Source organism: Tabrizicola sp. (assembly GCF_041911175.1).
Classification (GTDB): domain Bacteria; phylum Pseudomonadota; class Alphaproteobacteria; order Rhodobacterales; family Rhodobacteraceae; genus Tabrizicola.
Map to the genome: position 1 here is coordinate 1 of NZ_JAYRPN010000086.1, position 54222 is coordinate 54222.

Genomic DNA, 54222 nt, shown 5'->3' on the forward strand with positions numbered 1-54222 from the left:
ACTGTTCAGGTTTGACAATGGTCGGCAGACGAGCCCCAAGCTACGCGACGGGCTCAAACGCCCAAGGGTGGGTCGGGGTCTCGTCTGCCTCCTTCATCTTCCCACAGATCAAAGAGACAAGGGTGGGTGCCAACCCACCTTCCTTCGCGGCTATCGGGACGAATGGTGGGTTTCACCCACCCTACATTAACCCCTTGATTTCATAGATCAATCGCAGGGCTTCCATCGGCGTCAACTCGTCGGGGTGGACCTGTTTCAACCGCTCCTCCACCGCTGACGCCTTCAGCTTCTGCGGCGGGGGTGGCGGAGGCGCAGCACGAAACAGCGGCAGGTCGTCGATCAGCGTGGCCTGCTTGCCGCCGTCACGGTCGCCCTGTTCCAGCGCATCCAGCACCACCTTGGCCCGTTCGATCACGCTGGCCGGAAGCCCCGCCAGCCGGGCGACCTGCACGCCGTAGCTGCGATCCGCCGCGCCTTCGCGGACTTCGTGCAGGAAGATCACCTCGCCTTCCCATTCTTTCACCGTAACAGTGGCGTTCTTCACCCCCGGCAGTTTCCCCGCAAGAGCCGTCATCTCGTGGTAATGCGTGGCGAAGAGGGCGCGGGAGCGGTTGATCTCGTGCAGATGTTCCAGCGTGGCCCAGGCGATCGACAGGCCGTCATAGGTCGCGGTGCCCCGCCCGATCTCGTCCAGGATCACCAGGGCGCGGTCATCGGCCTGGTTCAGGATGGCGGCGGTTTCCACCATCTCGACCATGAAGGTCGACCGGCCCCGGGCGAGGTCGTCCGAGGCCCCGACCCGGCTGAAAAGCTGGGAGACAAGGCCGATGCGGGCGCTGGTGGCGGGGACATGGCTGCCTGTCTGGGCGAGAAGGGCGATCAGCGCGTTCTGGCGCAGGAAGGTGGATTTCCCCGCCATGTTCGGGCCGGTCAGAAGCCAGATCGCGGGGGTGCCGCCGTCAGTCAGCGCGCAGTCGTTCGCGACGAAGGGATGCCCGTCACGGCGGAGCGCGCGTTCGACAACGGGGTGCCGCCCACCGCTGATCTGGAAGGCGTGACTGTCATCGACCAGCGGGGCGCACCAGTTTTCTTCGGCGGAAAGGTCAGCGAAGGCTGCGGCAAGGTCGATCTCGGCCAGTGCGCGGGCGGCAAGGGCGATGGGGGCGGAGACGTCGAGAATTCGGGCTTTCAGGCCGGAATAGTGACGCTTTTCGATTTCGAGCGCGTGGTTGGCGGAGTTGAGAATCCGGGTTTCCAGGTCGGAGAGGGGTAGCGTGGTGAAGCGCACCTGCCCGGCGGTGGTCTGGCGGTGGATGAAGGTCTGCGGCATGGCCCGCATCCGGTCTTCATGGGTCGAGGTGGTCTCGATGAAATAGCCCAGCACGTTGTTGTGCTTGATCTTCAGGCTGGGGATACCGGTCTGCTGTATATACTCCGCCTGCATCCGGGCGATGATGCTGCGGCCTTCGTCGCGCAGGGCGCGGGTGTCGTCGAGTTCGGGGTCATAGCCGGGCGCGATATAGCCGCCGTCGCGGGCGAGAAGCGGGGGTTCGGCGACAAGGGCTTCGGTCAGGAGGGTGACGAGGTCGGTGTGGCCGGTGAGGGCTTGTGCGGCTTCGGCCAGCAGGGGCGGGGCGTCGGTCAGGAGGGTGGCGATCTGGCCGGCCTGCTCCAGCCCGGCGCGGATGGCGGTCATGTCGCGGGGGCCGTCGCGGTCGAGGGCCAGGCGGGACAGGGCGCGGTCGATGTCGGGGACATGGGCCAGGGCTTCGCGCAGGCGGTCACGGAGCGAGGGGGTTTCGAGGAGATGGTCGAGCGCGGCCTGGCGAGCGTGGATGGTGTGGAGGTCGAGCGAGGGCGAGGAGAGGCGGCGTTCAAGGAGGCGCGCGCCGCCGGCGGTGGTGGTGCGGTCGATGGCGGCGAGGAGGGAGCCGTCGCGACCCCCGGACAGGGACTGGGTGAGTTCGAGGTTCCGGCGGGTTGCGGCGTCGATCTGCATCGTGCCGCCCGAAGATTCCCTTACCGGCGGGCGGAGGAGCGGCATCCGGCCGCGCTGGGTGAGGTGGAGGTAGTCGACCAGCGCGCCCATCGCCGAGACTTCGGCGCGGTCGAAGGTGCCGAAGGCGTCGAGGGAGGCGACGTGGAAGAGGTCGCAGAGGCGGCGCTCGGCATTGGTGGAATCGAAGCTGCCGCGGGAGAGGGGGGTGATCGCGACGCCAGGATCAAGGGCGGCGGTGATTTCCCGTTCGCGGGCTTCGGAGAGGAGAAGCTCGCGCGGGGCGATGCGGGCGAGGTCGGGGGAGAGACGGGTGAGGGAGGAGGGCATCACCCGGAACTCGCCGGTGGAGATGTCGGCCCAGGCAAGCGCGGCCTGGTCGCGGACCTCGGAGTAGGCGGCAAGGAAATTGTGGCGGCGGGCTTCGAGGAGGGAATCCTCGGTCAGCGTGCCGGGGGTGACGAGGCGGACGACGTCGCGTTTGACGACGGATTTGGAGCCGCGTTTCTTGGCTTCGGTTGGGTCTTCCAGCTGCTCGGCGATGGCGACGCGGAAGCCCTTGCGGATCAGGGTGAGGAGGTAGCCTTCGGCGGCATGGACCGGGACGCCGCACATGGCGATGGGCTCGCCCTGGTGTTGCCCTCGCTTGGTCAGGGCGATGTCGAGGGCGGCGGCGGCGGCAACGGCATCATCGAAGAACATCTCGTAGAAGTCGCCCATCCGGTAGAACAGAAGGGCGCCGGGGTTCTGGGCCTTGATCGCCAGATACTGCGCCATCATCGGCGTGACGGTGTCTTCGGTCATCGGTCCCCCTTCGGTGGCGGGAGAGTATCGGGTTGCGGGGGGCCGGGAAAGGGGGTGTCCACGGTGGACAGATTTTCGAGCCATTTGTTTTCAATGAGTTATTTGTGGGCGTTTACCGGGCATTAGGAATCTGGTTTGGCGGGCCCCCACCCCCGGCCCCTCCCTACGGAGGGGGAGGGGAGGTGCCTGGCGGTGATGGTGCGCTTCTTCTCCGCCGGTAGGCGCGGTTTCCGCGTTGGATGCCTCCGGCGGGGATATTTGCGCCAGTATGAAAGCGTGGTGCCGAGACAGGCGATAGCTGCCGCCGACGGGGATATTTCCGGCAAGGATGAAAGGATGTCGCGGTGCCGGGAGCCGCGTTTGGGTAAGCGGGGAGTCGGGGTGAACCCCGACCTACAGGACGTAGCGGGAGATGTCCGCCGAGCGGGCCAGGGCGCCGAGGTTGGTTTCGACGAATGCGGCGTCGACGGTGACCTTCTGGCCCGAGCGGTCGGGGGCGTGGAAGCTGAGTTCCTCGAAGACGCGTTCCATCACGGTGTAGAGGCGGCGGGCGCCGATGTTTTCCACGCTGCGGTTCACCTCTGCTGCAATGCGGGCCAGGGCGGCGATGCCGTCGGGGGTGAAGGTGACGGTCACTTCCTCGGTCGCCATCAGGGCGGTGTATTGCCGGGTCAGCGCGTTGTCGGTGTCGGTGAGGATGCTGACGAAGTCTTCCTCGGTCAGCGGCGCGAGTTCGACGCGGATGGGGAGGCGGCCTTGCAGTTCGGGCAGCAAGTCCGAAGGCTTGGCAATATGGAAGGCGCCGGAGGCGATGAAGAGGATATGGTCGGTCTTCACCGGGCCGTGCTTGGTGGAGACGGTTGTGCCCTCGATCAGCGGCAGCAGGTCGCGTTGGACGCCTTCGCGGGAGACATCGGCGCCGCGCGCGTCGGAACGGGCGCAGATCTTGTCGATCTCGTCGAGGAAGACGATGCCGTTTTCCTGCACGGCCTCCAGGGCCGCAGTGCGGACGGCTTCGTCGTCGAGGAGCTTGTCGGCTTCCTGCCCGATCAGCACTTCATAGCTTTGCGCGACGGTCATCCGCTTGCGGCTGGCCCGCCCGCCGAAGGCTTTGAACAGGTCCTGAAGCCCCTGCATCTGGGTCTCCATTCCTGGCATTCCGAAGCCGAGCGGCATGGCGGGGGCGGCATCCGTGACCTCGATCTCGATCATCGTGTCGTCCAGCTCGCCGCGTTTCAGCTTGCCCCGGAACATCTCGCGGGTCTGCTCGCGGGCGTCCTTGCCGGCCAGCGCCTCGACCACCCGGTCCTCGGCGGCGCGGTGGGCGCGGGATTTCACCTCTTCCCGCATCTGGGCGCGGGTGTCGTTCATCGCGACATCGACAAGATCGCGCACGATGGAATCCACGTCGCGACCGACATAGCCGACTTCGGTGAATTTGGTGGCTTCCACCTTGAGGAAGGGAGCTTTCGCGAGCTTGGCGAGGCGGCGGCTGATCTCGGTCTTGCCGACGCCGGTGGGGCCGATCATCAGGATGTTCTTCGGATAGACCTCGTCGCGCAGGTCGTCGTCCAGCCGCTTGCGGCGCCAGCGGTTGCGCAAGGCCACAGCGACGGCGCGCTTGGCTTCCTTCTGGCCGATGATGAAACGGTCAAGTTCCGAGACGATCTCGCGGGGGGTCAGGTTGGTCATTCGGTGGATCCATAGGGCGGCAGGCGGGACTTGCCGGGGAAATCGGGAAGCATCTGCATGACCTTCGCGCGAAGCTGCACCCACCAGGTGCCGATGGCGGTGATGAAGGCGCCAAGGGTGAGGAGGACGAAGATCCAGCTGGTCCCGCCGCCCGCGCCCATCGCCCAGGCGATGACGAGCGCAATGTACGCGATGGCGGCGGTGAGGAAGCTGCGGCGGTCGATCACCAGGGCAAGGATTGTGATCAGCACCAGCGCGACGGCGAGGAAGAGGATGCCGCCGCCGTTCAGCAGGGTCACGGCGACGGTGTTGACCAGCGCGGGGGCGGCGAGGAGGTGGCACCAGAAGGCGGTGGCGGAATGGCGGCCCAGGCGATGCGGGTCGCGGGTGTCGAACCACATGCCGGTGAGGAATGCGCCGATGCCGAACAGGAGAGTGGCGGTGGCGAAGGCGGGGCTTTCGCCGAGGTCGAAGAGCGAGCGATAGCCGTGGAGGCCGGTGAAGAGCCCGGCGAGGTTCGCGGCGGAGGCGGTGAAGGCGTAGATCGCGCCGAGGGTGAAGCCGCCGGTCAGGAAAGCCGCGAAGGGCAGGCGGAAGCGGCGATACCAGGCGACCATCGCCAGCGCGGAAAGGGCGAAGCCCGCGATGGCGATCATCCGCTCCTCGACCCCGGCCTGGGCGAGAAGCGTGAAGGCGAAGATCACGATGCCGATGCCGAAGGCGGTGGCGAGCACCATCGAAGGCAGGGTCATTCGGCGCTTGAGGGTGAAATAGCCCGCCCACCACCAGGCGATGCCTGCAGTGGCGAGGGGGACGAGGGTGAGCAGAGCGAAGCCACCGAACGCGGCGAGCAGGCCGGTGACGCCGGTCAAGAGGATGATGAGGCCGATCGAGATGAATATCTCGGAGAAACCACGGAAGAACTCGAACGGCTCATCCTCGGACGGAAGGGTGGCGCGTTGGCCGGAGCGGTCGTTGGCCAGCGCGAGGAGCGAGGCGGCCTGCGCCTCGGACAGGATGCCGGCGGCGACGGCGGCGCGAAGGTCTTCGGGAGTCATGCGGGACGGGCCTCGGCGGGAAACTGTCTTTGCAGAGATAGGGGGTTTGTCGGGGCAAACCAAGTCGGGTAAATTCCGCGCCACGGGCAGTATATACGGAAAAAGGTTCGATATATACAGGATGTATATATAGGAATTTTCCGTAAGATGCTGAAATACAACGATAACACCACAGCAAGAATGCTGGGCGCTTGAGAGGGAAAAGTACATGGTTGACGATGTTCCGAAGCGGTTGAGCATCGCGGAGAAGCGTGCGCTGGCCAGTCCGCTGGTGCTGAACCCCACCGAACGGGTCAAGGAACTGCCGGTCGAGGCTCTGTCAACCGGGGACTGGACCGAGGCGGTGGCGCCTGAACAATCGCGGAAGAAGCTGATCTCTCTGCGGGTGGACCCCGAGGTGCTGGACTTCTTCAAGGCGCAGGGGCCGGGATACCAGACGCGGATGAACGCGGTGCTGATGGCCTATATGCAGGTGAAGAAGGAAATGGGTCAGGCCTGAGCCTTGATCCGCTCCACCGTCAGGTTGCCGTTGGTGTAGACGCAGATGTCGGCGGCGATGGCCATTGCCTTCCGCGCGATGTCCTCGGCGTTCAGGTCGGTCTGCATCAGCCCGCGGGCGGCGGCGAGGGCGAAGTTGCCGCCCGAACCGATGGCGGCCACGTCATGTTCGGGTTCCAGTACATCGCCTGCGCCGGTGATCACGTAAAGCGCGGTGCCGTCGGTGACGATCAGCATGGCTTCGAGGTTGCGCAGGTATTTGTCCATGCGCCAGTCCTTCGCCAGGTCGACGCAGGCGCGGGCCAGCTGGCCGGGGGCGGATTCCAGCTTCTTCTCCAACCGCTCGAGAAGGGTGAAGGCGTCGGCGGTCGATCCTGCGAAGCCGCAGACGACGTCATGGCCACCGGGCGAGAGGCGGCGGACCTTGCGGGCGGTGCCCTTGATCACGGTCTGGCCGAGGGAAACCTGGCCGTCGCCCGCGACCACGACCTCGCCGCCGCGACGGACCGCGAGGATGGTGGTGCCGTGCCAGCCGGGGAACTTGTCGTCAGCCATGATGCCCTCCAGTTTGGGTCTATATAGGCGTGGTCGTGGTGCAACGCAAAACGCCCGCGCCTTGCGGGCACGGGCGTTCGGTCAGGCTGTGGCCGGGCTTAGCGGCGCAGGCCGAGGCGGGTGATCAGCGTGGAATACCGCGCTTCGTCCGTCTTTTTCAGGTAGTCCAGCAGCTTGCGGCGCTGGGCGACGAGCATGAGAAGGCCACGACGCGAGTGGTTGTCGTTCTTGTGGCCCTTGAAGTGCTCGGTCAGGGTGGCGATGCGCGACGACAGGATCGCAACCTGGACTTCGGGCGAGCCGGTGTCGCCTTCCTTGGTCCCGTATTCCTTGATGAGCTTCGCCTTGGCTTCGACGGTGATCGACATCGGGGTCTCCTTTGGTTGAAGGGTCATGGCGCAAGCCGGGATGTCGTCCAGCAGGGCCCTTGGAGGCTCCGCCCGAAAGCGGATGCGGGCGTATAGGCGGATTCGGGGGGGATGGGAAGCGGATTCGTTGGGGAAACGGGTTGTTAACCCTGAGTCCAGATTCTCCGGCCAGATGGCGCGCCGCAGCTAGGGTGGCTGGGGGATTCATGATACGTTCTGTTGAGGTTCCTCTGCGTTACCAGATGGTTAACGATTTCGATCGGTGAAAGGGAGTTGCAGGTTTGCTTGCCATTCTTGGCCTGTTCGGCGTGATGATGGCGGGTCTTGCCGCCGATGCCCTGATTTCGGGGCATGGCGACGGGGCTGACGAGCCCGAGGATGAGGCGCCGGATGAGGATGCGTCACAGTCCGGCGGCGACCTGCTGGACGACCTGACCGGGGATCCGACGGTTCCGACATCGGATGACCTCGACGATCCGGTCGATCCGGCGGAAACGGTCGCCGGAAGCGTCGATGCGGATATCCTGGACGGCCACGGCGGCGGCGATGCGATCTACGGCGGCGACGGCGACGACCTTGTCGACGCGCGGGACGGCGATGACAGCATCGACGGGGGCGCCGGGAACGATGCGATCTGGGCGGGTGCGGGCGACGACAGCATCCTGGCCGGCGAGGGGAACGACAGCGTTCTCGGCGACCTTGGCAACGATGTGATCGAGGGCGGCGATGGCCGCGATTCCCTGGCGGGTTGTGACGGCGATGACAGCCTGTCCGGCGGTGCCGGGGCCGATACGCTTCTGGGCGGCCAGGGCGAGGATCGCCTGGACGGCGGCGAGGATGACGACTGGCTGTCCGGGGGCGATGGCAACGATCACCTGGTCGGCGGCGGCGGAAAGGATGTGCTGGATGGCGGTCGCGGCGACGACACGATCAGCGGTGTCGAGGATGAGGGCGGGCAGGAAGCGGATTTCGTCAACGGTGGTGACGGCAATGACCATCTTCTCCTCGGCGCGGGCGACTATGCGACGGGTGGCGGGGGCAATGACGCGTTCGTCCTGCAGGACTGGCTGAACGAGGCCTCGGTCACCCATATCACCGATTATGATCCGTCGGCGGATCGGCTGGTCATCGTCTATGACGAGAGCATTCATCCCCACCCTGTCCTGACCGTCGAACCGAACGAGGGCGGGACCGGCCAGTCGATCTACATCGACGGGGCGAAGATCGCCGTGGTCAACGGCGCCCCGGTCAGCGCGGGCGACGTCCGCCTGGTCGCGGCCTGACGGTTACCAGGGTTGCGGCTGCTGGTCATAGCCAATGTAAAGCGGGTGCTTGGGCTGGCCCTGTCCGGTCAGGCCAAGATGGAACAGGGGGGCAGCGCTCTGCCGCAGAAGGGCGGTCACCTGCGCGCCGCGGTCGAGATGCGCGCCGTGGTTGCCCCAGGCACACAGCACGCTGTCGGCCCAGGACAGGCTGCCCAGGATGGCGTCGTCATTGCCGGGACCGACCGGATCGGCGGCGGCCCGCATCACCCGGGGATCGGTCGCCCGGAAGGCGAAGATATTGGTGACGCGGAACGCGCCATAACCCAGGGCCCGCGCCCGCCGCTCGCAACGTTCGACGGTGGGGTCATTCTGCACCTCGGTCGCGGTCGAGGGGTTGAGCATCACGAACAGCGCCCTCGGACCCGCGCCCCAGGTCCGGGTCAGGAGATAGCGATACCGCTCGCAATCGGAATAGACCGCCTCGGACGCGGCATCGCCCTTGGTGAAGCCTCGCGTGATCATCCCTGCCGCCCCGGCACTGTTTCGACCCGCCCGGTGATAGGCCCTGAACCCCGCCAGTGCAAAGCGATTTGCCGCCGACCCTTGCCGCCGCAAGACCGGGGCCGCGCCGGAATCGGCGATTCCGCTTGTTGGCAAAATGCAGTCCCGCCTAGATTGCCCGCCAGACCCACCCCGCGACGGAGCCTCGTGACGTGTCCGACCTGATCCTTCTCGTCTACCGCAGCCAGAGCGCCGCATTCGTCGCCGGTGAGGCGCTGGCCGTGCTGCAGCAGGAGGCCGGAACCGAACCGGAAGATATTGTCGTGGTCACGCGCGATCCGACTGGCCGGGTCTCGGTGAACCAGTCGACCGACCTGGCGACCGGCCTGCCCCTGGGCGGTGGACGCTGGGGAACGATGATCGGCATGCTGTTCCTTGACCGGCGGAAACCGGTGCCGGGCAGCAAGGGCCTGGCCGCGCAATTTGTCGAGGCGGGTCTGGACCGGACGTTCGTGCATTCCGCCAGTCAGTCGCTGGAGGCAGGCTTCGCCGTGGTCGGACTGCGCGTGCGGCTTCTGGGTGGCAAGGCCGTGCTGGACCGCGTCCGATCCTTGAAGGGCGAGCCGAAGATCCTGAAGACGCGGCTGGACGCTGCGACGGAGGAGGCGCTTTACGACATGCAGGCGCAGATTCCCGAGGCGTTCCTGCGCCAGCATCCGGCCGATGACCTGATCTGAGCGTGGACGGGCTTGACGGCCCTCGCCATGCAGCCTTGATGTAGCAGGATGACCGGGAAGACAGCCGAGAAACCAGCCGAAAAGCCCGGCCCCGCCCCGCGCAAGCGCAAGGCGAAGGCGGAGGCACCGGCGCCGCTGCCCCGGTCGCGGTTTCGGCGCGCCCTGCGCTGGCTTGGCCGGGGGCTTGGCGCCGTTGCGGGTTTCTATCTGGTCCTCGTGCTGGTGTTCAGCATCGTGCCGCCACCGATCAACCTTTACCAGATGAGCGAGGCCTGGCGGCTGGGCGGGATCGACAAGGATTGGGTGTCCTGGGAGGAGATCGCGCCGGTGGCGGGGCGGTCGGCGGTGGCGGCGGAAGACGCGAACTTCTGCAACCACTGGGGCTTCGACATGACCGCGATCCGCGAGGCGATCGAGGCGGGCAGCAACCGCGGCGCCAGCACCATCAGCCAGCAGGTCGTGAAGAACGTGTTCCTCTGGCAAGGGCGCAGCTGGGTGCGCAAGGCGATGGAGGCGATGCTGACCCCGGTGGTGGAGCTGTTCTGGTCGAAGCAGCGGATCCTCGAGGTCTATCTGAACGTGGCCGAGTTCGACGATGGCGTGTTCGGCATCCAGGCGGCGGCGCAGCACTATTTCGACGTGGATGCGAAGGATCTGACGGCGTTGCAGGCGGCGCGGCTGGCGGCCGTCCTGCCCGATCCGAAGAACCGCAGCGCGTCGAAACCGTCCAGCTTCGTGAAAAGCCGGACCCGGCAGATCATTGCAGGCGCGGAGACCATTGCGGCGGACGGGCGTTCCGCCTGTTTTGAGGACTGACGCCGGCCGGGGATTGAATTCCCGCCCCCATCGCTGCAATGAGGGGGAAGACCGGAGGCCGCCGCCCGATGAACCGCCCCTCGAACCGCCTGTACCACGTCCCCCTTTCGCCGTTCTGCCGCAAGGTGCGGCTGACGCTGGCGGAGAAGAAGATCGAGGTGGAGCTGGTCGAGGAACGCTACTGGGACCCCTCACCCGATTTCCTGCGCCGCAATCCGGCGGGGAAGGTGCCGATCCTGAAGATGGGCAACCGGGTGATGAGCGAAAGCCAGGCGATCTGCGAGTTCATCGAGGACACCACGCCCGAGCCGCCGCTGATGCCGAAGGGGGCGGACGGGCGCTATGAGGTGCGCAGGCTTTGTGCCTGGTTCGACGACAAGTTCCACAACGAGGTGACGTCGAAGCTCTTGTACGAGCGGGTGAACAAGAAGGTCACCGGCCAGGGCTACCCGGATTCGAAGAACGTCAAGCTGGGCTCGACCCGGATCAAGTATCACCTCGACTATATGGCCTGGCTTCTGGACCAGCGGCGCTGGCTGGCGGGGGATGCGATGACGCTGGCCGATTTCACCGCGGCGGCGCATCTGAGCTGCCTGGACTATATCAGCGACGTGGACTGGAACCGGCATGCAGTGCTGAAGGACTGGTATGCGAAGATCAAGTCGCGGCCCTCGTTCCGGCCCCTGCTGGCGGATCAGGTCTCGGGCTTTCCGCCGGCGCCACATTATGCCGATCTGGATTTCTAGACCCGACCCACGGGGGCGCTGCCCCCCGCGTCCACGGTTTCTCGAACCGATGGCGCAACCGTGAACGCACCCGGGATACTTGGGCAAAGATGAAAGGGCTGACGAAAGAGCATCTGGTGGCGCGGGCCCTGGAGGAGGGGTTCGTGAAGGTGGGACTCTGTCGGCCCGATGCGGTGCCCGAGGCGGCGGGGCGGCTCCGGGCCTATCTTGAGGCGGGGCGGCACGGGCAGATGGGCTGGATGGCCGAGAGGGAGGCCTGGCGCGGGTCGGCGGCGGCGCTTTGGCCCGAGGCGCGGTCGGTGATCATGCTGGCCGAGGCCTATACGCCGGAGTGCGACCCGATGGCGGGGCTGGCGGTGCGGGACCGGGGGGTGATCTCGGTCTATGCGCAGGGCAAGGATTACCATGACATCGTCAAGCGGCGGCTGAAGCGGCTGGGGCGCTGGTTGGTGGATCGGACCGGGGCGGAGATCAAGGTCTTCGTCGATACCGCGCCGGTGATGGAGAAGCCGCTGGCGCAGGCGGCGGGGCTGGGGTGGCAGGGCAAGCACACCAACCTGCTGGCGCGCGATCTGGGCAGCTGGGTGTTCTTGGGGGCGATCTTCACCACGCTGGAATTCCTGCCGGATGCGCCGGAGGTCAGCCATTGCGGGAGCTGCAGGGCCTGTCTGGACATCTGCCCGACGCAGGCTTTTCCGGCGCCTTATCAACTGGATGCGCGGCGCTGCATTTCCTACCTGACCATCGAGCACAAGGGGCCCGTAGATACGGAGCTGCGGGCGCGAATGGGCAATCGTATATACGGCTGCGACGATTGCCTGGCGGTTTGCCCCTGGAACAAGTTCGCGGTGGCGGCGCGCGAGATCGGCTATCGCCCCAAGCACAGCTTGCCGGAGCTGGCGGAGCTGGCGATGCCGGACGATGCGGGGTTCCGTGAAAGATTCTCCGGGTCGCCGGTCAAGCGGATCGGGCGCGACAGGTTCGTGCGGAATGTGCTTTATGCTATCGGGAACTCGGGCCTGCCGCAGCTTGGCGCCGTGGCGGTCGGGTTGGTGGAGGATGCTGATCCGGCGGTTGCCGATGCGGCGCGCTGGGCTTTGGAACGGCTGAGGGGGAAAGCATGGACAGGCTGAAAGGCAAGACCGCGATCATTTCGGGTGGGGCCACGGGGATGGGTGCGGCCTCGGCCCGGCTGTTCGCGGCGGAAGGCGCGGCGGTGGGCGTGATCGACCGCAACGTCGAGGCCGGGGAGGCGCTGGTGGCCGAGCTGAAGGCCAAGGGGCACAAGGCGGTGTTCGCGAAGGCCAATGTCGCCGCGAAAGCCGAGGTGGAGGCGGCGGTTGCGGCGGTGAACGCCGCGCTGGGGCCGGTGAACGTGCTCTTCAACCACGCGGGCACCATCGTCATCAAGCCGTTCCTGGAGACCGAGGAGGCGGACTGGGACTTCCTGTTCGACGTCAACGTCAAGTCGATGTACCTGATGACGCGGGCGGTCTTGCCGCAGATGCTGGCGCATGGCGGCGGGTCAATCGTCTGCACTTCGTCGATTTCGGCGGTCTATGCCACGCCGAACGAGGTGCTGTATGACGCCACGAAGGGCGCAGTCCACATGTTCGCCCGGGCGATTGCGGTGGAATTCCGCGACCAGGGCATCCGCTGCAACGCCGTCTGCCCCGGTTTCATCCAGACCCCGCATGGCAATCGCGAGGTCGAGGGGCTGATGAAGCTGGGGGTCGATGTGTCTGACGCGGCGATTGCCGTGGCGCAGGGGCGGATGGGCAAGCCAGAGGACGTGGCGCGCGCGGCGCTCTACCTCGCCTCGGATGACGCCGAATTCGTCAACGGTGCGCAACTGTTCGTCGACAACGGGTTCTCGGCGGTCTAACCGGCGATGGCCCGGTCAAGATGGGTGTAGCCGCCATCGGGGAAGAGCCATTGCCCGGTGGTGTGCGAACTTCTTGACGACAAAAGGAAAACCACCGTATCGGCGATCTCGCGCGGGGTCGTCATCCTTTGGCCAAGCGGGATGTGGCGGGTGATTTCGGCCAGCCGCTCCTCGGGATTCGGGAAGGTTTTCAGCCAGTTGGCGTAAAGCGGCGTCATCACCTCGGCCGGGATCACCGCATTGACACGGACGCCGTCCTTCAGGAACGCAACGGCCCATTCGCGGGTCAGGCCAAGCTGGGCGGCCTTGGCGGCGACATAGGCCGACGTCGCGCCCTGCCCGGTCAGGGCGGTCTTCGAGGCGACATTGACGATGGAACCCGTGCTGGCGCGAAGATCGTCGGCGAGAAGGTGAACCAGCGTGTAGTAGTGCACAAGATTGCGGTCGAGGCTTTGGCGGAAGGCATCGGGCCCAGCTTCCAACCCAATGGAATCATTGGCCCCCGCATTGTTCACCAACCCGTCGATCCGGCCATGCCTTGCGCGGATTTCCGTGACGGCCCGGCGACACTGGTCGTCGTCGGCGAGATCGGCGAGCACCACATCGGCGCGGTTCACTCCGGCCAGCCAGGCGGGTTCCGGTGCGCGTCGGGCCAGGATCACCGGGATCGCACCTTCCTCGGCCAGCACTTCGCTGACGGCGGCGCCGATGCCAGAGCCGCCGCCGGTGACGATCACGACCTTGTCTTTCAGGCGCAGGTCCATTTCTCAGCCCCGGAAACGGTAGGTTTCAAGGCTTTCCGGTTTCATCTGGATGGAAAAGCCGGGGGCCGTGGGCGGCATGTAGGCGGCATTGCGGATCACGCAGGGGTCGAGGAAATGTTCGTGCAGGTGGTCGACAAATTCGATCACCCGGCCCTCGCGGGTGCCCGCGATGCAAAGGTAGTCGATCATCGACATGTGCTGGACATATTCGCACAGGCCGACGCCCCCGGCGTGGGGGCAGACCTTGAGGCCATACTTCGCGGCCATCAGCATGACGGCGAGAACTTCGTTGAGACCCCCCAGCCGGCAGGCGTCGATCTGCACCACGTCGATGGCGCCATCCATGATGAACTGCTTGAACAGGATCCGGTTCTGGCACATCTCGCCGGTCGCGACCTGGACCGGGGCGACGCCCTGACGGATCTTCTTGTGCCCGGCCACGTCGTCCGGGGAGGTGGGTTCCTCGATGAACCAGGGTTTCACGAAGGCCAGTTGCCGGACCCAGTCGATCGCCTGATCCACCTCCCAGACCTGGTTGGCGTCGATCATCAGGTTCACATCGGGGCCGACTTCATCGCGCGCGATGGTCAGGCGGCGCACATCATCCTGTAGATCGCGTCCGACCTTCATCTTGATATGGCGAAATCCGGCGTCTACGGCCTCGCGGCACAGGCGACGCAGCTTGTCGTCGTCATAGCCGAGCCAACCGGCAGAGGTGGTGTAGCAGGGGTAGCCTTCGGCCTTCAGGATCGCCAGCCGTTCGGCCTTGGTCGCGGCCTTTTCGGTCAGGAATTGCAGCGCCCAGTCGGGGGTGATGCAGTCGCTCAGGTAGCGAAAGTCGATGCAGCGGACCAGCTCGGCGGGTGTCATCTCACCCACCAGTTGCCAGACGGGCTTGCCTTCCAGCTTGGCCCAGAGGTCCCAGACCGCGTTGACCACGGCGCCGGTGGCGAGGTGAATCGCGCCCTTGTCCGGGCCGATCCAGCGCAATTGGCTGTCGCTGGTGACGTGCCGCCAGAAGCGGCCCATGTCCTCGACCACCCAGGCCATGTCGAGCCCGACCACCAGATGCCGCATCGCCTGGATGGCGGCCACCGCGATCTCGTTGCCGCGGCCGATGGTGAAGGTCAGGCCGTGGCCTTCCAGCGGGCCATCGGTTTCAAGGATGACATAGGCCGCGGAATAGTCCGGGTCGGGGTTCATCGCGTCCGACCCATCCAGATGCTGCGAGGTCGGGAAGCGGACGTCGACGGTGCGGAGGCCGGTGATCAGGATGGTTTTGCCTTGAAGCCGCATGATCCCCCCCGTGTTTGCCGACGAGACTAGTCGGGCAGGAACCGGAAGGGCAAGCCGTTCTCGGCGGGATCGTGCCGGAGTGGGGGTGGAACGGGGTTGGCGGAACGACGATTCGGGTGCAAGCTGACGAGAGAGCAGCCTGGGAGACTAGCATGAGCCGCCATCTTGCCGATCATCGCGCCCGGACGACCGGGGGGCGCGTCAAACATTTCCTGCGGCTGGCCCGCACCCCGAGGGAAACCTGGCAGCGGCCGAGGGGTTCGTCAGGGTCGACGCGGCTGGTCCAGTTCCTGCGGATCGAGCGGGGCCGCACTGCCTGATTGTCCACGGTGGACAGTTTTTCCAGGCAAGCGATATCAATGGCTTGCTTGCGGACGTTAGGGATTTGTCAACCTTTTGCGGGCTTCAACCTGTCGCGCAGTGCGGCCAGAATATCGCGCAGGTCGGCGAGTTCGGATTGCTGGAGCCCGGTCTTTTCCGCAAAGGCGCGCGGCACCCCGGCTGCGCGGGTCGCGAGATCGCGCCCGGCGTCGGTGAGCGACAGGCGGACCTGACGCTCGTCCCGGCTGTCACGGCTGCGGCGGATCCATCCTGCGGTTTCCATCCGCTTGAGAAGCGGCGTCAAAGTGTTCGAATCCAGCCGAACCTCGGCACCCAGCTGGCCGACCGTCCGTCCGTCGCGGGCATTCAAAGAAGAGAGCACCAGATACTGCGGATAGGTCAGGCCCAGGGGCTGCAATAGCGGAACATAGGCCGCATGCATCGCATGGGAGGCGGAGTGCAGCGCGAAGCAGAGCATGTCGGGCGGAGTGAGGGTCATCCGGGCAGTTTATATCGTGTGCGATGGAAATTCAAGCGGGTTGACGGCGACCCGATTCTGCGGCAAATAAATCGTCCACGATTTAATCGTTTACGATAAGGAGAGTGTCATGACAGTGGATGCGAAGTACTGGACCGAGGCCAAGGCGACGGGTGGCGGACGCAACGGCGTGTCGGGCCTGGTGAACGGCCAGCTGACGATCACCCATGCCAGCCCGAAGGAGCTGGGCGGTTCCGGCCTGGGGCACAACCCGGAAGAGCTGTTCGCGACGGGCTATTCGGCCTGCTACCTGGGCGCGATGCGCTTTGCGGCGCAGTCCGAGAAGCTGGGCACGGTGCCGGACAGCGCGACGGTGAACGCCCATGTCGGCATCGGGCCGCGGTCGGACGGCGGCTTCGGGCTGAAGGTGAAGCTTGTGGTGACGATGCCGGGGGTTGACCGGGCGGTGGCGGAGAAGATCGCCGAGCGCGGCCATTTCATCTGCCCGTATTCGAACGCGACCAAGGGCAATATCGAAGTCACGACCGAAATCGCCTGAGCGGCGGGCTGCGCAAACGGGCGGCGGGGGGCGCCTGCCAGCCCCCCACCGGCTGACTCAAGCCCGGACCAGCTTTTCGTACTCGGTTGCCACCCGCTTGGTCAGGTCGCCAACCTCGAAGGTGTAATCCCCGATCTGGCCCACCGGGGTGACTTCGGCGGCGGTGCCGGTCAGCCAGCATTGTTCGAAATCCGCCAGCTCCTCGGGCTTGATGTAGCGTTCGTGGACCTTGATCTGCATGTCTTTCAGCATCCCGATCACGGTCTGACGGGTGATGCCGTTCAGGATGCAGTCGGGGTTCGGGGTGTGGACCTCGCCGTCCTTGACGAAGAAGATGTTTGCCCCGGTCGCCTCGGCCACATAGCCACGGAAATCGTAGAAGAGGGCGTCGGAGCAACCCTTGGCCATCGCGGCGTGCTTGGACATGGTGCAGATCATGTAGAGTCCGGCGGCCTTGGCGGCGGTGGGGATGGTTTCCGGCGAGGGCCGCTTCCACTTGGCGATGTCGAGCTTGGCGCCCTTCATCTTGGCGTCGCCGTAATAGGCGCCCCAGCTCCAGCAGGCCACGGCCAGGCGGACCGGGTTGCCAAGCGAGGCGACCCCCATCTCGTCGCCCGCGCCCCGGAAGGCCACGGCGCGGATGTAGGCGTCGGTCAGGCCGTTGGCTTTCAGCACGGCTTCCTTGGCGGCGTCGATTTCCTCGGCGGTGTAGGGGATCGGCATGTCGAGCAGGCGGCCGGATTCGAGCAGGCGCAGCGAATGTTCGTGGCCCTTGAAGATCTTGCCGTTGTAGCAGCGCTCGCCCTCGAAGACCGAGGAGGCGTAGTGCAGGGCATGGGTCAGGATGTGGACGTTCGCGGAACGCCATTCCACCAGCTTGCCATCCATCCAGATGAACCCGTCGCGATCGTCATACCCAGACATTCCAGCCTCCATCTTTGCGAAAGTTGCGCCAGATAAGTCCGCATCGGACAGATTCTTGCGCGAAATCGGGGGAGAGTTACGGGTTCGTACTTGGAAAGTCAACAAGGCTGACGTAAATTCATCGCGACAAGGGAGGCGCGGATGGCCGAGACACCGGGCGGGGAAAGCCTGCTGTTCCTGACGGACGAGCAGTTGCGCAAGGGGATCGAGGCGATGTTCTTCGCCTATCGCGGCTTCACGGCCGACCCGGACCGGATCCTGGAGGGGAAGGATTATGGGCGCGCGCATCACCGGGCGATCCATTTCATCCATCGCAGTCCGGGGACGACGGTGTCGAATTTGCTGTCGATCCTGGGTGTTACAAAGCAGTCGTTGAATCGTGTGTTGCGGACGCTGATCGAGGATGGCCTTGTGCGGAGCGAAAAGGGCAAGGTGGATGCGCGGGAGCGGCATCTGCATCTGACGGACAAGGGACAGATGCTGGAGCGGGAATTGTCGGACGCGCAGCGGGCGCGGATGCGGGCGGCCTATCGCGCGGCGGGGCCTGCGGCGGTTGCCGGGTTCCGGCAGGTGCTGGAGGCGATGATGGACCCGGAAATGCGGCGTCAGTACAGCCGGTTGAAGGAGGGCGGCTGATGGTCCCGGATGCTCACCTATTGATCGTGGATGATGACGAGCGCATCCGGGGGCTGTTGCAGAAGTTCCTGGTTCGGAACGGGTTCCTGGTTTCGGTCGCGCGCGATGCAGCGCAGGCGCGGCGGATTCTCGGCGGGCTGGAGTTCGACCTGATCGTCATGGACGTGATGATGCCGGGCGAGGACGGGGTGACGCTGACACGCGAGTTGCGCAAGCGGATGGGGACGCCGATCCTGCTCTTGACGGCGCGGGGCGAGGCGGCGAACCGGATCGAGGGGCTGGAGGCGGGGGCGGATGACTATCTGGTCAAGCCGTGCGAGCCGAAGGAGCTTTTGCTGCGGATCAACGCGATCCTGCGGCGGGTGCCTGCAGTGCGGGCGGCAGAGCCGGTGCGGCAGGTGATCCATCTGGGCGCGGTGCGGTACGACCTGGACCGGGGCGAGATGTGGCGCGGCGAGGCTCCGGTGCGGCTGACGGCGACCGAGGCGCTGCTGATGCGGGTGTTTGCGGCGGCTCCCGGCGTGGCGATCAGCCGGGAGAAGCTGGTGAGCGAGGCGGGCGGCGAGGAGGCGGCGCAGGAGCGGGCGGTCGACGTGCAGATCACCCGGCTGCGGCGGAAGATCGAGGACGACCCGAAGGCGCCGCGCTACCTGCAGACGGTGCGGGGCGAGGGCTATATGCTGCAGCCGGATTGAGGTTGGCTGGCCGCCGGGGGCCAGCCCCCGGACCCCCGGAGTATTTTCGCCAAGAGGAAGCTCAAAGGTGCTGGTTTTCACGCATGAGGCGTTTCGCGGGCATGTGACGCCCCCCGGCCATCCCGAGCGGGTGGAGCGCTTGGCGGCGGTCGAGCGGGGGTTGGCCGGTCTGCCGGTCGAACGGCGGGAGTGTCCTTTCGGCGAGGAGGCGGAGGTGTTGCGCTGCCATCCGGCGGGATATCTGGCGCGGGTGAAGTCTGCTGTTCCGTCCGAGGGCTGGGCGCAGCTGGATGGGGATACGTTTCTCTCGCCGGGGTCGTATGAAGCAGCGATGCGGGCGGTGGGCGGGATTTGCGCGGCGGTGGATGCGGTGGTTAGCGGGGAGGCCAGGACGGCCTTCGTGGCGGGGCGACCGCCGGGGCATCATGCGGAGCGGGAAACCGCGATGGGGTTCTGCCTGTTCGGGACGGTCGCCATCGGGGCGAAGCGGGCGCTGGATCATCATGGGTTGCAGCGCGTCGCCATCGTGGATTTCGACGTGCATCACGGCAACGGCACGCAGGATTTGCTGTGGGACGAGGGGCGGTGTCTGTATGTCTCCAGCCACCAGATGCCGCTGTATCCGGGGACCGGGCGGGTGGAGGAGCGGGGGGCGCAGGGGCAGATCGTGAACCTGCCGCTACGGGGCGGATCGGGTGGCCGGGCGATGCGGGAGGTGTACGAAGGCTCGGTGTTTCCGGCTTTGACGGAGTGGGAACCTGAGTTGCTGCTCATTTCAGCCGGGTTCGATGCGCATGCGGATGATCCGCTGGCGGGGCTGGAATGGCAGGCGGAGGATTTTCGCTGGCTGACCGACAGGCTTTGCGATTTTGCCGGGGGGCGGGTGGTCTCGACGCTTGAGGGGGGTTATGATCTGGAGGCGCTGGCGGCCTCGGTCGCGGCGCATGTTTCAGTGCTGGAGGAGCGGGGCCGATGAGCGAGAAAGCGGTGGAGACGATGAGCTTCGAGGAGGCGATGGCCGCTTTGGAGCAGGTGGTGGGCGCGCTGGAACGGGGCGAGGTGCCGCTGGAGCAGTCGATTGCCCTGTATGAGCGCGGGGCCCTGCTGAAGAAGCACTGTGCCGACAAGCTGAAGGATGCCGAGGAAAAAGTGGAACTGATCCGGGCGCAGGAGGGGCGCGCGGTGGGGACGGCTCCGGCGGAGGGGATGTGAGCTTTTCTGAGCGGCTGGCGGCGGATGCGGGGCTGTGCGAGGCCCGGTTGCTGGCCGCTTTGGAGGGGCGGGCCGACCAGCCGGTGACGCAGGCGATGCGCTATGCCCTGCGCGGGGGCAAGCGGCTGCGCGGGTTCCTGGTGCTGGAAGGGGCCCGGATGCTGGGGGTTTCCGAAGCGCAGGCGGTGAGTGCGGCGGCGGCGGTCGAGGCTTTGCACGCCTATTCGCTGGTTCATGACGACCTGCCCTGCATGGACGACGACGACCTGCGGCGGGGGCAGCCGACGGTGCATCGGAAATGGGATGAGGCGACGGCGGTGCTGGCTGGGGATGCCTTGCAGACGCTGGCGTTCGAGTTGCTGACCGATCCGGCTTTGGGCTCGGCGGAGGTGCGGATCGGGCTGGTTTCGGGTCTGGCCCGCGCCTCGGGCATCGACGGGATGGTGCTGGGGCAGGCGCTGGACATCGCGGCGGAGACGGCGGGGCGACCGTTGACACTGGAGGAGATCACCGCGCTGCAGGCGGGCAAGACCGGCGCGCTGATCGGCTTTGCGGCGGAGGCGGGGGCGGTGATTGCCGGGGCGGACCGGACGCCGTTGCGGCGATTTGCTGCCGCGCTGGGCCTTGCCTTCCAGATCGCCGACGACATCCTGGATGTGACGGGCGACGAGTCCCGGACCGGCAAGCGTGTGGGCAAGGATGCCGGGGCGGGCAAGGCCACCTTCGTCTCGCTGCTGGGGCTGGAGGGAGCCAGGGCGCGGGCGGCGGCCTTGGTGGCAGAGGCCGAGGCGGCGCTTTCCGGGTATGGAAAGGGTGCCTCCAACTTGATTGCGGCGGCGCGCTTCGTTATCGCGCGGGACACGTGAGGACCCGAAGGCAGGCATGATGACCGACCGACCCGCTACCCCCTTGCTTGACCGCGTGACCGTGCCCTCGGACCTGAAGGCCTTGTCCGACCGGGAACTGCACCAGTTGGCCGACGAGTTGCGGGCCGAGACGATCTCGGCGGTGTCGGTGACGGGCGGGCATCTGGGCGCGGGGCTGGGCGTGGTCGAGTTGACCGTCGCCTTGCATGCCGTCTTCGACACGCCGCGCGACAAGCTGATCTGGGATGTCGGCCACCAGTGCTATCCGCACAAGATTTTGACCGGGCGGCGCGACCGGATCCGGACGCTGCGGATGGAGGGGGGGCTGTCTGGTTTCACCAAGCGCAGCGAGTCGCCCTATGACCCGTTCGGGGCGGCGCATAGCTCAACCTCGATTTCGGCGGCGCTGGGCTTTGCGGTGGCGGGCGAGCTGGGGGGCGATCCGGGCGACGCGATTGCGGTGATCGGCGACGGGGCGATGTCGGCAGGCATGGCCTTCGAGGCGATGAACAACGCGGGCCATCTGGGGCAGCGGCTGTTCGTCGTGCTGAACGACAACGAGATGTCGATTGCCCCGCCGGTCGGGGCGCTGTCATCCTACCTGAGCGGGCTTTATTCCGCGCCTCCGATGCAGGACTTGAAGCAGGTGGCGAAGGGGTTTGTCAGCCTGTTGCCCTCGCCCTTCCAGGAGGGGGCGAAGCGGGCCAAGGACATGCTGAAGGGCATGGCGGTGGGCGGGACCTTGTTCGAGTCGCTGGGGTTCGAGTACGTCGGGCCCATCGACGGGCATGACCTGGACCAGCTTTTGCCGGTGCTGCGGACGGTGAAGGCGCGGGCGCGGGGGCCGGTCTTGATCCATGTGCTGACCCAGAAGGGCAAGGGCTATGCCCCGGCGGAAGCGGCGCGGGACAAGGGCCACGCGACGGGCAAGTTCGATGTGCTGACCGGGGTGCAGGTGAAGGCGGCGTCGAATGCGCCCTCCTATACCAAGGTGTTTGCGCAGAGCCTGATTGCGGAGGCCGAGCGGGACGAGAAGATCGTCGCGGTGACGGCGGCGATGCCGGACGGGACGGGGCTGGACCTGTTCGCGGGGCGGTTCCCGAAGCGGTGTTTCGACGTGGGGATCGCGGAACAGCACGCGGTGACGTTCTCCGCGGGGCTGGCGGCGGGGGGGCTGAAGCCGTTCTGCGCGATTTACTCGACATTCTTGCAGCGCGGGTACGATCAGGTCGTGCACGATGTAGCGATCCAGCGGCTGCCGGTGCGGTTTGCCATCGACCGGGCGGGGCTGGTGGGGGCTGATGGAGCGACCCATGCGGGGGCCTTCGACATCGGCTTCCTGGCGAACCTGCCGGGGATGGTGGTGATGGCGGCGGCGGACGAGGCGGAGCTGGTGCATATGGTGGCGACGGCTGCGGCGCATGACGCGGGGCCGATTGCGTTCCGCTATCCTCGCGGGGAAGGCGTGGGGGTGGAGATGCCTGCGCGCGGGGTGCCGCTGGAGATCGGGCGGGGCCGGGTTTTGCGTGAAGGGTCGCGGGTGGCGATCCTGTCGTTCGGCACGCGGCTGGGCGAGAGTTTGAAGGCGGCGGAGGCTTTGGCTTCGCGGGGCGTGTCGGTCACGGTTGCCGATGCGCGGTTCGCCAAGCCCCTGGACCGGGAGCTGGTCTTGCGGCTGGCGCGGGGGCATGAGGCGCTGGTGACAGTGGAAGAGGGAGCCGTGGGCGGCTTCGGGTCGCATGTCGCGCAGTTGCTGGCCGAGGACGGCGTGTTCGACCGGGGGCTGAAGTTTAGGTCGCTGGTGCTGCCGGATGTGTTCATCGACCAGGCGTCACCGAAAGCGATGTACCGGGTGGCCGGGCTGGACGCGGGGCATATCGAGGCGAAGGTATTGGAAGCGCTGGGCGTCGCGGTGGTGGGGAAGCGGGCTTGACGGGGGAGTCGGGGTGAACCCCGACCTACGGGATGGCGGGGTGGTGGGTTGGCACCCACCTACGTGCGGAGGGTGTCCATCACCCGCACGAGTGCCTCGCTGATCCCCGGTTCGGACAGGGCATGTCCGGCGAGCGGAATCATCTTCAGATCGCAGTTTGCCCAGCCGTCGGCCAGCGACCAGGCGGCTTGCGGGGGGCAGATCATGTCGTAGCGGCCCTGGATGATGGTGGCGGGGAGGTGCTCGATGCGTTTGCGTTCACGCAGGATCCAGCCATCGCTTTCCAGGAACCCGGCGTTCTGGAAGTAGTGGTTTTCCAGGCGCGCGAAGGCGCGGGCGTAGTCGGAGGGGCTTTCGCCCAGGGCACCCTCGTTCTGGATCGAGGCGAGGGCGTTTTCCCAGTTGGCCCAGATGCGGCCGTAGCGGGTTTCCTCGACCAGGTTGCCGGAGAACAGGCGGCGGTGGTAGGCGGCGATGAGGTCGGTGCGTTCCTCGGGGGGGATGACCTCGGTGAAGCGGGACCAGAGGTCGGGGAAGAAGGCCCCTGCCCCGCCGCCGTAGAACCAGTCCAGCTCGGCCTTGGTCATCAGGAAGACGCCGCGCAGGACGAGGTGGGCGACGCGGTCGGGGTGGGTGATTGCGTAGATCAGGGCGAGCGTCGCGCCCCAGCTGCCGCCGAAGGCGGTGAAGCGGTCGATGCCAAGGGTGGTGCGGATCGTCTCGACATCCTGCACCAGATGCCAGGTGGTGTTGGCGGTGACGCCGGCATGGGGGCGGGAGCGACCGCAGCCGCGCTGGTCGAAGAGCACGACGCGGTAGTGGCGGGGGTCGAAGTAGCGGCGCATGGCGGGGGAACAGCCGCCGCCGGGGCCGCCGTGGAAGACGAAGACCGGCGCGCCGTTGGGGCGGCCGCATTGTTCCACATAGACCCGGTGGCCGTCACCCATGTCGATCACCCGCTGATCGAAGGGCTCGATCGGCGGGTAGAGGTATTCGACTGCGCGCTTTTGACCTGATCTTTGATCCATCTTCCCCCTATATAGCCACGGGACAGCCCGGAGTCGAAGGGGCATTAGGAGGCGGCGATGGCGGTGGATACGGTCGATCCGGGCGAAGTGGCCAAGTTCGAGGCGATGGCCGCCGAGTGGTGGGACCCGAACGGCAAGTTCAAGCCGCTGCATCTGATGAACCCCTGCCGGCTGGACTATATCACCGCGCAGATCGCCGCCGAGTTCGGGCGCGATCTGGCGGGGGCGTTGCCGTTCAAGGGGCTGCGGGTGCTGGATATCGGCTGCGGCGGGGGGCTTCTGTCCGAGCCGATGGCGCGGCTGGGGGCCGACGTGGTGGGTGCCGACGCGGCAGAGCGGAACATTCCGGTGGCGGCGGCCCATGCCCGGCAGTCGGGGTTGACGATCGACTACCGGCACACCACGGCGGAGGCCCTCGCGGCGGCGGGCGAGCGGTTCGACGTGGTCCTGAACATGGAGGTGGTCGAGCATGTGGCGGACCCGCAGGCCTATCTGACCGCCTGCCAGGAGCTGCTGAAGCCCGGCGGGCTGATGATCTGCTCGACGCTGAACCGGAACCCCAAGTCGTTCATGATGGCCATCGTCGGGGCGGAATGGGTGATGCGCTGGCTGCCGAAGGGCACGCATGACTGGGCGAAGTTCATCACCCCGGATGAGTTGTATGCGCTGATCGAGAAGGCCGGGCTGAGGCCGGTGGACCGCAAGGGTATGGTGTTCAACCCGGTGACATGGCGCTGGAGCCTGTCGGACCGCGACCTGAGCTGCAACTATGTTACGGCGTCGGTCAAACCGTAGGGTATTACCCGCCCGGCTTGCCCCGCAGCGCCAGAACCACCCGGTCGGCCATTCTTGCGCAGCGCGCGCCGTCGAAGGGGAAGACGGTGCCGAAGCTGCCGCGCAACCGGGCTTCCAGCGCGGCGCGCAACCGGCGGCGGGCGCGGAACAGGCGTGTACGCACGGTGATCGGGTTCAGGCCCAGGTCGCGGGCGATGGCGAGGAGCGGCTGGCCCTCGGCGTCGTGCAAGAGGAAGGGCAGGCGCAGGTCGGCGGGGAGGGTGGAGAGCGCCTCTTCCAGCAAAGTGCGGGCTTCGTGGCGACCGGCGCTCGCCTCGGCGGTTTCGGCACCCGGGAAGGCCAGCACTTCGGCGGTTGAGGCAAGGTCGTCGGTCACGGTGGCGTGGTCCTTTTCCGGGCGCGGGCGGCGAGCCTGCATCCGCGCGGCGTTGATGGTGATGCGGGTGATCCAGGTGGAGAACCGCGCGTCGCCGCGAAAGCTGTCGAGCCTGGTGAAAGCCGCGAGATAGGCCTCCTGCACCGCCTCCTCGGCCTCGGCGTCGGTGGGCAGGATGCCGCGGGCGATGCGGAAGAGCCGGGGGTTCATCCGCTGCACCAGTTCACGGATCGCCGCCTCGTCGCGGGTGCGGGCGGCGGCGACCAGTTGCCAGTCGGGGTCGTCGATGAGAGGGGCGAGCCGTTCGGCGTGGGTCATGGCGCACTCTCCGGCTCGACCCGGCCCTTGGCCAGGATCGCTTCGACAGTGGGAAAGGCTGCCAGAACCTCGGGCATCAGATCCTCGCTGTCCGGGGCGGGGCCTTCCCAGCCCGGATCGCCGGGGTGCCCGACCACGATCCGCCCCACCATCGCCGCCATCTCATGCGGCTGGCAGTAGTAGTCGTAGACGCCGGGTGCGGTCAGCGTGACCTCGAACGCCTGGTCGGGCAACAGGAAATCGCTGTCCCAGGGGGTCGCGGCCTTGGGGATGCGGCGCTGGCGGCCAAGGATGTCGGGGTGATAGGCGGTGCTGGTGTGGCTGTTGCCCGGGTCATGGTTGACGAAGCGCAGGGTGGTGCCCGGTGGCACCGCGAGGCCTTGTGGCGAGAACCAGACCTTCTCGCCCCGTGCCGAGCCGCGCATGGTGATGTCCACCCGGTCCCCGGCCCGGAGCGGGCAGGCGAGGGCGGCAAGACCGCCCCCGAGGATGAGCCGACGCGAGATCATTTCGCGAGCCGGTCGTGCGCGCCGGTGTCGTGGTAGAGCACGACATGGGCATGGGGCTTCTCCACCCCCGGATGACCGGCGTTGTAGTAGATGTCGACGCTGGTGACGGTCTCGGCGCCGACGGGCAGGTTGTCGAAAGCCTTGCCCGAGGTCAGGTCCTCGATCGGCACCATGTAGATCGTGGCGGAAAGCTTGCCGTCATGGTCGTAGCCGAGGAAGGGCCCCGCGGGCAGCGTCGCCGGGTCGACGTAGAGCGTGCCGAGGCCGGGCAGGAAATCCGGCAGCGGCACCAGCGTGCTGACCTGCGCGAAGGGCGCGGCGGGCGGTGCGGTCATGTTGTCCTGCGCCAGGGCGGGCGCGGAGAGCGGGGCGAGGAGAAGAGCAAGGAGCAGACGCATGGTGTTTCCTTTCCGGGTCGGGGCCGGGGGTCGGCCCATGACGGATTGGATGCAGCTTTGCGGGAAATGTTCCGGGCTTCGGTCAGAAAAACTGGAAAGCGGGGATCACAGTGTCAGTCCGTGGGATGAAACGGCCGGGCGCGCGCGGTTTCGGGCGGGCTGGCGGTCGAAGGTGCGGCTCACGTCGCGGATCAGTTCGGCCAGATCGTCGATGTCGGCGGGGCTGTGCGCGGCGGTCAGCTGGATGCGCCAGCGCGGGGCGTGCAACGGGACGCAAGGAGCTTGCAGCAGGGGCACGCGTGGACCGGCGCTTTCCAGAAGTGCGGTGCGGGGAAGCGCAGTCAGCGGCGGCAGGAGGATCGGCACGAAGGGCGAGGCCTTGCCCAGCAGCCGGATGCCGTCGGCCATCAGGTGATTGCGCAGCCGGAGCGAGAGGCCATGCAGGTTGCGGCGGCGGCGCTGGCCTTCCGGCCCGGCGACGAGGTCGAGCGCGGCGAGGATCGCGGCGGCGTTCACGGGGGACAGCGGTGTGGTGTGCCCGTGAGGGAGCGCCGCTTTCAGGTCGGGGTCACGGAAGGCAGCGAAACCTCCGGGCGCGCCGAAGGTCCTGGCGAGGCTGCCGAGCAGGATATCGACGCGGCCAAGGCAGGACTGGATCTCCATGACTCCCCCGCCGTTTGGCGCCATCGACCCGAGATCATGGGTCACATCGGCCACGAGGATCGCGCCATACTGCCGGGCGAGGGCCGTGAGTTCGGCAAGGTCGGCGACCCGGGAGCCATAGGCCGAGACGGCGGGCAGGGCGATGACCAGCCGCCCGCGCCGGGGCTGGCGGGAGAGACGCATCAGGCGACGCTCCACCCCTTCGACAGAGGCGGCAGGGCTGCGGTGGGGATGGGCCCGCGACAGCAAGACAGTCTCGAACATGGCCGGATGGGCGGCAGAATCGAGGATGACGTGGTCGCCGGGGCGCAGCAGTGCGCGGAAGGTCTGGCGGATTGCCTCGGTCCCGGATGGGAAGGTGGCAACGGCGGGAAGCTGCAGGAAAGCGGCGAGGTGGTGTTCGAGGGCAAGGATCGGGGCAGCGCGATCCTGGCAGGAGGCGACGAGGCGATGGCCACCCATCGCGGCCATCGCGGCGGCGCGGACGGCGGGATGGGAGGAGAGCGCCAGATAGTCCTGCCGGGTGAAGGTCAGCCCAAGGCGCGGATTTGCCGCCGGGGCCGGATGGGCCTGCCCGTCGAACAGCCGGAGGAGCCTATCGTCCTGCGTAAGGTCAGACTCGACCGGCCGGGGCATGGTGCAACCTTTCCTGTGTCTGGTCCGCAAGCGCGAACGACCGGACCGGGGGCGGTCTGGATGTCCCTAGGGGGGAAGATTGTGCGTTAATTCCCCGTGAAACGCTGGCGGGCCTTGTTTTGCAGGGCGCGGCGCAGCGACTCAGGCCGGTTTCACGCCCCCTCGCTGGCGTGATTTCACGATTTACTTGCGGTGTTCACGCCGGGTGCGGGGCAATTGACGCAAATTTCACGCTGCCCGTTCGATGGTGCCCGCAAGCAGAGGAAGCAGGGACGGGCGGGCCGAAAGATGTTCATTCGGATGATCGGAGAATTCGGGGTGCAGGACGAGGCGGGGCAGGACTGCACGCCGCGCGGGGCGAAGGCGCGGGCGCTTCTGGCGCTGCTGGCCCGGACCCCGGGGCATCGCCGCCCCCGCCGCTGGCTGGAGGCAAGGCTCTGGTCGGACCGGGCGCAGGAACAGGCCTCGGGCAGTTTGCGGCAGGCGCTGACTGAATTGCGCAAGGCGCTGGGGCCGCTGGCGGACCGGCTGACCAGCGACCGCGATTGCGTGGCCCTGGCGGGATTTGGCAGCGATCTTGCCGACGCGCCCGCTGCGCGTCAGGCGCTGGCGCAGGGGCGCGAGTTCCTGGAGGGCATCGACATTGCGGACCCCGGCTTCAGCCTCTGGCTGGCGGAGGAGCGGGAGCGCGTGGCGGCGGAACTGGCCGAACCCCGGTCCCCGCTTCCCTTCTCCCTGCGGCTGGCCGATCTGCCGGAAGGCACCGAGGCGGCAATTGCGCGTGACCTCGCGGGGGCGGTTGCCCGGCTGGCAGCGGAATATCTCTTGGGCGAGGGACAGCGCGGGTTGACGGGCGAAAGGCTGCCGGGGGGCCTTGACCTGCAGGTCGAAGGCGCCTGGAGCGAGGACCGCGCCTATCTGAAAGTGCGGCTGGTGGATCAGGCGAACCAGAAGGCGCTGTGGAGTCAAAGGCTTGTCGCCAGCCGGACGGGCGACGGTCGCAATGGTGCGCCGGTAGCGGTGTTCGAGGCGACGGAAGCGCAGCTGATGTAGGATTGCGCGCGGGGGCAGTATAGGCTCTGCGCGTGCAGAGGTGAAAGATGACCCGCTATTTCCGCGACTATCCGGCCCGGACCGGCGACCGCAAGCTCTTCAAGATGGAGCACTACCTGGAGCATTACGACGCGCTTCTGGCCGGTTGGCAGGGGCGCGACGTGTCCTTTCTGGAGATCGGCGTCTACAGGGGCGGGTCGCTGCCGATGTGGCAGGGGTTCCTGGGGCCGGGCTCGCGGCTGGTGTTCCTGGACATCGACCCGGCCTGCCGCGACCTGGCCTTGCCGGGGACCACGGTGGAGATCGGCGACCAGGCCGATCCGGTGTTCCTTGAGGAGGTGGGTGTTGCGCATGGGCCGTTCGACCTGATCGTCGACGACGGTGGACACAAGATGCACCAGCAGATCACCAGCTTCCGCCACCTCTGGCCCCGGCTGGCGGACCGGGGGCTTTATATCGTCGAGGATGTGCATACGAGCTACTGGCCGGGCTTCGGCGGCGGGCTGCGGGAGCCCGCGAGTTTCATCGAATTCGCCAAGGACCTGATCGATCGGATGCATTCCTGGTACACCGAGGATGACGCCGGGTTCCCGCTGCACCCGCTGGCGAGGGAGATCGGCGGGATCAGGTTCTACGACTCGCTGGTGGTGATCGAGAAGCGGCTGAAGGAGGCTCCGATCGCGATCACGGCACAGAACGGGCAGGTGGGCCGTTCGCGCCGGATGCTGGAGGTGCGGGGGCGGCGGTCGATCTTCTGAACCTTGCATTGCGGGGGCTTCGCCGGTAGCAGAGAGGCGGTTTTCAGGAGAGGCGCGATGGACGGGATCGACACGCTCAAGGCCAGGTATCTGGCGGCGGTGGCCGGTGCGGCGGATGAGGCCGGGCTGGAAGAGGTCCGCGTCGGGGCGCTGGGCAAGAAGGGCGAGATTTCGGCGCTGATGGCGGGGCTGGGGAAAATGGACCCCGAGGCCCGGAAGGCGGCGGGGGCCAGCCTGAATGCGCTGAAGGACGAGATCGACGCGGCCTTGCGGGCGCGGAAGGTGGCGCTGGGCGATGCGGCGCTGGACGAACGACTGAAGACCGAATGGCTGGACGTGACCCTGCCGGGGCGGCCCCGGCCACGGGGGACGGTGCATCCGGTGTCGCAGGTCATGGAAGAGCTGACGGCGATCTTCGGCGATATGGGGTTCTCGGTCGCCGAGGGGCCGCAGGTCGAGAGCGACTGGTACAACTTCGACGCGCTGAACATCCCGCCGGAGCATCCCGCGCGGCAGGAGCATGACACGTTCTTCATGGCGCGGGCGGAAGGCGACAACCGCCCGCCGCATGTGCTGCGGACGCATACCTCGCCGGTGCAGATAAGGGCGATGATGGATCAGGGCGCGCCGATCCGGGTGATCGCGCCGGGGCGGGTCTACCGGATGGACATGGACCAGACCCATACGCCGATGTTCCACCAGGTCGAGGGGCTGGCGATTGACCGCGCGATCAGCATGGCGAACCTGAAATGGACGTTGGAGGAGTTCTGCCGGGCCTTCTTCGAGGTGGACAAGGTGGAGCTGCGCTTCCGCGCCTCGCATTTCCCGTTCACCGAGCCTTCGGCCGAGGTCGACATCCGCTATTCCAACGTCGGCGGCCAGCTGAAGATCGGCGAGGGCGACAAGTGGATGGAAATCCTCGGGTCGGGGATGGTGCATCCGAAGGTGCTGGCGGCGGCTGGGGTGGACCCGACGCAATGGCAGGGCTTTGCCTTCGGCATGGGGATCGACCGGATCGCGATGCTGAAATACGGCATCCCGGATTTGCGCGCGTTCTTCGAGGCCGATTTGCGCTGGCTGCAGCACTACGGCTTCTCGGCGCTGGACGTGCCGGACCTGGCGGGGGGGCTCTCGGCCTGAATGGAGGACCCGGACCTTTCCGCGCGGAAGCATCTGGCCGGGAGTGACCCGGCCTTTCCGGCGCGGCGGGAGGAGGCCTGGGGGCGGATCGTGGCGGCGCTGGATGCGGTGCTGGCGCCCGAGGGCTATGCCCAGAGCGGGACGACCTGGAGCCGGGCCTCAGCGGTGGGGAAGTCGGCGGTGCATCTGCAACGGGATCGCTACGGCTGGGATGTGCGGATCGTGCTGCGGTTCATCACTCCCCAAGGTGAGGTGCCGGACCATCCCGATTGGCCGGGCGGCGAGGATGTGACGCTGGCGGAGTTCTTCGAGCGGGCCGAGGGCGATCCGGGGACCTTGGCCTTTGTCGATGTGCTGGAGCGGCCGGACTACCTGGATCTGGCGGTGGAGATCCTGCGGGAGCAGGTGCTGCCGTGGTTCGAGGCGCTGCATCAGGGACACCCGCCCCGGACTTGATCCGGGGCCTCTGGTCGTGCGGGAGGCCCCGGATCAAGTCCGGGGCGGGGTTTCCTGCAAACGACGTCTTGCTGCCCTGCCCGCCCAGCGTCCCGTGGCCCAGGAGGCGGTGAGGAGATAGCCGCCGGTCGGGGCCTCCCAGTCCAGCATTTCACCGGCGACGAAGGTGTTGGGGAGGGCTTTCAGCTCAAGGTCCGGGGTGACGGAGTCCCAGGCGATGCCTCCGGCCACGGAGATCGCTTCGTCCAGCGGCCTTGGGCCTTGCAGCGGTATATACAGGTGTTTGAGGTGCGCGAAGGGCTCGGTCCGGGCGAACTCCATGACGAGGGCGATCTGCGTCTTGTCGAGGCCGAGCTTGCGCAGGCGGTTGGCGGTGCTTTCGCCGGGTTTCATTCTCGCAAGGCGGCGGGTGATCTCGTCCTGCGCGAGGTCGGGGAGGAGGTCGAGGGCCAGAGGCAGGCTGTCGCGTAGATACTTGTATATACCGTATATACCGCCGCCTTCGACCCCCTTGGCGGAAATGATGAACTCGCCCCGCTCGCGGTGCGGCCCGGCAATCAGGGCTATGCCTTTGACCGGGCTGCCAAAATACGGGGCCATGTGCGGCGACCAGTCGACTCGAAAGCCCATGTTGGCGGGTCGCCAGGGGGTGATCCGCACGCCCTTTTCCCGCAGCCAGGGGACCCAGGCACCGTCAGAGCCGAGCCGTTGCCAGCTGGCGCCGCCGAGGGCGAGGATGGTGACTTTGGGGGTGAGCGATTGCGGGCCGCTGGGGGTGTCGAAGGTAAGGGCCGCGCCGTCAAAGCCGGTCCAGCGCCAGCGGGTGCGGAGTTCGACGCCTTGCGAGGTCAGGCGCTGCAGCCAGGCACGGAGCAGGGGGGAGGCCTTCATCGCAACGGGAAAGACGCGGCCGGAGGAGCCGGTATATACGTCTTGGCCAAGTGCGCGGCACCAGTCCTGCACTTGACGCGGGCCGAAGTCCTTCAGGATCGGGCGCAAGTGGGGGGTGTCGTAGCGGGTGACGAAAGTTTCCCAGTCTTCGTCCTTGGTGACGTTCAGGCCGGATTTCCCGGCCATCAGGAATTTGCGGGCGACGGTGGGTTTGGCTTCGACGACAAGGACTTGCGCGCCGGTCTTCGCAAGCGCTTCCGCCGCCATCAGCCCGGCGGGACCGGCGCCGATGACGAGGGCGTCAGGCTGGGGCATTGCGCAGTTCGACGACGCGGTGGGGGTAGGGCATCCCGATCCCGGCCTCTTTCAGCGCATTCCAGATCGCGAAGAGAACCGGGGAGCCGTATTTGTTCTTGCCGTCGTCGATGCCGGAGACCCAGTATTCGACAGCGAAGTCGACACTGCTTTCGCCGAAGCCGCGCAATTCGCAGTCGGGGCCGTCGGGGGATTGCAGGACGAAGGGGAGTTTTGATACAGCGCGCTCGATCAGATCGGGCACGATGTTTATGTCGGCCTCGTAACTTACTGAAAACAGGGCCTCATAACGATTGGCGCTGCCCTGGTCGGAGTAGTTCACCACGCGGGACGTGATGAAATGTTCGTTCGGGACGACGATCCATTTGCCGTCGAAGGTTTCCAGGATGCAGGCGCGGGCGGTCATCTTGACGATGGTGCCCTTCTCGCCGCCGTCGAGTTCGACATAGTCGCCGACGGTGGTCTGGCCCTCCAGCAAGAGGATGATGCCGGAGACGAAGTTGGCGGCGATCTGTTGCAACCCAAGCCCGATGCCGACGCCCAGCGCGCCGCCAAGGACGGCGACGGCGGTCAGGTCGATGCCCATGATCGACATCAGAAGCAGGAAGGAAGCGCCGAAGATGGCGACTTCGCTGGCCTTGATCGCCAGTTCGCGGGTGGCGGGGCGGAGGTCGGGTTGCGCCTTGAGGTAGCCGGTGGACTGGCGGTTCGACCAGCTGCCGAGCCAGAAGAGGAGCGAGCCTGCGATGGCGCCGCGGATCAGGGCGAGGACGGTGAACTGGATGTTGCCGAGGTTGACCTGGGCCGCGTTCAGGTAGTCGGTGACTTCATCCAGCACGCCCAGGGCATAGAGCCCGGCGACGGGCAGGAGGATGTAGCGGCCCATCAGCTTGAGGAAGCCGGGGGGCAGGACCTTGCGGACGAACTCGACGGCGGCGAGGAGGAGGAAGACGCGCTTGCCGAAGGCGATGACTTCGCCCGAGCCGAAGGTGGCGCGGGTCAGGCCCTCGCCCACGGCGGTCAGGGCGTAGGCAAGGAGGGGGAGGAGGAGCGGCAGGAAGAGGAGCGCGAAGCGGCGGAGGCGGGCGATCAGATGCGTCGCCTCGGGCTTCGGGGTCAGGCTGTGTTCAAGAATGGGCGAAAGCCGCGCGGCCAGCATGCGGGCGGAGATATAGGCCGCGATCAGGAGGCCGAACTGCGACAAAGCGGCGGGCGAGGAGAGCCAGCCGAGGGCGGTGTCGGAGGCCTGTTGCAGCCAAGCCTGAACCTTTTCCACGCCTTAGCTCCGATTGTGGGCGATGCGCCCGATGGTGTTGAGCAGGATCTGCGCGGCGAGGATCGCGGTCATGCCGGAATGGTCGTAGTCGGGGGCCACTTCCACCAGGTCGATGCCGATGATGTTGCCTTGCTTGGTCAACCCGTCGATCAGCTCCAGGATTTCGTAATACAGGAACCCGCCATGTGAGGGGGTGCCGGTGCCGGGGGCGATGGAGGGGTCGAAGCCGTCGATGTCGAGGGTCAGGTAGTAGTCGACGCCCCTGGGGATGCGGGCGAGGGTGGCTTCGACGCCAAGCTTGCGCATCTGGCGGACGGAGAGGATGTCGTCGCCCATCTTCCGCGCGGCCTCGTAGCCGTCCTTGGCGGTGGAGCTGACGTTGCGGATGCCGAGGGCGGTGATGCCCTTGACGTGGTCCTGTTCGGCGGCGCGGCGCATCGGGTTGCCGTGGCCGTGGCGGACGCCGTGGCGCACGTCGACGAAATCGAGATGCGCGTCGATCTGGACGATGTGCAGCGGCCGGCCGGTGAAGGCGCGGATGCAGGGGATGTTGATGGAATGGTCGCCGCCGAGGACCACGGGAACGGCCCCGGCGGCGAGGATGGCGCGGACGCCGGTCTCGATATTGGCGTGGGAGGTCTCGGTGTCGGTGTGGACGATGTCGGCATCGCCGATGTCGAGGATGCGGACGCCTTCGAGGTAGGTCACGTCGTCTTCATGGTCATAGGCGCCGCCGTGGCCGAAGGAGAAGAGAGTGGAGGCCTCACGGATGGAACGCGGGCCGAAGCGGGCCCCGGCGCGGAACTGGGTGCCGAAGTCGAAGGGGGCGCCGAGGACGGCGAAATCGGCGTCGATTGCAGACCAGTCGGGCTGGTAGGGGTTCTTGCCAAAGGTCGAGATGCCGACGAAGGGCAGGTTCAGGCGGCCTTTGTCGTAAGCGTTCGTCATGGCTTTTCCCCGTTGGTCATGCGTTTCAGGGTCCTGACATGCAACGGATCGGCGGCCAGTGCCGCCTCTGCCAGCGACATGGCGGTGTCGGTCAGGGCTTCGGGGGCGGAGATGCGGTCGATCAGGCCCCAGGCAAGGGCGGTGTCAGTGTCGATCTTCTGGGCCGCCAGCAGGATCATCCTGGCCCGCGCCGGGCCGACCAGCGCGGTGAGGCGTCCGGGGTCGGAGGGCTGCGGGCGGTAACCCAAGCGCATGACGGGGTAGAAGAAATTGGCCGAGGGCACGGCAATGCGCAGATCGCAGGCCAGCGCCACGCCCATCGCGCCGCCTGCCAGCGTTCCGTTCAGCGCGGCGATGCTGAGGCCGGGAAACGCAGCGATGGCCGCGGAGGCATCCTCCCAGGCGGGGGAAAGGCCGAGGCCCGCCTTCATCCCGTCAAGATCGGCCCCGGCAGAGAAGACGCGGCCCTCGCCGGTGAGGATCAGGACCTTCGCGCCATTGGTGGCGGCCTCGGTCGCGGCCAGGGCGAGGGCTTCCAGCATGGTTTCGGTCAGGGCGTTGGCCTTGTCGGGGCGGGCAAGCGTGAGGGTGCAGCAGTCGCCTGCGGTCTGGACCTTGATCATGACGGCACCCTCCGGCTTTCCCCACCTGCGACAGGGGAATCCCTTGACGCTTCGGGGACGAGATAGAAAGGTTGCGGGCAGCGAATTCAACCAGAAAGGCATAAGCCATGACCCGCGCCCTTACCTGTTCCTCAGCGATCGGCCTTGTGTTCCTTGCGACCGCAGCTTCCGCCGATGTCACCCCGCAGGAGGTCTGGGCAAGCTGGCAGGCGATGATGACCTCGGCCGGGCAGGAGTTGACGGTCGGGAACACGGCGGACAGCGGCAAGGCGGTCGAGGTGACGGATCTGGCCGTGACCTACAAGGACCAGATGGGTGGCAGTGCGTCGATCATCTTCGACAAGCTGAGCTTCACTGACAACGGCGACGGGACGGTGACGGTCGCCATGCCGGAGAGCTATCCGATGCAGCTGGCCTTCCCGGCGCAGGGGGACGGGCCGGGGTCGGTGAAGCTGACGGTCAGCCAGCCGGGCGCGGTGATCGTCGCGGGCGGAAGTGCTGATCAGACAAGCTACAAGATGACCGCGCCCACGATGAAGATCACGCTGGATGAGGTGACGGACCAGGGCGGCAAGGTGCTGGACACCAAGGGCGATCTGGCGCTGACCGGGCTGGAGGGCGGCTACGAGGTTACCAGGACCGGCGAGACGATGGGGCTCGACTCGGACTTTTCGGCCAAGACGGCGGTGTTCGACCTGAACGGCTCGGACGGGTCGGGCGGGTCGGGCAAGATTTCGGTCAATTTCGCCGACCTGAAGGGGGCGACCAAGGGCAATTTCCTGAACCCCGAGATGATGGCGAACATGGCGCTGGCGTTGAACAGCGGGTTTACGATGGACACGTCCTTCAGCTTCGGGGCGATGACGCTGGATGCCGACATTACCGAGGCGCAGGGGCCGACGAAGATGACTGCCAACGCCAGCGGCGGCAGCTTCGTGCTGGCGATGGACAAGGTGCGGATGAATTATGGCACCACGCTGACGGGGGCGAAATTCACCATCTCGGGGGCCGAGATTCCCTTCCCGCAGGTCGAGGTGGCCTTTGCCGACAGCGCCTTCAACCTGCTGATGCCGGTCACGAAATCGGACACGCCGCAGGACTTTGCCTATCTGACCAAGGTGGTGGACTTCACGGTGTCGGACGATGTCTGGGGCCTGTTCGACCCGGCGGCCATGCTGTCGCGCGAACCGGCGACCTTCATCGTCGACCTCAAGGGCAAGGGGTTCTGGACCAAGGACATCATGGACCCCGAGGTGCAGATGGAGGGTGCGACGCCCCCCGGTGAGCTGCACAGCCTTGACCTGACGCAGGTGCTGGCCAAGGCGGCGGGGGCCGAGGTATCGGGCACCGGCGCGCTGACCTTCGACAACTCGGATACCGCCACCTTCGGCGGGATGCCGCGGCCGGATGGCAAGGTGGTGGTCAACATCAAGGGCGTGACCAAGCTGGTCGACAACCTGATCGCGCTGGGCCTCATCAGCGAGGACGATGCGATGGGCTTCCGCATGGGGCTGGCGATGGTGGCGAAGCCCGGCGCCGGGCCGGACGAGCTGGTGTCCGAGATCGAGTTCAAGGAAGGCGGACTCTTCGCGAACGGGATGCGGATGCAATAGGCGGGCGTTGCCCGGCCTTGCACCCGAAGGCAGGGGGGACTACCTCATCCCGGTGATGATAGGACCGATGCGATGACCCCCAGCCTTGCCGACCTGAGCCATTCCCTGCTGGACGCTGCCCGCAAGGCGGGGGCGGACAGCGCCGACGCGCTGGCGGTGGCTGGGACGGCGCTGTCGATCGAAATCCGCAAGGGCGCGCTGGAGCAGGCGGAGCGGTCGGAAGGGGTGGAAATCGGCCTCAGGGTGCTGGTCGGCAAGCGGCAGGCCTGCGTTTCGGCTTCGGATACGACTTCGGCAACGATCACGGCTCTGGCCGAACGCGCGGTGGCGATGGCGCGCGAGGCGCCGGAGGATGCGACGGCGGGGCTGGCGGAGGCGTCGCAACTCGCCTCGGGCTGGGACCTGGGTGCGCTGGACCTCGCCGATCCGGCAGGGGAGCCGGGGGCTGCGGTGCTGGAGGCATCGGCGCGGGCGGTGGAAGCGGCGGCGCTGGACTCCGCCGGGATCACACAGGTGGAGGCTTCGGCTGGCTACAGCCAGCGGGCGCTGCATATGGCGGCGACGAACGGGTTTTCCGGGGGCTATGGGCGGACATCCACGTCTTTGTCGGCGGTGGCGTTCACCGGAGCGGGGACCGAGATGCAGCGCGATTATGCGGGCGAGGGGCGTATATACGCCGCCGACATGCCCTCGGCGCAGGAGATCGGGCGGCTGGCGGCGGAGCGGACCTTGCAGCGCGTGGGGTCGGTGAAGCCGAAGACCGGGACCTATGCGGTGGTCTATGACGAAAGGGTCGCGGCATCGCTGGTCGGGCATCTTCTGTCGGCGATCAATGGGACCTCGATTGCCCGGGGCTCAAGCTGGGCGCGGGATTTGCTGGGGAAACAGGTGCTGCCAGCGGGTCTGTCGCTGGTGGAAGACCCGCATCGGGTGCGGATTGGCTCGTCGCGGCCGTTCGACGGCGAGGGGTTGGCGACGAAGCGGCGCGAGATCGTGGCGGATGGGGTGCTGACCGGCTGGGTGCTGGATCTGGCCACGGGGCGGAAGCTGGGGATGGCGTCGACGGCCAACGCCTCGCGCGGGACATCGGCGCCGCCCTCGCCGTCGACAACCAACATTGACCTGACCCAAGGGCTTGTGACCCGCGAGTACCTGCTGAAGCAGATGGGGACGGGGCTGCTGGTGACGTCGATGATCGGGTCCACCATCAACCCGACGACGGGGGATTATTCCCGTGGCGCCTCGGGGTTCTGGGTGGAGAACGGGCAGCTGGCCTATCCGGTCCACGAATGCACCATCGCCGGGAACCTGCGCGACATGTTGCTGCGGATCGTCCCGGCGAATGACGCGCGGGCGCATCTGTCGACGCGGGTGCCGTCGATCCTGATCGACGGGATGACCCTTGCCGGCGCGTGACCTGGCCTTGCTGACCGAGGCCGCGCGCGAGGCGGGGCGGATTGCGCTGCGCTACTGGCGGAAAAGCCCGCAGGTCTGGGACAAGGGCGGCGAGCATGGGCCGGTGACCGAGGCCGACCTTGCCGTGAACGACATGCTGAAAGCGCGACTGCTGGCGGCCCGGTCCGGCTATGGCTGGCTGTCGGAGGAGACGCCCGACAGCACCGACCGGCTGGCTGTAGATACAGTCTTCATCGTGGACCCCATCGACGGCACGCGGGCCTTCGTGGCGGGGGAGGAAACTTGGGCGCATTCGCTGGCGGTGGCGCACAATGGCCGCGTGACGGCGGGGGTGGTGTATCTCCCGGCGCTGGATCGTATGTACGCGGCTTCCGAGACCGCGCCGCCGCTGAAGGACGGTCAGCCGATTGCGGTGAGCGGGCGGGAGGCTCTGACCGGGGCCAATATCCTGACCACCAAGGCGAACCTGGTGCCGGAGAAATGGCCGGGCGGGGTGCCGGAGATCGAGCGGAGCTTCCGCGCCTCGTTGGCCTACCGGATGTGTCTGGCGGCGGAGGGGCGGTTCGACGGGATGCTGACCCTGCGCGACAGTTGGGAATGGGACATCGCCGCCGGTTCCCTGATCGCGGAACGGGCGGGGGCGGTGGTGACGGACCGGCAGGGCAAGGCGCTGCGCTTCAACACGCCCGGCGCGATGGCCGCGGGGGTACTGGCGCTGCCGCCAAGGCTGCACGCCGAGGCGATGGCGCGGCTGTTGCCTTAAGCCCTATACAGGCCCGCCGGTTTCGGATACTGGCCCCGGACGGTCGAGATTCCGAGACTGCGGGCGAGGAGGCCCGCACCAAAGGGACAGGGGCCGTTTGGCTTGACTGGGCGCGATCTGTGCCCCCTTTGGAAAAGACATCCATGACGATTGAACAAGTGGCCGCGCCGCTGGCGCAGGCTTAGGCCGACCAGGGCTATGAGACGCTGACCTCGGTGCAGGAGGCGGTGCTGGCCGAAGGCGTCGCCGGGCGCGATGCGCTGGTTTCGGCGCAGACCGGGTCGGGCAAGACGGTGGCCTTCGGGCTGGCCGTGGCGCCGGAAATCCTGAACGGGCAGGACGTGCTTCTGTACGCGGACAAGCCCATCGCTTTGGCCATCGCGCCGACGCGGGAGCTGGCGCTGCAAGTCGCGCGGGAGCTGGAGTGGCTCTATGCGGGGGCGCAGGCGAAGCTGGCGACTTGCGTCGGCGGGATGGACTACCGCACTGAACGCCGGGCGCTGGAGCGGGGCGCGCATATCGTCGTCGGCACGCCGGGCCGGTTGCGCGACCATATCGAGCGCGGCTCGCTGGACCTGTCGGGCGTTCGCGCCGTGGTGCTGGACGAGGCGGACGAGATGCTGGACCTCGGCTTCGCCGAAGATCTGGAGTTCATCCTGGCGGCGGCACCGGAGGATCGGCGGACGCTGATGTTCTCGGCCACCGTGCCGAAGGAGATCGAGAAGCTGGCGGGCGAGTTCCAGAAGGACGCGCTGCGGATCGTCGCCCAGGGCGAGGCGAAGCAGCATGTCGACATCGAGTACCGGGCGATTTCCGTGGCGGTGCGGGACCGGGAACATGCGATTTTCAACGTGCTGCGCTTTTACGAGGCGCGGACGGCCATCGTCTTCTGCAAGACGCGGGTGAACGTCAATCACCTGCTGGCGCGGATGGGCAACCGGGGGTTCCAGGTCGTGGCGCTGTCGGGCGAGCTGTCGCAACAGGAGCGGACGCACGCGCTGCAGGCGCTGCGGGACGGCCGCGCGCGGGTGTGCATCGCGACGGATGTGGCGGCGCGGGGCATCGACCTGCCGGGGCTGGAGCTGGTGATCCATGCCGACCTGCCGTCGAATTCCGAGACGCTGCTGCACCGTTCGGGCCGCACCGGGCGGGCAGGGAAGAAGGGCGTTTCGGCGCTGATCGTGACGCCGTCGGAATTCAAGAAGGCGCAGCGGCTGTTGTCGGGCGCGAAGGTTGTGGCCGAATGGGGCCCGGCGCCGGGCGCGGATGACGTGCAGGCCAAGGACGACCTGCGGATTCTGGAACATCCGGCTTTGACGGCTCCGGTCGGGGACGAGGCGGGGATTGCCGGAGACCTGCTGGAGCAGTTCGGGGCCGAGGCTTTGGCGGCGGCTTTCGTGCGGCTGTGGCGCGAGGGGCGGTCGGCCCCCGAGGTGCTGTCGACCGATGCGGCGATGCCCGCGCCGTCGGCGCCGCGCGAGCGGGGGGAGTTCGGTCCTTCGGTCTGGTTCCGCATCGGCGTGGGCCGGTCGGGCCGGGCCGAGGCGCGCTGGCTTTTGCCGAAGATCTGCGATGCCGGGAGCATTGCGAAGGATTCCATCGGCGCGATCCGGGTGCGCGAGGACGAGACCTTCGTGCAGATTGCCGAAGCGGTGGCGGGCAAGTTCCGGCAACAGATCGACCTCGACAAGGGGTTGCTGATGGAGCGGCTGGAGGGCGAGCCGGACTTCGACAAGCCCCGTTATGACAAGCCCCGGTTCGAGCGTCCGGCGCGACCGGAGCGGGCCGAGCGTCCGGCGAGGGCCGAGAAACCGGCCTATGTGCCGAAGCCTCCTCGGGTGGTGGAGGATGATGAGGCCGAACCCGCAGCGCCGCCGAAGGCGAAGTACGAGGATCGGCCCCGGGTGACTCCGTCCGAGGCGCGGCCCGAGCGGACCGATGATCGCCCGGCGCGGAAGCCCTATGAGGAGCGCACGCCCCGCCCTGAAGGTGAGGACGACCGCCCCCGCAAGCCGCGTTGGTCGCCGGATCAGAAGGCGGCTCCGCGGTCGACCGGGTTCAAGAGCCACGGCGGGCCGGCGGATCGTCCGGCCCGGGCGGCGGGCTACAAGAGCCATGCGTCGGAGGGCGGTAGCTACAAGGGCAAGTCCGAGGGCTGGAAACCGCGTGAGGACGGCGAGCGTCCGGCGCGGAAGCCCTATGCGGGCAAGACCGAGGGCTACAAGCCCCGGGAGCGGGCGGAGGACGGCGAGCGCCCGGCGCGCAAGCCCTATGCCGGGAAATCCGAGGGCTACAAGCCGCGCGGCGAGGGGTTCAAGCCTCGCGAGGACGGCGAGCGGCCCCGCAAACCCTATGCGCCGAAGGGCGAGGGTTTCCGCCCGCGTGAGGAGGGCGACCGTCCGAAGAAGACCTATGCCGGCAAGGGCGACGAGGCGCGGCCCTTCGTGAAGCGCGAGGGCGCGGGCAAGGCGGGCGGGTTCAAGAGCCATGCGGCGGGGGGGAAGAAGCCCTTCGAGAGGGCGGGCGCTTCGGATCGTCCGGCCAAGCCGAAGGCGGATGCGCGGGATACGTCCAAGCGGTTCGTTCCGCCGAAAGGTCCGAAGCGCTGACGCTTGGCGGCGGGCGGGATCGACCGTCAGCCCCCCACCCTCTCCCTCCCCACGAGGGGGAGGGAAGCGATTGGCGGAGGCGTCCCGCTCCATCGCAAGGCGTTGGAAAAGCAAAGCCGCCGAGTCCGTGGGGACCGGCGGCTTTTGCGTTTCGGGGGAAGAATGGTGCCGGTGAAGGGACTCGAACCCCCGACCCCATCATTACGAATGACGTGCTCTACCAGCTGAGCTACACCGGCATTCTTCCTGCGCGGGCTATTAGCACCGGCCTTGGGCGGTGTGTAGCCCTAATTTGCGCGGCGGGCGATCTCGTCCAGGGGTAGCGGCTCTTCCTCGGGTGGCGGGGGTTCCGGCTCCGGTTCGGGGCGGGCGTCCATCAGCGGCAGCAGTTCGGCCAGGGCGGGCGAGGTGCTGGTCGCGGGCGGGGTCTTCCAGGACAGGGTGTCGAAGCTGCCGCAGTTGTCGCAAACCGGCTGCCAGCCGTCATGGATCGCGTGGCACTTGTCGCAAACCCATTGCGGACCGCGCGGTGCAGCGATTGCGCGAGCGACAAGATCGCGCACGATAGAATCCTCGGCCCCCTCGCCCCGGGCGATGGCGGCCAGGATCGCCAGAGAACGCTGGGTCGGCGCGCGGGTGGCGACATCGTCCAAAGCGCGGCGGGCGCCGGGGAAATCTTCGGTCGCCAGAAGCAGCTCGGCCAGCAGCATCTTCGATTCGTCCGCATCGGGGCGGGCGTTGGTCAGGGTGCGGAAGCGCTTCAGGCGGTCCTGCGGAGTCTCTTCCGGCTCGATCTCGGCGAAGGCGGCGGCGAGGTCGGGGTGGGGCAGGACTTCCCAAGCCTTCTTCAGCACGCGGGTCGCGTTCTTCCTGTCGCCCTTCGCGATGTAGCCCCGTGCAGCCATCGCGGCGGCGGGGATCAGATCGGGCGAGAGCTTGTTCGCCTCGATCGCCGCCTCGCGCGCCTCGATGTTGGCGGTGTCGTCGATCACCGTGCGCGCCTGTTGCAGGGCCAGCACCGCATCGCGGCGGCGGTAGACGTCCTTGGGCAAGGTCCCGCCGCGCAGCTTCGCGCCCAAAGTCGCCCGCGCGCCGGACCAGTCGCCCGCATCGGATTGCAGTTTCAGCAAGACATCCTGCGTTTCCGCATGTCTGGGCCGCAGTTCAAAAGCCTTCTCGGCCAGCTTCAGCGCGACTTCGCGGTCGCCCTCGGCCAGCTTCTGCTGCAACAGGCCGCGCACCCCGACGAAGCGGGTGGCGTCATCTTTGAGCAGGGTTTTGTAGGCCTCGATCGCGCGCTTGCGGTCGCCTGTGGCCTCGGCGGCCTGTGCCACCAGAAGCGTCGTCAGTTCCGGTTTCCCGAGCAAACGCTCGGCATTCTGCGCACGGGTCAGCGCCAGGCGCGGCTCGCCGGAGGCAAGGGCCATCATGCCTTCGGACAGGGCCTTGTAGCCTTTCCGCTCACGGTTGCGGTCGAAATAGCGCGAGATCGCGGTTTCGTCCCCGTTCAGGAAGCGAAAGGTGGCGGCGAGGAGGCCCAGGATTTTCAGCGCCAGCCAGACCGCCAGGAAAAGCACGACGGCAAGGACGACGGCCTGGACCGGGCCGATGGTGAACTCCCACCCGGCGACGGTCAGGCGCAGGACCTCGCCGGTTTCCGACAGGAGCCCGGCGCCAAGGGCCAGCGCGGCGATGATGACGACGAAGAGGATGACCTTTGTCAGCGACCAGAGCATCATTCCCCCCGTGCGGCTTGCAGGGCCGAGGCGGCGGCGAGATGGGCTTTCGCCTGCGCGATCCAGCCGTCGAGCGGGGCCTTCACGGCGGCATCGAGCGGGTCGAGTTCCGCCAATGCATCGGCAACCCGGCCTTTCGACAGGGCGAATTCGGCGCGGGACAGGATGGCGTCGGGCGTGTCGCCCTCCAGCGGGGTCAAGGGCCGGGCGCCGGTCTGCGCGGCGAGGAAATCGACCAGGCGCGCGCCCCAGCCGTCCTCGGTGCTGAGGTCGCGGGCGGTGCGCAGGGCCTCGCGGGCGGCATCGGGGAAGGCGGCTTGCAGCTGGAGAAGCGTCGGTGCGCCGGTTTCGGCCAGGGACGCAAGCGCTTCGGTCAGGGCGGGGTCGTCCAGCGCCTGAAGTTCGGCGGCGAAGGGCTGGCCCGTGTCGACGGCAGCCGACAGCGCGTCCAGCGCCTTGCTGCGGGTGGCGGCTTGCGCAGCGGCCTCGGCTTCGCTGGCGCGGGTGCTGGCGGCGGCTTCGGCCTCGGTCAGGCGGGCAAGGGCGTCGTCGAGCTGCTGTTGCAGGGCCGGGTCCGAGCCGCCTGTGGGAAGGCTGGCAAGGCGTTGTTCCAGATCGGCCAGTTTCGCGGCCAGCGCGGCGGTGGATGCCGTGCCGTCGGCGGGAATCGCTTCGAGAGTTGCAAGGCGCTGGTCAAGCGCGTCGAGGCGGGAGAGATCGGGCGCCGCCGGGGCGGGCGCGGATTCCAGGGCGGCGACGCGGCCGGTCAGGGCGGCAAGGTCGGTGTCGAGTTTCTGGTCGGCCGCAGACTGCTGCTTCACTGCCTGATCGAGTTCGGCGCTGAGGGCGGGAACGGCACCAGCGTCGGGCGCAAGGCTCAACAGGTTGAAATGCGACAGGGCAAAGCCGCCGATGGCGGCAAGCGCACCGCCGAGAATCGGGCCAAGCATGCCGGGGCCGCGGGGCGCGGGGGGGGTCGGCAGCGGCGGCGCGTCGATGCGCGGCTCGGGCGGGGGCACGGGCACGGGTTCCGGTCCGACCTCGGTCACGAAGGGCGCGGTCGGCGAAACCTCGGTCTGCAGGTTTTCAGGCTCAGGGTCCTTGCGTCTGGTCATGCTGCGGCCCTTTCCATCCCATGCCCCAACCTAAGCACTGGCAACCCACGGGTTCAAGGCGCAGGCAATCCGGCAAGCAAGCTTTCGACCGCCGCCAGCATTCCCGCCGCGTCCGGTTGCCGGGCGATGGCAAGGGTCGCACGGGGAAGGTCGTCCAAGGCGTCGGCGACCGCGCGGCTCATCGCGGCGACATGCAGGTTGCCTTGACCGTCCCGCGGCCAGGCGGCCCGGAAAAGCGCAGCGGTGCGCGGCGAAAAGAGCGTGACGAGGGCGGGTTCGGGTGAGCGCAGGACAGCGAGGGCCTGGGTGGTGAGGAGCTGCGGCTCTTGCGCATAGACAATTGCAACATCGGTGTGCATACAGAAAGAGTTCAGCTTTTCCAGCAAGTTACCGCGCGTATCTACACCTCGTAGATACAGAATCCTGCCATTCGGAGGATCGGCCTGGATGGCGTTTGCCAGCGCCTCGGCATCTCCATCCGCCGATTTCGCGAGGAACCCGGCAGCGGTGGCAACGGCGGCGGTCTTGCGGCCAACGCACCAGGCGAGACGCGGCAGCGGAACGCCCAGGCGGCGGGCACCCTCGACCGCGTGGGCCGAGGTGAAGACGACGGCGGCATAGTCCTTGGCCGGAATCACCGGCGACAGGAAGCGGGGGGCGATCAGCGGGGTGACGAGGGGCCGCACCCTGGTTCCGAAGCGGGCGGAGAGCGTGGCGGCGAAGCTCTCGGCCTCGGCCCGGGGGCGGGTCACGAGGACGGGGATCGGCGGTTGTGCCAGCGGTTCTGATTGTCTCGCCATGTCCGGGGTGTTACCTGCCGGGGACCCTTCGCGCAACGGCGGCCATGACCCGGACCCTGACTCTCCTCGGCATCGAATCGAGCTGCGACGATACGGCGGCGGCGGTGGTGCGTCTCGGCGAGGGCGGACCGGAGATCCTGTCCTCGCAGGTTCTGGGCCAGACCGCGTTGCACGAGGCCTTCGGCGGCGTGGTGCCCGAGATCGCCGCGCGCGCCCATGCCGAGCGGCTGGACGGGGTGGTCGAGGAGGCGCTGGCCTCGGCGGGCGTCTCGCTGGACGGGATCGACGGCATCGCGGTGACGGCGGGGCCGGGGTTGATCGGCGGGGTGCTGTCGGGCGTGATGCTGGCGCGCGGGCTGGCGGTGGCGAAGAGCCTGCCGCTGGTGCCGGTGAACCATCTGGCCGGTCATGCTTTGACGCCCCGGCTGACCGACGAAATCGCCTTCCCTTACCTCATGCTGCTGGTCTCTGGCGGGCATTGCCAGTTCCTGCTGGTGCAGGGGGTCGACCGTTTCGTCCGGCTGGGCGGCACCATCGACGATGCACCCGGTGAGGCGTTCGACAAGACGGCCAAGCTTCTGGGCCTGCCGCAGCCGGGGGGGCCGTCGGTGGAGGCGGAGGCGGCCCTGGGCGATCCGAAGCGGTTTCCTTTTCCGCGGCCCCTGCTGGACCGCGAGGGCTGCGACATGTCCTTCTCTGGCCTGAAAACGGCTTTGCTGCGGGCGCGGGATGCGCTGGTGGCGGAAAAGGGCGGGATCACCGTCCAGGACCGGCGCGATCTCTGCGCCGGGTTCCAGGCGGCGGTGGCCGAGGTGTTGGCGAAGAAAACATCGCGCGCGATGGAACTGGCGGGCGAGCGGCCCACGGCGCTTGCGGTCGCGGGCGGCGTGGCGGCGAACAGCGCGATCCGGGCCATGTTAGAGACGGTTGCCGCCCGCGCCAGTGTCCCTTTCGTCGCCCCGCCGCTGCGGCTTTGCACCGACAACGCGGCGATGATCGCCTGGGCCGGGATCGAGCGGCTGCGGGCCGGTCTGTCGCCCACGATGGATTTCACCGCCCGCCCGCGCTGGCCGCTGGATGATCGCGCTCCGGCGCTTCTCGGCTCGGGGAAGAAGGGGGCCAAGGCATGATCGGAATCGCCGGGGCGGGGGCGTTCGGCACGGCGCTGGCGGTGGCCCTGGCCAGGGGGGGCCGCGAGGTCCGGCTCTGGGCGCGCGATGCGGACCAGGTGCGGCAGATGCGCGAAACCGGGCGGAGCGAGGCCGCCTTGCCGGGTGTCACGCTACCGGAAAACGTCTCTGTTCACGCCGAAATCGGGGAAATCTGTCACGGTCAGGCGCTGCTGCTGGCCATGCCGATGCAGGCCCTTGGCGCAGCGTTGGACACCTGGCCGCAGATCGACGGGCGGCAACCGCTGGTCGCCTGCTGCAAGGGCGTGGACCTTGGCACCCTGCGCGGCCCCGTGGCGGTGATCGAGGCGCGGCGACCGGGGGCTCCGGCGGCGATCCTGACCGGCCCCAGCTTTGCGGCGGACATCGCGCGCGGCCTGCCGACGGCGCTGACCCTGGCCACGACGGGCGACGGCGAGGCGCTGCAGGAACTGCTTTCCACCCCGACCCTGCGGCTCTATCGGACCGACGACGTGATCGGGGCCGAGCTTGGTGGCGCCTTGAAGAACGTCATCGCCATTGCGGCCGGAACGGTGATCGGCGCCGGGCTGGGCGACAGCGCCCGGGCCGCGCTGATGACGCGGGGCTATGCCGAGATGGTGCGGCTTGCCGAAGCCCTTGGCGCGCGGCCGGAGACGCTGGCGGGCCTTTCGGGCTTTGGCGACCTTGTCCTCACCTGCACCTCGGCGCAGTCGCGCAACTTCCGCTACGGCTGCGCCTTGGGGAAGGGCGAGGGGTTCGACCCCAGGGTCACGGTGGAAGGTGTTGCGACTGCCCGCGCCGTGGTGAAACTGGCCGATGCTCTCATGATCGACATGCCGATCACCGCGATGGTCAATGCCCTTGCCCTTGGGAAGATCGCGTTGAATGATGCCATCGGGCAGCTGATGAGCCGCCCCCTGAAACAGGAATGACCATGCGTTACACCTTGATTTGTCTGGATAAACCGAACGCCCTGCAGACCCGCGTCGAAAACCGCGCGGCGCATCTGGCGTATATACAGGACACCGGCGTGGTGGAGCAGGCCGGCCCCTTCATCGACGCGGCGGGCCAGATGTGCGGCAGCTTGCTGATCCTTGGCGTAGGGTCCAAGGCCGAAGCCGAGGCCTGGGCGGCAGCCGATCCCTATGCCAAGGCGGGGCTTTTCGCCTCGGTGATGGTGCAGGAATGGAAGCGGGTGATCGGATGACCCATTGGCTTTTCAAATCCGAACCCGACGTCTGGGGCTGGGACCACCAGGTCGCCAAGGGTGATGAGGGCGAGGAATGGCACGGAGTCCGCAACTACCAGGCCCGCAACAACATGCGGGCGATGAAGATCGGCGACCGGGGGTTTTTCTACCACTCCAACATCGGCAAGGAAGTGGTTGGGATTGTTGAGGTTTGCCGCGAAAGCGCCCCCGACAGCACGACGGATGATCCGCGCTGGGACTGCGTCTGGATCAAGGCGGTGAAGCCGCTGAAACGGGCGATCACGCTGGAGGAGTGCAAGGTCACGCCGGGGCTGGAGAAGATGGTGCTGGTCAACAACTCGCGCCTGTCGGTCCAGCCGGTCAGCGACGAGGAATGGGCGGTGATCTGTCGCCTGGGCGGGGTCGACCCCTGATGGCCGAAAGCGACGACCCGCAGGAGCGCAAGCGTGGCACCGGGGCGCGCTTCGTCTACGAGACGTTGCGGGACGAGATCCTGAACCTTGTCCTGCAACCCGGTGAGCCGATTGACGAAATCGGCCTGGCGGAGCGGCTGTCGATGTCCCGCACCCCGATCCGCGAAGCCTTGGTGCGGCTGGCGGGCGACGGGCTGGTGACGCTGCTTCCGAACCGCTCGACCGTGGTGTCGCAGATCGATTTCCCGAACCTGCACCATTTCTTCGACGCGCTGACGCTGATGTATCGGGTGACGACCCGGCTCGCCGCCCAGTTCCATGATGAAGCCGACCTTCAGGCGATCCGCGCCCGGCAGGAGGCCTTCGCCAAGGTCGTGCTGGCGGGCGACACGGCGGGGATGATCCAGCTGAACCGGGATTTCCACGTCGCCATCGCCGAGGCCGGGCGGAACCCCTATTACCTCCAGCTCTTCTCGCGCCTGCTGGACGAGGGGCGGCGCATCCTGCGGCTCTACTACTACCCGGCCTTCGAGCCGCTTCTGCCGCATCCGTATATACAGGAACACGAGGCGATCATCGCAGCGGTGGCGGCGCGGGACGTATATACATGTGACCGGCTGGCGAAGGATCATGCCGACAAGATCGTCCGGCAAATCCAGGAGATGATGGCCCGCGACCTGCGGCAGGACATCGAAATCTAGGGTGGCCCCATCTTTCCTGTTGAAATCATGCGTGAAAATCTTGTCGACAAATAAAATGCAAGTTCTATGCTGGGATCAGGATGCGGATTCGGCCGCTATTGGAGGATTGCAATCATGAAGTCGGAAATCTTCTCGGGCACGATCCCGGCCCTGATGACCCCCTGCAAGGCGGACCGCAGCCCGGATTTCGATGCGCTGGTCGCCAAGGCGAAGGAGCTTGTCGGGCTGGGCATGTCCGCCGTGGTCTACTGTGGCTCGATGGGCGACTGGCCGCTTCTGACCACCGAACAGCGGATGGAAGGGGTGGAGCGTCTGGTCAAAGCCGGGATCAAGGTCGTCGTCGGCACTGGGGCTGTAAATACAGCGACTGCCGCCGCCATTGCCTCGCATGCCGAGAGGGTCGGCGCGCATGGGCTGATGGTGATCCCACGGCTGCTGTCGCGCGGCACGGTGGTCGCGGCGCAGCGGGCGCATTTCAAGGCGGTGCTTTCCGCTGCCCCGACCCTGCCTGCGGTGATCTACAACAGCCCCTACTATGGCTATTCCACCAAGGCCGACCTCTTCTTCCAGCTGCGAGCCGAGCACAAGAACCTGGTCGGGTTCAAGGAATTCGGCGGCTATGCCGACCTGTCCTATGCCGCCGAAGCGATCACCGGCGCGGATGCCGACCTGAAGCTGATGATCGGCGTCGATACGGCGGTCTACCACGGCTACGTCAACTGCAACGCCGATGGCGCGATCACCGGGATCGGCAACGTCCTCCCGCGCGAGGTGCTGCATCTGGTCTCGCTCTGCCGCGCGGCCCAGAAGGGCGACGCCGAGGCGCGGCGGCTGGCCTATGAGCTGGACCAGGCGATGCAGGTGCTGTCGGAAGTCGACGCCGGGCCGGATTTGGTGTTGTTCTTCAAGCACATGATGGTCCTGCGCGGTGAGACGGCCTATTCGCATCACTTCAACGAAGGCGATACGCTGTCGGCCAGCCAGAAGGGCTTCATCGAGGCGCAGCTGAAGATGTTCGACGCCTGGTATGCCGATTGGGCCAAGCAACCGGAGGCGCGGAAATACGCCGCCTGACATGACCAGCGTCACCGTCATCGGGGCCGGGGTCATCGGCCTTTCCACCGCCCTGATGGCGCAGGCGCGTGGGTTTTCCGTCACGGTGGTGGACCGCGAGGGCCCCGCCGCAGGGGCCTCGGCAGGCAATGCCGGGGCCTTCGCCTTCACCGACACCCTGCCGCTCGCCTCGCCCGGCATCTTGCGCAAGGCGCCGAAATGGCTGCTGGACCCGCTGGGGCCACTGTCCGTCCCGCCCGCCTATGCATTGCAGATCGCACCCTGGCTTTTCCGCTTCTGGCGTGCCTGTTCGCCCCGTGCGGTTGCGGCCTCCACGGCGGCGCAGACGGCGCTGATGGACCTGTCCCGGGCTGAGCTGGAGCCGTTTCTGGCCGCCACCGGCACATTGGGGATGCTCCGCAAGGACGGCAACCTGCAGGTCTATGAGAGCGATGCAGAGTTCAGGGTGTCACTGCCCGGCTGGCAGGCGCGTGAGGCGCATGGGATCGACTTCCAGCACATGACGGGGGGGGAAATGGAGGGGCTGCAACCCGGCCTCGCCCCCCGGTTCATCAAGGGGACGTTCACCCCCGGCTGGTGGTCCATCGCCGACCCCAAGGACTATGTCCTTGCGCTGGCAGAGCGCTTCCGCGCGCAGGGCGGGACGATCCTGCAGGCCGAGGTGACGGGGCTGCAGCTGCAGGAGACGGGTGTGTATATACGCACTACGGGAGAGCCCTTGCGTGCCGACAAGGTGGTCTTGGCCGCCGGAGCCTTCTCGCACCGTATCGCGGCCACACTGGGCGAGCGCATCCCGCTGGAGACGGAGCGCGGCTACAACACTACGCTGCCGCCCGACGCGCTGGACCTGCGCTGCCAGGTGACCTTCGGGGGACATGGTTTCGTCGTCACCCGCCTGTCGACCGGCATTCGGGTCGGCGGCGCGGTGGAGCTTGGGGGTCTGTCGCTGCCACCGAACTACAAGCGGTCCGAGGCCATGCTGCGGAAAGCAAAGGCTTTTCTGCCTGGCCTGAAAACCGAAGGCGGCACGCAGTGGATGGGGTTCCGCCCTTCGCTGCCCGACAGCCTGCCTGCCATCGGGCGTGCCAAAGCCTCGCCGCATGTTGTATATGCCTTCGGCCACGGCCACCTCGGCCTGACCCAAAGCGCCGGGACGGCGCGGTTGGTGGCCGAGCTGCTGACCGGGGCGCCGGCTGCGATAGACCTGACCCCCTTCTCGCCGCAAAGGTTCTGACATGGCTGTATATACGTTCTCCTGCCTCGACGGCCACACTTGCGGCAACCCGGTGCGGCTGGTCTCGGGCGGCGGACCCCGGCTGGAGGGGGCGACCATGCTGGAGCGCCGGGCGCATTTCCTGAAGGATTTCGACTGGATCCGCACCGGGCTGATGTATGAACCACGGGGCCACGACATGATGTCGGGCTCGATCCTCTACCCGCCGACGCGGGCCGATTGCGACGTGGGGGTGCTGTTCATCGAGACCTCCGGCTGCCTGCCGATGTGCGGGCATGGGCTGATCGGGACGGTGACGATGGGGCTGGAGAACGGGTTGATTACCCCGCGCGAACCGGGGCGGTTGGCGGTGGATGCTCCGGCGGGGAAGGTCGAGGTTTCGTATATACAGGAGGGGCGGTTTGTCGAGGAAGTACGGCTGACCAATGTGCCGGGTTTCCTTTATGCAGAAGGGCTTACGGCAGAAATTGAAGGTCTGGGCGAGGTCGTGGTGGACGTGGCCTATGGCGGCAACTTCTATGCCATCGTCGAGCCGCAGAAGGCGTTCCGCGACATGGCGGACCATACGGCGGGGGAGCTGGTGGGGTGGTCGCCGAAGCTGCGGGCGGCGCTGAATGCGAAGTATGAGTTCGTGCATCCCGAGCATCCGGCGATCCGGGGGTTGAGCCATATCCTGTGGACGGGCAAGCCCACGGTGCCGGGAGCGCATGCCCGCAACGCCGTGTTTTATGGGGAGAAAGCCATCGACCGCAGCCCCTGCGGGACGGGGACTTCCGCCCGGATGGCGCAGTTGGCGGCGAAGGGGAAGCTGGCCGTGGGGGACGAGTTCCACCATGAGAGCATCATCGGCTCGATCTTCAAGGGACGGGTCGAGGCTGCTGCGACGTTGGCGGGGCGGGAGGCGATTGTTCCCTCCATCGCCGGCTGGGCGCGGCAGACGGGGATCAACACGATCATCATCGACGACCGTGATCCATTTGCGCATGGGTTTGTGGTGAAGTGACGCCGGGCGCGGCGTTCGGTGTGTTAGATCAATGGGTTGGCGAGTTCTTGGTCGTCTGGGAACGGTATGGATCGCGTATGGAAGGCGGCCATACGCGCGTATGGGCTGTTGCGTGTTAACCATTTGTCGCGAATCGGGGCTGGTCGGGTGCCCCCCACCCCCGGCCCCTCCCCACGGAGGGGGAGGGGAGGCGCTTGGGGCTTCTGGTGCGCTGAGGCGGTTGGGGGAGCGCCTGGGGTAGGCGGGGGATGCCTTCGGCGGGATATTTTGGGGACAGGTGTAGCAAACGCAGTCTGCGCGCTGAGAGCGAAGAAATGACTCCCGCCATAGTTGCGGTCGTGCAAATACTCGCCAATGGTCGAGATTCGCTTACCCATTTCATTGGTCTACGAGACGACGGGCGTTACACCCGTTTCCGATATCATCGAAGCGCTGCGCGCTACCGACGATCTTGCGCGGGATGCCGCCGCTCTGCTTCCGAGCTTCATCTCTGGCTTGCAGATAGACAAAAGTTCACTAAATGTTCGCATTCTGTCACAAGAAAGCCCACTTCGAGAGGCGTTCTTTCTAGCGCTGTTGGTCACATATCAGGACGACCTCCGAAGAGAGGTTCCGCCGATGATTGAAGATCTGTTCAAGGTTACAGTGAGCGATAAGTACGACACCATCGTGACCTTGGTGTTTCTGACGATTGTGTTCTACGGCACCGGCCTGGCCATTGACGCCGTCAAGAAAATGGTCACTTCCAGCTTGCCGCGCGACCGCTTTGAAGAGTTGTCTGAACTCCTCGCACGGCAAACAGGAAGAACAAGTGATGAGGTCTTGAAAATCATCCAAGCGCACTTTGAGAAGCCGTCGGCGGCAAAGCGACTTCTTATTCAAGCAAAGCGCATTTTCCTTCCCAGCCAGCGTGACAGAAATGCGCCGATGCTTGTGGATAGGGACCGCATAGACTCCAACACGATCCGAGAAATTCCGTATGTGGGAGAGGCTGAAAAGCCTTCGGACTTTGACCGATACAAGCCCTACTATGGCGTAGTGCTCGACCTACATGCAATGGACCGGGACAAGGCCGCAACAGGATGGGCGGCTGTCGCAGACGGAATCAGCGACCGACGCTTGAAGGTTCGAGTAATGGACCCTGTTCAGCCATCTGATCTTTGGGGGCAACCTCAAGTAAAGGCTGACATTGTTCTTGTGTCAAAGTTAACTGCAGACGGCTACGTCCCTGCGGAAATCCAGGTAACGGGGCTGGTCAAGCGACGCGAACCCCCACCACAACCCTCACCGTCAGGCACTGCAGCAAGAAAGCGGTCGAGAGGTCGCGGCGACTAGTTTGCTGTTCACGTTGGCACCCGCACAACGCCTTACCCCTTCGCCGAGAAGTAGTCTGCGATGGTTTTGGCCATTGCCTGGGAAATCCCGTCCACGGCTTGCAGGTCCTCGACCCCTGCCCGGGCCACGGCCTTTGCGCTGCCGAAGTGTTGGAGGAGGGCGCGTTTGCGGGTGGCTCCGATGCCGGGGATGTCATCCAGGGGCGTCACGCTGACCGCCTTCGCCCGCTTGGCGCGGTGGGCGCCGATGGCCCAGCGGTGGGCCTCGTCGCGGAGGCGCTGGATGAAGTAGAGGACGGGGTCGTTCCGTTGCAGGGCGAAGGGGCGGGTGCCGGGGCGGTGGAATTCCTCTTTCCCGGCGTCGCGGTCGATGCCCTTCGCCACGCCGACCATCGCGATGTCGTCCACCCCGAGTTCGGCCATGATCCCGGCCACCGCCGACACCTGCCCCGCGCCGCCGTCGATCAGCAACAGGTCGGGCCACATGTCGGTCTTGCGCTCGGGGTCCTCCTTCAGCAGACGCTCGAAGCGGCGGGTCAGGACTTCCTTCATCATGCCGAAGTCGTCGGAATTGGCCCCGGCCTCGGAGCGGATGTTGAACTTGCGGTATTGCGATTTCAGGAAGCCCTCGGCGCCCGCCACGATCATGCCGCCGACGGCATTGGTGCCCTGAATGTGCGAGTTGTCGTAGACCTCGATCCGCTGCGGCGGGGCGTCGAGGTCGAAGGCTTCGGCAAGGCCGGTGAGGAGCTTGTTCTGGGTGGTGGACTCGGCCATGCGGCGGGCGAGGCTTTCGCGGGCGTTGCGGGTGGCGTTTTCCACCAGTTCCGCCTTTTCGCCGCGCTGGGGAACCGCGAGTTCCACCTTGCGACCGGCGCGGGCTGACAGGGCCTCGGTCACCAGGTCGGGGTTGTCGACCGGGTGGGAGAGAAGGATCAGCCGGGGCGGGTCCTTGTCGTCGTAGAACTGGGTGAGGAAGGCTTCCAGGATCTCCGGCTCTTCTGCGCCCGAGCCGGTCTTGGGGTAGAAGTCGCGGTTTCCCCAGCTTTGGTTGGCGCGGATGAAGAAGACCTGAACGCAGGCCTGGCCATGTTCGAGGTGAAGGGCGACAACGTCGGCCTCGGCCACGCCCTGCGGGTTGATGCCCTGGCTTTGCTGGATCTGGGTCAGCGCCTTGATCCGGTCGCGCAAAGCGGCGGCGCGTTCGAATTCCATCGCTTCGGAGGCAAGCGCCATGTCGCGGGCGAGGTCGGCCTGCACCG

General features: G+C 67.0%; 56 protein-coding genes and 1 tRNA gene (1 of these 57 only partly in view). 33 read left to right on the top strand and 24 right to left on the bottom strand.

Going from position 1 to position 54222, the window contains the following annotated elements; translation table 11 throughout:
* Positions 1 to 181: 181 nt before the first annotated feature.
* The 3 genes from mutS to ACE3P6_RS11995 form a co-directional block, all read right to left on the bottom strand.
* Positions 182 to 2800, bottom strand: coding sequence for a DNA mismatch repair protein MutS (gene mutS / locus ACE3P6_RS11985; protein WP_374395256.1), 2619 nt, complete (start codon positions 2798 to 2800; stop codon positions 182 to 184).
* A gap of 393 nt (positions 2801 to 3193) precedes the next feature.
* The gene (hslU, locus tag ACE3P6_RS11990; protein ID WP_374395259.1) at positions 3194 to 4492 is read right to left on the bottom strand and encodes an ATP-dependent protease ATPase subunit HslU; all 1299 of its coding nucleotides are present in this window, start codon (positions 4490 to 4492) and stop codon (positions 3194 to 3196) included.
* A complete protein-coding gene (locus tag ACE3P6_RS11995; RefSeq protein WP_374395262.1) occupies positions 4489 to 5550 on the bottom strand; it encodes a hypothetical protein in 1062 nt (353 codons plus the stop codon). Before ACE3P6_RS11995 ends, hslU begins: the two co-directional genes overlap by 4 nt.
* A gap of 208 nt (positions 5551 to 5758) precedes the next feature.
* On the opposite strand from ACE3P6_RS11995, the gene ACE3P6_RS12000 reads away from it, so the two are divergent.
* The gene (locus ACE3P6_RS12000) at positions 5759 to 6049 is read left to right on the top strand and encodes a BrnA antitoxin family protein (protein WP_374395264.1); all 291 of its coding nucleotides are present in this window, start codon (positions 5759 to 5761) and stop codon (positions 6047 to 6049) included.
* Here ACE3P6_RS12000 and hslV read toward each other — a convergent pair.
* Positions 6040 to 6603: an ATP-dependent protease subunit HslV gene (gene hslV / locus ACE3P6_RS12005; protein ID WP_374395267.1), complete on the bottom strand. Its 564-nt coding sequence runs from the start codon at positions 6601 to 6603 to the stop codon at positions 6040 to 6042. The two genes, ACE3P6_RS12000 and hslV, sit on opposite strands and share 10 nt — an antisense overlap.
* A 98-nt stretch (positions 6604 to 6701) precedes the next feature.
* On the bottom strand, positions 6702 to 6971 hold the full coding sequence (gene rpsO, locus ACE3P6_RS12010; protein WP_374395270.1) for a 30S ribosomal protein S15: 270 nt from the start codon (positions 6969 to 6971) through the stop codon (positions 6702 to 6704).
* Positions 6972 to 7252: 281 nt separating this feature from the next.
* Here rpsO and ACE3P6_RS12015 point away from each other — a divergent pair, with 281 nt between their 5' ends.
* The gene (locus tag ACE3P6_RS12015; RefSeq protein ID WP_374395273.1) at positions 7253 to 8254 is read left to right on the top strand and encodes a calcium-binding protein; all 1002 of its coding nucleotides are present in this window, start codon (positions 7253 to 7255) and stop codon (positions 8252 to 8254) included.
* A gap of 3 nt (positions 8255 to 8257) precedes the next feature.
* Here the strand turns inward: ACE3P6_RS12015 and ACE3P6_RS12020 are convergent, their stop codons facing one another.
* On the bottom strand, positions 8258 to 8758 hold the full coding sequence (locus ACE3P6_RS12020) for a DUF1643 domain-containing protein (RefSeq protein WP_374395276.1): 501 nt from the start codon (positions 8756 to 8758) through the stop codon (positions 8258 to 8260).
* A gap of 191 nt (positions 8759 to 8949) precedes the next feature.
* Here ACE3P6_RS12020 and ACE3P6_RS12025 point away from each other — a divergent pair, with 191 nt between their 5' ends.
* From ACE3P6_RS12025 to ACE3P6_RS12045, 5 genes are all read left to right on the top strand, one after another.
* Positions 8950 to 9474: a DUF1269 domain-containing protein gene (locus ACE3P6_RS12025; RefSeq protein ID WP_374395278.1), complete on the top strand. Its 525-nt coding sequence runs from the start codon at positions 8950 to 8952 to the stop codon at positions 9472 to 9474.
* Between the two features lie 48 nt (positions 9475 to 9522).
* Positions 9523 to 10290 carry a monofunctional biosynthetic peptidoglycan transglycosylase gene (gene mtgA, locus ACE3P6_RS12030; RefSeq protein WP_374395280.1) on the top strand — a complete coding sequence of 256 codons (768 nt, stop codon included), beginning with the start codon at positions 9523 to 9525 and terminating at the stop codon, positions 10288 to 10290.
* Between the two features lie 68 nt (positions 10291 to 10358).
* The gene (locus ACE3P6_RS12035; protein ID WP_374395388.1) at positions 10359 to 11036 is read left to right on the top strand and encodes a glutathione S-transferase family protein; all 678 of its coding nucleotides are present in this window, start codon (positions 10359 to 10361) and stop codon (positions 11034 to 11036) included.
* A gap of 89 nt (positions 11037 to 11125) precedes the next feature.
* Positions 11126 to 12169, top strand: a complete 1044-nt coding sequence (queG, locus tag ACE3P6_RS12040; RefSeq protein ID WP_374395283.1) for a tRNA epoxyqueuosine(34) reductase QueG — start codon at positions 11126 to 11128, stop codon at positions 12167 to 12169.
* A complete protein-coding gene (locus ACE3P6_RS12045) occupies positions 12157 to 12921 on the top strand; it encodes an SDR family NAD(P)-dependent oxidoreductase (RefSeq protein WP_374395286.1) in 765 nt (254 codons plus the stop codon). The genes queG and ACE3P6_RS12045 overlap by 13 nt, the downstream gene beginning before the upstream one ends.
* Here the strand turns inward: ACE3P6_RS12045 and ACE3P6_RS12050 are convergent.
* A complete protein-coding gene (locus ACE3P6_RS12050; protein ID WP_374395289.1) occupies positions 12918 to 13685 on the bottom strand; it encodes an SDR family oxidoreductase in 768 nt (255 codons plus the stop codon). The genes ACE3P6_RS12045 and ACE3P6_RS12050 overlap by 4 nt on opposite strands.
* Positions 13686 to 13688: 3 nt before the next feature.
* Positions 13689 to 14981, bottom strand: coding sequence for an L-fuconate dehydratase (locus tag ACE3P6_RS12055; RefSeq protein WP_374395292.1), 1293 nt, complete (start codon positions 14979 to 14981; stop codon positions 13689 to 13691).
* A 152-nt stretch (positions 14982 to 15133) separates the two neighbouring features.
* Here ACE3P6_RS12055 and ACE3P6_RS12060 point away from each other — a divergent pair, with 152 nt between their 5' ends.
* Complete coding sequence (locus ACE3P6_RS12060; RefSeq protein ID WP_374370862.1) at positions 15134 to 15301, top strand: hypothetical protein; 168 nt, start codon at positions 15134 to 15136, stop codon at positions 15299 to 15301.
* A gap of 68 nt (positions 15302 to 15369) precedes the next feature.
* On the opposite strand, the gene ACE3P6_RS12065 is transcribed toward ACE3P6_RS12060, so the two are convergent.
* Complete coding sequence (locus tag ACE3P6_RS12065) at positions 15370 to 15780, bottom strand: MarR family winged helix-turn-helix transcriptional regulator (RefSeq protein ID WP_374395294.1); 411 nt, start codon at positions 15778 to 15780, stop codon at positions 15370 to 15372.
* Positions 15781 to 15910: 130 nt separating this feature from the next.
* On the opposite strand from ACE3P6_RS12065, the gene ACE3P6_RS12070 reads away from it, so the two are divergent.
* Complete coding sequence (locus ACE3P6_RS12070; protein WP_374395296.1) at positions 15911 to 16339, top strand: organic hydroperoxide resistance protein; 429 nt, start codon at positions 15911 to 15913, stop codon at positions 16337 to 16339.
* A 57-nt stretch (positions 16340 to 16396) separates the two neighbouring features.
* Here the strand turns inward: ACE3P6_RS12070 and ACE3P6_RS12075 are convergent, their stop codons facing one another.
* A complete protein-coding gene (locus ACE3P6_RS12075; protein WP_374395298.1) occupies positions 16397 to 17263 on the bottom strand; it encodes a branched-chain amino acid aminotransferase in 867 nt (288 codons plus the stop codon).
* 141 nt (positions 17264 to 17404) lie between these two features.
* Here ACE3P6_RS12075 and ACE3P6_RS12080 point away from each other — a divergent pair, with 141 nt between their 5' ends.
* The 6 genes from ACE3P6_RS12080 to dxs all read left to right on the top strand — a co-directional run bounded on the left by ACE3P6_RS12080 (position 17405) and on the right by dxs (position 22605).
* Positions 17405 to 17899: a MarR family winged helix-turn-helix transcriptional regulator gene (locus ACE3P6_RS12080; RefSeq protein WP_374370869.1), complete on the top strand. Its 495-nt coding sequence runs from the start codon at positions 17405 to 17407 to the stop codon at positions 17897 to 17899.
* Complete coding sequence (locus ACE3P6_RS12085) at positions 17896 to 18594, top strand: response regulator (protein WP_374395390.1); 699 nt, start codon at positions 17896 to 17898, stop codon at positions 18592 to 18594. Before ACE3P6_RS12080 ends, ACE3P6_RS12085 begins: the two co-directional genes overlap by 4 nt.
* Positions 18595 to 18661: 67 nt before the next feature.
* A complete protein-coding gene (locus ACE3P6_RS12090) occupies positions 18662 to 19570 on the top strand; it encodes a histone deacetylase family protein (protein WP_374395300.1) in 909 nt (302 codons plus the stop codon).
* Positions 19567 to 19806 carry an exodeoxyribonuclease VII small subunit gene (locus tag ACE3P6_RS12095; RefSeq protein ID WP_374395303.1) on the top strand — a complete coding sequence of 80 codons (240 nt, stop codon included), beginning with the start codon at positions 19567 to 19569 and terminating at the stop codon, positions 19804 to 19806. Before ACE3P6_RS12090 ends, ACE3P6_RS12095 begins: the two co-directional genes overlap by 4 nt.
* Positions 19803 to 20672 (top strand): polyprenyl synthetase family protein, encoded by an 870-nt coding sequence (locus ACE3P6_RS12100; protein WP_374395306.1) that lies wholly within the window; start codon positions 19803 to 19805, stop codon positions 20670 to 20672. The genes ACE3P6_RS12095 and ACE3P6_RS12100 overlap by 4 nt, the downstream gene beginning before the upstream one ends.
* 19 nt (positions 20673 to 20691) lie before the next feature.
* Positions 20692 to 22605, top strand: coding sequence for a 1-deoxy-D-xylulose-5-phosphate synthase (gene dxs / locus ACE3P6_RS12105; protein WP_374395308.1), 1914 nt, complete (start codon positions 20692 to 20694; stop codon positions 22603 to 22605).
* Positions 22606 to 22664: 59 nt separating this feature from the next.
* Here the strand turns inward: dxs and pip are convergent, their stop codons facing one another.
* Positions 22665 to 23633, bottom strand: a complete 969-nt coding sequence (gene pip / locus ACE3P6_RS12110; RefSeq protein ID WP_374395312.1) for a prolyl aminopeptidase — start codon at positions 23631 to 23633, stop codon at positions 22665 to 22667.
* A 57-nt stretch (positions 23634 to 23690) separates the two neighbouring features.
* On the opposite strand from pip, the gene ubiG reads away from it, so the two are divergent.
* Positions 23691 to 24428 carry a bifunctional 2-polyprenyl-6-hydroxyphenol methylase/3-demethylubiquinol 3-O-methyltransferase UbiG gene (gene ubiG, locus ACE3P6_RS12115; protein WP_374395315.1) on the top strand — a complete coding sequence of 246 codons (738 nt, stop codon included), beginning with the start codon at positions 23691 to 23693 and terminating at the stop codon, positions 24426 to 24428.
* A gap of 4 nt (positions 24429 to 24432) precedes the next feature.
* Here the strand turns inward: ubiG and ACE3P6_RS12120 are convergent, their stop codons facing one another.
* From ACE3P6_RS12120 to ACE3P6_RS12135, 4 genes are all read right to left on the bottom strand, one after another.
* Positions 24433 to 25122, bottom strand: a complete 690-nt coding sequence (locus ACE3P6_RS12120) for an RNA polymerase sigma factor (RefSeq protein WP_374395317.1) — start codon at positions 25120 to 25122, stop codon at positions 24433 to 24435.
* The gene (locus ACE3P6_RS12125) at positions 25119 to 25631 is read right to left on the bottom strand and encodes a plastocyanin/azurin family copper-binding protein (protein ID WP_374395319.1); all 513 of its coding nucleotides are present in this window, start codon (positions 25629 to 25631) and stop codon (positions 25119 to 25121) included. Before ACE3P6_RS12125 ends, ACE3P6_RS12120 begins: the two co-directional genes overlap by 4 nt.
* Positions 25628 to 26029 carry a hypothetical protein gene (locus ACE3P6_RS12130; protein WP_374395321.1) on the bottom strand — a complete coding sequence of 134 codons (402 nt, stop codon included), beginning with the start codon at positions 26027 to 26029 and terminating at the stop codon, positions 25628 to 25630. Before ACE3P6_RS12130 ends, ACE3P6_RS12125 begins: the two co-directional genes overlap by 4 nt.
* A 105-nt stretch (positions 26030 to 26134) precedes the next feature.
* Positions 26135 to 27328, bottom strand: a complete 1194-nt coding sequence (locus ACE3P6_RS12135; RefSeq protein ID WP_374395323.1) for an aminotransferase class I/II-fold pyridoxal phosphate-dependent enzyme — start codon at positions 27326 to 27328, stop codon at positions 26135 to 26137.
* Positions 27329 to 27628: 300 nt separating this feature from the next.
* Between ACE3P6_RS12135 and ACE3P6_RS12140 the strand changes: the two genes are divergently transcribed.
* From ACE3P6_RS12140 to ACE3P6_RS12155, 4 genes are read left to right on the top strand one after another with little or no spacing between them, the layout of a single operon-like run.
* Positions 27629 to 28381 (top strand): hypothetical protein, encoded by a 753-nt coding sequence (locus ACE3P6_RS12140; protein ID WP_374395325.1) that lies wholly within the window; start codon positions 27629 to 27631, stop codon positions 28379 to 28381.
* A gap of 47 nt (positions 28382 to 28428) precedes the next feature.
* Positions 28429 to 29139 (top strand): class I SAM-dependent methyltransferase, encoded by a 711-nt coding sequence (locus ACE3P6_RS12145; protein ID WP_374395328.1) that lies wholly within the window; start codon positions 28429 to 28431, stop codon positions 29137 to 29139.
* A gap of 57 nt (positions 29140 to 29196) precedes the next feature.
* Positions 29197 to 30279 (top strand): phenylalanine--tRNA ligase subunit alpha, encoded by a 1083-nt coding sequence (gene pheS / locus ACE3P6_RS12150; protein ID WP_374395330.1) that lies wholly within the window; start codon positions 29197 to 29199, stop codon positions 30277 to 30279.
* A complete protein-coding gene (locus ACE3P6_RS12155; protein WP_374395333.1) occupies positions 30280 to 30735 on the top strand; it encodes a hypothetical protein in 456 nt (151 codons plus the stop codon).
* 33 nt (positions 30736 to 30768) lie between these two features.
* Here the strand turns inward: ACE3P6_RS12155 and ACE3P6_RS12160 are convergent, their stop codons facing one another.
* Genes ACE3P6_RS12160 through ACE3P6_RS12175 form a run of 4 tightly spaced genes read right to left on the bottom strand, consistent with a single transcriptional unit; the run spans position 30769 to position 34788 of the window.
* Positions 30769 to 31941 (bottom strand): TIGR03862 family flavoprotein, encoded by a 1173-nt coding sequence (locus ACE3P6_RS12160; RefSeq protein WP_374395335.1) that lies wholly within the window; start codon positions 31939 to 31941, stop codon positions 30769 to 30771.
* Positions 31928 to 33217: a mechanosensitive ion channel family protein gene (locus ACE3P6_RS12165; RefSeq protein ID WP_374395337.1), complete on the bottom strand. Its 1290-nt coding sequence runs from the start codon at positions 33215 to 33217 to the stop codon at positions 31928 to 31930. Before ACE3P6_RS12165 ends, ACE3P6_RS12160 begins: the two co-directional genes overlap by 14 nt.
* 3 nt (positions 33218 to 33220) lie before the next feature.
* Positions 33221 to 34165: an agmatinase gene (gene speB, locus ACE3P6_RS12170; RefSeq protein ID WP_374395339.1), complete on the bottom strand. Its 945-nt coding sequence runs from the start codon at positions 34163 to 34165 to the stop codon at positions 33221 to 33223.
* Positions 34162 to 34788, bottom strand: coding sequence for an enoyl-CoA hydratase/isomerase family protein (locus tag ACE3P6_RS12175; protein ID WP_374395340.1), 627 nt, complete (start codon positions 34786 to 34788; stop codon positions 34162 to 34164). The genes speB and ACE3P6_RS12175 overlap by 4 nt, the downstream gene beginning before the upstream one ends.
* A 107-nt stretch (positions 34789 to 34895) precedes the next feature.
* Here ACE3P6_RS12175 and ACE3P6_RS12180 point away from each other — a divergent pair, with 107 nt between their 5' ends.
* From ACE3P6_RS12180 to ACE3P6_RS12195, 4 genes are all read left to right on the top strand, one after another.
* Positions 34896 to 36401, top strand: coding sequence for a DUF2125 domain-containing protein (locus tag ACE3P6_RS12180; RefSeq protein WP_374395342.1), 1506 nt, complete (start codon positions 34896 to 34898; stop codon positions 36399 to 36401).
* A gap of 72 nt (positions 36402 to 36473) precedes the next feature.
* Positions 36474 to 37817 (top strand): TldD/PmbA family protein, encoded by a 1344-nt coding sequence (locus ACE3P6_RS12185; protein ID WP_374395344.1) that lies wholly within the window; start codon positions 36474 to 36476, stop codon positions 37815 to 37817.
* Positions 37804 to 38580, top strand: a complete 777-nt coding sequence (locus tag ACE3P6_RS12190; RefSeq protein WP_374395345.1) for a 3'(2'),5'-bisphosphate nucleotidase CysQ — start codon at positions 37804 to 37806, stop codon at positions 38578 to 38580. Before ACE3P6_RS12185 ends, ACE3P6_RS12190 begins: the two co-directional genes overlap by 14 nt.
* Before the next feature lie 215 nt (positions 38581 to 38795).
* On the top strand, positions 38796 to 41189 hold the full coding sequence (locus tag ACE3P6_RS12195; RefSeq protein ID WP_374395347.1) for a DEAD/DEAH box helicase: 2394 nt from the start codon (positions 38796 to 38798) through the stop codon (positions 41187 to 41189).
* 163 nt (positions 41190 to 41352) lie between these two features.
* Here the strand turns inward: ACE3P6_RS12195 and ACE3P6_RS12200 are convergent.
* The 4 genes from ACE3P6_RS12200 to ACE3P6_RS12215 form a co-directional block, all read right to left on the bottom strand.
* Positions 41353 to 41428: transfer RNA gene (locus ACE3P6_RS12200), tRNA-Thr, on the bottom strand.
* 48 nt (positions 41429 to 41476) lie between these two features.
* The gene (locus ACE3P6_RS12205) at positions 41477 to 42925 is read right to left on the bottom strand and encodes a heme biosynthesis protein HemY (protein ID WP_374395350.1); all 1449 of its coding nucleotides are present in this window, start codon (positions 42923 to 42925) and stop codon (positions 41477 to 41479) included.
* Positions 42925 to 44040, bottom strand: a complete 1116-nt coding sequence (locus ACE3P6_RS12210) for a COG4223 family protein (protein WP_374395351.1) — start codon at positions 44038 to 44040, stop codon at positions 42925 to 42927. The genes ACE3P6_RS12205 and ACE3P6_RS12210 overlap by 1 nt, the downstream gene beginning before the upstream one ends.
* 53 nt (positions 44041 to 44093) lie before the next feature.
* Positions 44094 to 44840, bottom strand: a complete 747-nt coding sequence (locus tag ACE3P6_RS12215) for a uroporphyrinogen-III synthase (protein ID WP_374395353.1) — start codon at positions 44838 to 44840, stop codon at positions 44094 to 44096.
* A 44-nt stretch (positions 44841 to 44884) separates the two neighbouring features.
* Here ACE3P6_RS12215 and tsaD point away from each other — a divergent pair, with 44 nt between their 5' ends.
* From tsaD to ACE3P6_RS12260, 9 genes are all read left to right on the top strand, one after another.
* Entirely contained in the window at positions 44885 to 45970 is a 1086-nt protein-coding gene (tsaD, locus tag ACE3P6_RS12220) for a tRNA (adenosine(37)-N6)-threonylcarbamoyltransferase complex transferase subunit TsaD (protein ID WP_374395356.1), read from the top strand.
* The gene (locus tag ACE3P6_RS12225) at positions 45967 to 46923 is read left to right on the top strand and encodes an NAD(P)H-dependent glycerol-3-phosphate dehydrogenase (RefSeq protein WP_374395358.1); all 957 of its coding nucleotides are present in this window, start codon (positions 45967 to 45969) and stop codon (positions 46921 to 46923) included. Before tsaD ends, ACE3P6_RS12225 begins: the two co-directional genes overlap by 4 nt.
* Before the next feature lie 2 nt (positions 46924 to 46925).
* Positions 46926 to 47198 (top strand): YciI family protein, encoded by a 273-nt coding sequence (locus ACE3P6_RS12230; RefSeq protein WP_374395360.1) that lies wholly within the window; start codon positions 46926 to 46928, stop codon positions 47196 to 47198.
* On the top strand, positions 47195 to 47614 hold the full coding sequence (locus tag ACE3P6_RS12235) for an EVE domain-containing protein (RefSeq protein WP_374395362.1): 420 nt from the start codon (positions 47195 to 47197) through the stop codon (positions 47612 to 47614). Before ACE3P6_RS12230 ends, ACE3P6_RS12235 begins: the two co-directional genes overlap by 4 nt.
* Entirely contained in the window at positions 47614 to 48315 is a 702-nt protein-coding gene (locus tag ACE3P6_RS12240; protein WP_374395364.1) for a GntR family transcriptional regulator, read from the top strand. The genes ACE3P6_RS12235 and ACE3P6_RS12240 overlap by 1 nt, the downstream gene beginning before the upstream one ends.
* Before the next feature lie 114 nt (positions 48316 to 48429).
* Positions 48430 to 49389, top strand: coding sequence for a dihydrodipicolinate synthase family protein (locus ACE3P6_RS12245; RefSeq protein WP_374395366.1), 960 nt, complete (start codon positions 48430 to 48432; stop codon positions 49387 to 49389).
* 1 nt (position 49390) lies between these two features.
* The gene (locus ACE3P6_RS12250; RefSeq protein WP_374395368.1) at positions 49391 to 50623 is read left to right on the top strand and encodes an NAD(P)/FAD-dependent oxidoreductase; all 1233 of its coding nucleotides are present in this window, start codon (positions 49391 to 49393) and stop codon (positions 50621 to 50623) included.
* 1 nt (position 50624) lies between these two features.
* Positions 50625 to 51626, top strand: coding sequence for a 4-hydroxyproline epimerase (locus tag ACE3P6_RS12255; RefSeq protein ID WP_374395370.1), 1002 nt, complete (start codon positions 50625 to 50627; stop codon positions 51624 to 51626).
* A 354-nt stretch (positions 51627 to 51980) separates the two neighbouring features.
* Positions 51981 to 52961, top strand: a complete 981-nt coding sequence (locus ACE3P6_RS12260; RefSeq protein WP_374395372.1) for a hypothetical protein — start codon at positions 51981 to 51983, stop codon at positions 52959 to 52961.
* A gap of 32 nt (positions 52962 to 52993) precedes the next feature.
* Here the strand turns inward: ACE3P6_RS12260 and uvrC are convergent, their stop codons facing one another.
* On the bottom strand, positions 52994 to 54222 hold the 3' portion of the coding sequence (gene uvrC / locus ACE3P6_RS12265) for an excinuclease ABC subunit UvrC (protein ID WP_374395375.1). It continues 631 nt past the right edge of the window; 1229 of the gene's 1860 nt are visible here — the last part of the coding sequence; the start codon falls outside the window, past its right edge; its stop codon occupies positions 52994 to 52996.

Bases quoted from the DNA above. Each gene is read 5' to 3' on its own strand.
- mutS (WP_374395256.1), bottom strand. From the start codon at position 2,800: ATGACCGAAGACACCGTCACGCCGATGATGGCGCAGTATCTGGCGATC.
- hslU (WP_374395259.1), bottom strand. From the start codon at position 4,492: ATGACCAACCTGACCCCCCGCGAGATCGTCTCGGAACTTGACCGTTTC.
- ACE3P6_RS11995 (WP_374395262.1), bottom strand. From the start codon at position 5,550: ATGACTCCCGAAGACCTTCGCGCCGCCGTCGCCGCCGGCATCCTGTCC.
- ACE3P6_RS12000 (WP_374395264.1), top strand. From the start codon at position 5,759: ATGGTTGACGATGTTCCGAAGCGGTTGAGCATCGCGGAGAAGCGTGCG.
- hslV (WP_374395267.1), bottom strand. From the start codon at position 6,603: ATGGCTGACGACAAGTTCCCCGGCTGGCACGGCACCACCATCCTCGCG.
- rpsO (WP_374395270.1), bottom strand. From the start codon at position 6,971: ATGTCGATCACCGTCGAAGCCAAGGCGAAGCTCATCAAGGAATACGGG.
- ACE3P6_RS12020 (WP_374395276.1), bottom strand. From the start codon at position 8,758: ATGATCACGCGAGGCTTCACCAAGGGCGATGCCGCGTCCGAGGCGGTC.
- mtgA (WP_374395280.1), top strand. From the start codon at position 9,523: ATGACCGGGAAGACAGCCGAGAAACCAGCCGAAAAGCCCGGCCCCGCC.
- ACE3P6_RS12035 (WP_374395388.1), top strand. From the start codon at position 10,359: ATGAACCGCCCCTCGAACCGCCTGTACCACGTCCCCCTTTCGCCGTTC.
- queG (WP_374395283.1), top strand. From the start codon at position 11,126: ATGAAAGGGCTGACGAAAGAGCATCTGGTGGCGCGGGCCCTGGAGGAG.
- ACE3P6_RS12045 (WP_374395286.1), top strand. From the start codon at position 12,157: ATGGACAGGCTGAAAGGCAAGACCGCGATCATTTCGGGTGGGGCCACG.
- ACE3P6_RS12050 (WP_374395289.1), bottom strand. From the start codon at position 13,685: ATGGACCTGCGCCTGAAAGACAAGGTCGTGATCGTCACCGGCGGCGGC.
- ACE3P6_RS12055 (WP_374395292.1), bottom strand. From the start codon at position 14,981: ATGCGGCTTCAAGGCAAAACCATCCTGATCACCGGCCTCCGCACCGTC.
- ACE3P6_RS12060 (WP_374370862.1), top strand. From the start codon at position 15,134: ATGAGCCGCCATCTTGCCGATCATCGCGCCCGGACGACCGGGGGGCGC.
- ACE3P6_RS12065 (WP_374395294.1), bottom strand. From the start codon at position 15,780: ATGCTCTGCTTCGCGCTGCACTCCGCCTCCCATGCGATGCATGCGGCC.
- ACE3P6_RS12070 (WP_374395296.1), top strand. From the start codon at position 15,911: ATGACAGTGGATGCGAAGTACTGGACCGAGGCCAAGGCGACGGGTGGC.
- ACE3P6_RS12075 (WP_374395298.1), bottom strand. From the start codon at position 17,263: ATGTCTGGGTATGACGATCGCGACGGGTTCATCTGGATGGATGGCAAG.
- ACE3P6_RS12080 (WP_374370869.1), top strand. From the start codon at position 17,405: ATGGCCGAGACACCGGGCGGGGAAAGCCTGCTGTTCCTGACGGACGAG.
- ACE3P6_RS12095 (WP_374395303.1), top strand. From the start codon at position 19,567: ATGAGCGAGAAAGCGGTGGAGACGATGAGCTTCGAGGAGGCGATGGCC.
- dxs (WP_374395308.1), top strand. From the start codon at position 20,692: ATGACCGACCGACCCGCTACCCCCTTGCTTGACCGCGTGACCGTGCCC.
- pip (WP_374395312.1), bottom strand. From the start codon at position 23,633: ATGGATCAAAGATCAGGTCAAAAGCGCGCAGTCGAATACCTCTACCCG.
- ubiG (WP_374395315.1), top strand. From the start codon at position 23,691: ATGGCGGTGGATACGGTCGATCCGGGCGAAGTGGCCAAGTTCGAGGCG.
- ACE3P6_RS12120 (WP_374395317.1), bottom strand. From the start codon at position 25,122: ATGACCCACGCCGAACGGCTCGCCCCTCTCATCGACGACCCCGACTGG.
- ACE3P6_RS12125 (WP_374395319.1), bottom strand. From the start codon at position 25,631: ATGATCTCGCGTCGGCTCATCCTCGGGGGCGGTCTTGCCGCCCTCGCC.
- ACE3P6_RS12130 (WP_374395321.1), bottom strand. From the start codon at position 26,029: ATGCGTCTGCTCCTTGCTCTTCTCCTCGCCCCGCTCTCCGCGCCCGCC.
- ACE3P6_RS12135 (WP_374395323.1), bottom strand. From the start codon at position 27,328: ATGCCCCGGCCGGTCGAGTCTGACCTTACGCAGGACGATAGGCTCCTC.
- ACE3P6_RS12140 (WP_374395325.1), top strand. From the start codon at position 27,629: ATGATCGGAGAATTCGGGGTGCAGGACGAGGCGGGGCAGGACTGCACG.
- ACE3P6_RS12145 (WP_374395328.1), top strand. From the start codon at position 28,429: ATGACCCGCTATTTCCGCGACTATCCGGCCCGGACCGGCGACCGCAAG.
- pheS (WP_374395330.1), top strand. From the start codon at position 29,197: ATGGACGGGATCGACACGCTCAAGGCCAGGTATCTGGCGGCGGTGGCC.
- ACE3P6_RS12155 (WP_374395333.1), top strand. From the start codon at position 30,280: ATGGAGGACCCGGACCTTTCCGCGCGGAAGCATCTGGCCGGGAGTGAC.
- ACE3P6_RS12160 (WP_374395335.1), bottom strand. From the start codon at position 31,941: ATGCCCCAGCCTGACGCCCTCGTCATCGGCGCCGGTCCCGCCGGGCTG.
- speB (WP_374395339.1), bottom strand. From the start codon at position 34,165: ATGACGAACGCTTACGACAAAGGCCGCCTGAACCTGCCCTTCGTCGGC.
- ACE3P6_RS12175 (WP_374395340.1), bottom strand. From the start codon at position 34,788: ATGATCAAGGTCCAGACCGCAGGCGACTGCTGCACCCTCACGCTTGCC.
- ACE3P6_RS12180 (WP_374395342.1), top strand. From the start codon at position 34,896: ATGACCCGCGCCCTTACCTGTTCCTCAGCGATCGGCCTTGTGTTCCTT.
- ACE3P6_RS12185 (WP_374395344.1), top strand. From the start codon at position 36,474: ATGACCCCCAGCCTTGCCGACCTGAGCCATTCCCTGCTGGACGCTGCC.
- ACE3P6_RS12205 (WP_374395350.1), bottom strand. From the start codon at position 42,925: ATGCTCTGGTCGCTGACAAAGGTCATCCTCTTCGTCGTCATCATCGCC.
- ACE3P6_RS12210 (WP_374395351.1), bottom strand. From the start codon at position 44,040: ATGACCAGACGCAAGGACCCTGAGCCTGAAAACCTGCAGACCGAGGTT.
- ACE3P6_RS12215 (WP_374395353.1), bottom strand. From the start codon at position 44,840: ATGGCGAGACAATCAGAACCGCTGGCACAACCGCCGATCCCCGTCCTC.
- tsaD (WP_374395356.1), top strand. From the start codon at position 44,885: ATGACCCGGACCCTGACTCTCCTCGGCATCGAATCGAGCTGCGACGAT.
- ACE3P6_RS12225 (WP_374395358.1), top strand. From the start codon at position 45,967: ATGATCGGAATCGCCGGGGCGGGGGCGTTCGGCACGGCGCTGGCGGTG.
- ACE3P6_RS12230 (WP_374395360.1), top strand. From the start codon at position 46,926: ATGCGTTACACCTTGATTTGTCTGGATAAACCGAACGCCCTGCAGACC.
- ACE3P6_RS12235 (WP_374395362.1), top strand. From the start codon at position 47,195: ATGACCCATTGGCTTTTCAAATCCGAACCCGACGTCTGGGGCTGGGAC.
- ACE3P6_RS12240 (WP_374395364.1), top strand. From the start codon at position 47,614: ATGGCCGAAAGCGACGACCCGCAGGAGCGCAAGCGTGGCACCGGGGCG.
- ACE3P6_RS12245 (WP_374395366.1), top strand. From the start codon at position 48,430: ATGAAGTCGGAAATCTTCTCGGGCACGATCCCGGCCCTGATGACCCCC.
- ACE3P6_RS12250 (WP_374395368.1), top strand. From the start codon at position 49,391: ATGACCAGCGTCACCGTCATCGGGGCCGGGGTCATCGGCCTTTCCACC.
- ACE3P6_RS12255 (WP_374395370.1), top strand. From the start codon at position 50,625: ATGGCTGTATATACGTTCTCCTGCCTCGACGGCCACACTTGCGGCAAC.
- ACE3P6_RS12260 (WP_374395372.1), top strand. From the start codon at position 51,981: ATGGTCGAGATTCGCTTACCCATTTCATTGGTCTACGAGACGACGGGC.